This window comes from Hyphomonas jannaschiana VP2 (assembly GCF_000685215.1).
Taxonomy (GTDB): domain Bacteria; phylum Pseudomonadota; class Alphaproteobacteria; order Caulobacterales; family Hyphomonadaceae; genus Hyphomonas; species Hyphomonas jannaschiana.
Genome location: NZ_ARYJ01000009.1, coordinates 57,672 through 115,342, shown reverse-complemented (window position 1 = coordinate 115,342; position 57,671 = coordinate 57,672). Strand labels below are relative to the sequence as shown.

General features: G+C 57.5%; 42 protein-coding genes and 1 pseudogene (2 of these 43 cut by a window edge). 20 read left to right on the top strand and 23 right to left on the bottom strand.

Annotated features, from left to right (window positions below):
* The 8 genes from HJA_RS13675 to HJA_RS13640 all read right to left on the bottom strand — a co-directional run.
* Positions 1–125 carry the beginning of a response regulator gene (locus HJA_RS13675; protein WP_035583251.1) on the bottom strand. Its footprint begins 550 nt before the window's first position, so only the first 125 of its 675 coding nucleotides appear in the window; it begins with the start codon at positions 123–125; its stop codon lies off the left edge, out of view.
* 68 nt (positions 126–193) lie between these two features.
* On the bottom strand, positions 194–1,204 hold the full coding sequence (locus HJA_RS13670; RefSeq protein ID WP_035583249.1) for an alpha/beta hydrolase: 1,011 nt from the start codon (positions 1,202–1,204) through the stop codon (positions 194–196).
* A gap of 151 nt (positions 1,205–1,355) precedes the next feature.
* Positions 1,356–2,483 carry an acyltransferase family protein gene (locus tag HJA_RS13665; protein WP_035583248.1) on the bottom strand — a complete coding sequence of 376 codons (1,128 nt, stop codon included), beginning with the start codon at positions 2,481–2,483 and terminating at the stop codon, positions 1,356–1,358.
* 133 nt (positions 2,484–2,616) lie between these two features.
* A complete protein-coding gene (locus tag HJA_RS13660; protein WP_035583245.1) occupies positions 2,617–3,870 on the bottom strand; it encodes a hypothetical protein in 1,254 nt (417 codons plus the stop codon).
* A gap of 4 nt (positions 3,871–3,874) precedes the next feature.
* Positions 3,875–4,624 (bottom strand): SDR family oxidoreductase, encoded by a 750-nt coding sequence (locus HJA_RS13655; RefSeq protein WP_035583310.1) that lies wholly within the window; start codon positions 4,622–4,624, stop codon positions 3,875–3,877.
* Complete coding sequence (locus HJA_RS13650; protein ID WP_035583243.1) at positions 4,624–5,946, bottom strand: FAD-binding oxidoreductase; 1,323 nt, start codon at positions 5,944–5,946, stop codon at positions 4,624–4,626. Before HJA_RS13650 ends, HJA_RS13655 begins: the two co-directional genes overlap by 1 nt.
* Positions 5,943–6,374 carry a GtrA family protein gene (locus HJA_RS13645; RefSeq protein ID WP_035583242.1) on the bottom strand — a complete coding sequence of 144 codons (432 nt, stop codon included), beginning with the start codon at positions 6,372–6,374 and terminating at the stop codon, positions 5,943–5,945. The genes HJA_RS13650 and HJA_RS13645 overlap by 4 nt, the downstream gene beginning before the upstream one ends.
* On the bottom strand, positions 6,371–7,876 hold the full coding sequence (locus HJA_RS13640) for a UbiA family prenyltransferase (RefSeq protein WP_206741723.1): 1,506 nt from the start codon (positions 7,874–7,876) through the stop codon (positions 6,371–6,373). The genes HJA_RS13645 and HJA_RS13640 overlap by 4 nt, the downstream gene beginning before the upstream one ends.
* Before the next feature lie 272 nt (positions 7,877–8,148).
* On the opposite strand from HJA_RS13640, the gene HJA_RS13635 reads away from it, so the two are divergent.
* A complete protein-coding gene (locus HJA_RS13635; RefSeq protein ID WP_035583306.1) occupies positions 8,149–8,628 on the top strand; it encodes a MarR family winged helix-turn-helix transcriptional regulator in 480 nt (159 codons plus the stop codon).
* Here the strand turns inward: HJA_RS13635 and proB are convergent.
* Positions 8,625–9,788 (bottom strand): glutamate 5-kinase, encoded by a 1,164-nt coding sequence (proB, locus tag HJA_RS13630; protein ID WP_035583240.1) that lies wholly within the window; start codon positions 9,786–9,788, stop codon positions 8,625–8,627. The two genes, HJA_RS13635 and proB, sit on opposite strands and share 4 nt — an antisense overlap.
* Before the next feature lie 276 nt (positions 9,789–10,064).
* Here proB and HJA_RS13625 point away from each other — a divergent pair, with 276 nt between their 5' ends.
* Both HJA_RS13625 and putP read left to right on the top strand, forming a co-directional pair.
* Complete coding sequence (locus tag HJA_RS13625) at positions 10,065–10,814, top strand: pyrroline-5-carboxylate reductase family protein (protein ID WP_051597709.1); 750 nt, start codon at positions 10,065–10,067, stop codon at positions 10,812–10,814.
* 156 nt (positions 10,815–10,970) lie between these two features.
* On the top strand, positions 10,971–12,467 hold the full coding sequence (gene putP / locus HJA_RS13620) for a sodium/proline symporter PutP (protein WP_035583236.1): 1,497 nt from the start codon (positions 10,971–10,973) through the stop codon (positions 12,465–12,467).
* A 30-nt stretch (positions 12,468–12,497) separates the two neighbouring features.
* On the opposite strand, the gene HJA_RS18780 is transcribed toward putP, so the two are convergent.
* Both HJA_RS18780 and HJA_RS18885 read right to left on the bottom strand, forming a co-directional pair.
* Complete coding sequence (locus tag HJA_RS18780) at positions 12,498–12,911, bottom strand: hypothetical protein (protein WP_241764367.1); 414 nt, start codon at positions 12,909–12,911, stop codon at positions 12,498–12,500.
* 24 nt (positions 12,912–12,935) lie between these two features.
* Positions 12,936–13,199 (bottom strand): annotated as a pseudogene (locus HJA_RS18885) (TetR/AcrR family transcriptional regulator); the annotation flags it as partial.
* Between the two features lie 301 nt (positions 13,200–13,500).
* Between HJA_RS18885 and HJA_RS13610 the strand changes: the two are divergent.
* From HJA_RS13610 to HJA_RS13575, 8 genes are all read left to right on the top strand, one after another.
* On the top strand, positions 13,501–15,228 hold the full coding sequence (locus tag HJA_RS13610; RefSeq protein ID WP_206741722.1) for a CIA30 family protein: 1,728 nt from the start codon (positions 13,501–13,503) through the stop codon (positions 15,226–15,228).
* A 514-nt stretch (positions 15,229–15,742) separates the two neighbouring features.
* A complete protein-coding gene (locus tag HJA_RS13605) occupies positions 15,743–18,784 on the top strand; it encodes a TonB-dependent receptor domain-containing protein (protein WP_081814720.1) in 3,042 nt (1,013 codons plus the stop codon).
* Positions 18,785–18,956: 172 nt separating this feature from the next.
* Entirely contained in the window at positions 18,957–20,894 is a 1,938-nt protein-coding gene (locus tag HJA_RS13600) for a gamma-glutamyltransferase family protein (RefSeq protein WP_206741721.1), read from the top strand.
* A gap of 66 nt (positions 20,895–20,960) precedes the next feature.
* On the top strand, positions 20,961–23,909 hold the full coding sequence (locus tag HJA_RS13595; protein WP_155840008.1) for an amidohydrolase family protein: 2,949 nt from the start codon (positions 20,961–20,963) through the stop codon (positions 23,907–23,909).
* A 236-nt stretch (positions 23,910–24,145) separates the two neighbouring features.
* Entirely contained in the window at positions 24,146–24,721 is a 576-nt protein-coding gene (locus HJA_RS13590) for an RNA polymerase sigma factor (RefSeq protein ID WP_155840005.1), read from the top strand.
* 23 nt (positions 24,722–24,744) lie between these two features.
* Complete coding sequence (locus tag HJA_RS13585; RefSeq protein WP_035583229.1) at positions 24,745–25,809, top strand: FecR family protein; 1,065 nt, start codon at positions 24,745–24,747, stop codon at positions 25,807–25,809.
* 297 nt (positions 25,810–26,106) lie between these two features.
* Positions 26,107–28,917: a TonB-dependent receptor gene (locus HJA_RS13580; RefSeq protein ID WP_051597708.1), complete on the top strand. Its 2,811-nt coding sequence runs from the start codon at positions 26,107–26,109 to the stop codon at positions 28,915–28,917.
* A 71-nt stretch (positions 28,918–28,988) separates the two neighbouring features.
* Complete coding sequence (locus HJA_RS13575) at positions 28,989–31,157, top strand: acylase (protein ID WP_241764366.1); 2,169 nt, start codon at positions 28,989–28,991, stop codon at positions 31,155–31,157.
* Positions 31,158–31,351: 194 nt separating this feature from the next.
* Here the strand turns inward: HJA_RS13575 and HJA_RS13570 are convergent, their stop codons facing one another.
* Entirely contained in the window at positions 31,352–34,021 is a 2,670-nt protein-coding gene (locus tag HJA_RS13570) for a TonB-dependent receptor plug domain-containing protein (protein WP_035583226.1), read from the bottom strand.
* Between the two features lie 212 nt (positions 34,022–34,233).
* Between HJA_RS13570 and HJA_RS13565 the strand changes: the two genes are divergently transcribed.
* Positions 34,234–35,010: an HAD-IIA family hydrolase gene (locus HJA_RS13565; RefSeq protein ID WP_051597707.1), complete on the top strand. Its 777-nt coding sequence runs from the start codon at positions 34,234–34,236 to the stop codon at positions 35,008–35,010.
* Here HJA_RS13565 and HJA_RS13560 read toward each other — a convergent pair.
* Positions 35,007–35,837: a MurR/RpiR family transcriptional regulator gene (locus HJA_RS13560; protein ID WP_241764365.1), complete on the bottom strand. Its 831-nt coding sequence runs from the start codon at positions 35,835–35,837 to the stop codon at positions 35,007–35,009. The two genes, HJA_RS13565 and HJA_RS13560, sit on opposite strands and share 4 nt — an antisense overlap.
* Here HJA_RS13560 and HJA_RS13555 point away from each other — a divergent pair.
* The 3 genes from HJA_RS13555 to phnE are packed head-to-tail and all read left to right on the top strand — an operon-like array spanning position 35,814 to position 38,832.
* Entirely contained in the window at positions 35,814–36,995 is a 1,182-nt protein-coding gene (locus HJA_RS13555) for a phosphate/phosphite/phosphonate ABC transporter substrate-binding protein (RefSeq protein WP_241764364.1), read from the top strand. The two genes, HJA_RS13560 and HJA_RS13555, sit on opposite strands and share 24 nt — an antisense overlap.
* Before the next feature lie 15 nt (positions 36,996–37,010).
* Positions 37,011–37,811, top strand: coding sequence for a phosphonate ABC transporter ATP-binding protein (locus HJA_RS13550; RefSeq protein WP_051597706.1), 801 nt, complete (start codon positions 37,011–37,013; stop codon positions 37,809–37,811).
* A 1-nt stretch (position 37,812) separates the two neighbouring features.
* The gene (gene phnE / locus HJA_RS13545) at positions 37,813–38,832 is read left to right on the top strand and encodes a phosphonate ABC transporter, permease protein PhnE (protein ID WP_051597705.1); all 1,020 of its coding nucleotides are present in this window, start codon (positions 37,813–37,815) and stop codon (positions 38,830–38,832) included.
* Between the two features lie 10 nt (positions 38,833–38,842).
* Here phnE and HJA_RS13540 read toward each other — a convergent pair whose 3' ends face one another.
* The 4 genes from HJA_RS13540 to HJA_RS13525 all read right to left on the bottom strand — a co-directional run bounded on the left by HJA_RS13540 (position 38,843) and on the right by HJA_RS13525 (position 43,210).
* Entirely contained in the window at positions 38,843–40,549 is a 1,707-nt protein-coding gene (locus HJA_RS13540; protein ID WP_035583220.1) for a class I adenylate-forming enzyme family protein, read from the bottom strand.
* Between the two features lie 122 nt (positions 40,550–40,671).
* On the bottom strand, positions 40,672–41,166 hold the full coding sequence (locus HJA_RS13535) for a RidA family protein (protein WP_035583219.1): 495 nt from the start codon (positions 41,164–41,166) through the stop codon (positions 40,672–40,674).
* Positions 41,167–41,186: 20 nt separating this feature from the next.
* A complete protein-coding gene (locus HJA_RS18145; RefSeq protein ID WP_051597704.1) occupies positions 41,187–41,639 on the bottom strand; it encodes a c-type cytochrome in 453 nt (150 codons plus the stop codon).
* Positions 41,636–43,210, bottom strand: a complete 1,575-nt coding sequence (locus HJA_RS13525; RefSeq protein WP_035583217.1) for a flavin monoamine oxidase family protein — start codon at positions 43,208–43,210, stop codon at positions 41,636–41,638. The genes HJA_RS18145 and HJA_RS13525 overlap by 4 nt, the downstream gene beginning before the upstream one ends.
* A 515-nt stretch (positions 43,211–43,725) precedes the next feature.
* Here HJA_RS13525 and ahpC point away from each other — a divergent pair.
* The gene (ahpC, locus tag HJA_RS13520) at positions 43,726–44,289 is read left to right on the top strand and encodes an alkyl hydroperoxide reductase subunit C (RefSeq protein WP_035583215.1); all 564 of its coding nucleotides are present in this window, start codon (positions 43,726–43,728) and stop codon (positions 44,287–44,289) included.
* A 118-nt stretch (positions 44,290–44,407) separates the two neighbouring features.
* Positions 44,408–45,991 (top strand): alkyl hydroperoxide reductase subunit F, encoded by a 1,584-nt coding sequence (ahpF, locus tag HJA_RS13515; protein WP_035583212.1) that lies wholly within the window; start codon positions 44,408–44,410, stop codon positions 45,989–45,991.
* A 6-nt stretch (positions 45,992–45,997) separates the two neighbouring features.
* Here the strand turns inward: ahpF and HJA_RS13510 are convergent, their stop codons facing one another.
* The 4 genes from HJA_RS13510 to HJA_RS13495 all read right to left on the bottom strand — a co-directional run bounded on the left by HJA_RS13510 (position 45,998) and on the right by HJA_RS13495 (position 49,577).
* The gene (locus HJA_RS13510; protein WP_035583210.1) at positions 45,998–46,459 is read right to left on the bottom strand and encodes a nuclear transport factor 2 family protein; all 462 of its coding nucleotides are present in this window, start codon (positions 46,457–46,459) and stop codon (positions 45,998–46,000) included.
* Positions 46,460–46,532: 73 nt separating this feature from the next.
* Positions 46,533–47,018 carry a YHS domain-containing (seleno)protein gene (locus tag HJA_RS13505; RefSeq protein ID WP_035583208.1) on the bottom strand — a complete coding sequence of 162 codons (486 nt, stop codon included), beginning with the start codon at positions 47,016–47,018 and terminating at the stop codon, positions 46,533–46,535.
* Between the two features lie 343 nt (positions 47,019–47,361).
* Positions 47,362–48,057, bottom strand: coding sequence for an isochorismatase family protein (locus HJA_RS13500; RefSeq protein ID WP_155840010.1), 696 nt, complete (start codon positions 48,055–48,057; stop codon positions 47,362–47,364).
* Positions 48,058–48,431: 374 nt separating this feature from the next.
* The gene (locus HJA_RS13495; protein ID WP_035583204.1) at positions 48,432–49,577 is read right to left on the bottom strand and encodes an FAD-dependent oxidoreductase; all 1,146 of its coding nucleotides are present in this window, start codon (positions 49,575–49,577) and stop codon (positions 48,432–48,434) included.
* A 352-nt stretch (positions 49,578–49,929) separates the two neighbouring features.
* Here HJA_RS13495 and HJA_RS13490 point away from each other — a divergent pair, with 352 nt between their 5' ends.
* The 3 genes from HJA_RS13490 (at position 49,930) to HJA_RS13480 (ending at position 55,286) form a co-directional block, all read left to right on the top strand.
* Complete coding sequence (locus HJA_RS13490) at positions 49,930–50,583, top strand: ANTAR domain-containing response regulator (protein ID WP_155840003.1); 654 nt, start codon at positions 49,930–49,932, stop codon at positions 50,581–50,583.
* 415 nt (positions 50,584–50,998) lie between these two features.
* On the top strand, positions 50,999–53,575 hold the full coding sequence (locus tag HJA_RS13485) for a TonB-dependent receptor plug domain-containing protein (protein ID WP_051597702.1): 2,577 nt from the start codon (positions 50,999–51,001) through the stop codon (positions 53,573–53,575).
* A 541-nt stretch (positions 53,576–54,116) separates the two neighbouring features.
* Positions 54,117–55,286: a pyridoxal phosphate-dependent aminotransferase gene (locus HJA_RS13480; RefSeq protein WP_035583199.1), complete on the top strand. Its 1,170-nt coding sequence runs from the start codon at positions 54,117–54,119 to the stop codon at positions 55,284–55,286.
* A gap of 112 nt (positions 55,287–55,398) precedes the next feature.
* On the opposite strand, the gene HJA_RS13475 is transcribed toward HJA_RS13480, so the two are convergent.
* Positions 55,399–56,556, bottom strand: coding sequence for a DUF2817 domain-containing protein (locus tag HJA_RS13475; protein ID WP_035583197.1), 1,158 nt, complete (start codon positions 56,554–56,556; stop codon positions 55,399–55,401).
* Between the two features lie 3 nt (positions 56,557–56,559).
* Positions 56,560–57,671 carry the final stretch of a TonB-dependent receptor gene (locus HJA_RS13470; protein ID WP_051597701.1) on the bottom strand. It continues 1,288 nt past the right edge of the window, so 1,112 of the gene's 2,400 nt are visible here — the last part of the coding sequence; its start codon lies off the right edge, out of view; its stop codon occupies positions 56,560–56,562.

The window sequence follows — 57,671 nt, the reverse complement described above, 5'->3', positions numbered from 1 at the left end:
ACGGCCATGTGGTCGTCAGCCTCCGCGATCCCGCCGGCAATATCGCTGTCGATCCCGCGTGCCCCAAGGCGCTCGGAGAGCAGGTTTGCCAGTTCTCGATTGTCTTCAATGATCAGCGTTCGCATGCGTTTCGGACGTCCGGTATTTTAAACAATCCTATCCGCAAAAGCTGACATTGTCCTGACCGGTTGGCCTAGTTGTTCAGCGGCACGGATCTGGTTTCATAAACCGGCGTGCCGGACTCCAGGTGTGCGGTGATGAAATCATAGGTGATCTGCAACAGCGTTTTTCCGTCAATCGTGAGAGAGCGGACGGGAACTTCACCAAAGCTGTGTCGCGCGCCCGTAACGGTATAGAACGCATAAGGGATGTTGTTCGCGGCGGCTTCGGTCTTGATTGCCTCGGCGAAAGAATAGTCCACAACGTCATCCTGATCGCCATGAAGGATCAGGAGCGGTGGTTCCCCCGCATCCATGAGGCCGTCATAGATGAAACGTCCCCAGTAATTGATCATGACCTGAGGCTTCGGTGAGTAGATCGAATACTCGTCCAGGCCGTAGGTCACGTGGAGGCCGATGACGGACCCTGCGGATTCACCCCAGATGGCAAAGCGGTTCATATCAACGCAGAGATCGGCATCATTGTCCTCGATCCAGCGCAGGGCTTTCGTTGCGTCTTCGATCGAACTGGCAATCGCATCGGCTTGTGCCTGAAGGTCATTCGAAATGACGGGACCGACGCCGGAGTTCAGGATGGCATCGCGAATGGGTTGGAATTCCGCTGACGGAACCGGGTCATCGCCAATCAGGCGATAGTCAATTGAAATGGCGACATAGCCCTGATCCGTCAGCTCGGAGGCAAAAGAAGGCCAGGGCGGGGACTGTTTCGATCCGATCTCAAATCCGCCGCCATGCACCAGAACCACCAACGGCCGGGCCGTCGTGCAGGCTTCGCCAGACTGGTATACGTCCAGAAGAAGGGACTTCGATCCGTTGGCCAACAGGCCGCTGCCATACACGACGTCCGTCTGGCTCGTCGGCACCGCTGGGGGAGGCGGTGGCGGCGGGGGCGGAGGAGGAGGAGGTGGTGGTGGTGGCGGAGACACCGGTGTGCCGGTCGATGAGCCACCACCGCCTCCGCCGCCGCATCCGGTGAGGAGCGCCAGCGCCGACACGGAAATCAGGAGGGGCTTGAGGTATTTCATTCCGGCATTCTCCCGGGGAACCGGGCGTTACGGCGCATACGCGTCTGGCCCGGCATTGCCAAAAACCAAGGCCAGCGAAAACAATCGGATGACCTGATGACTGGTTAAAGCAATGACGGATCAGGCTGTCTATCTTCGATCAGCTGTTCGCTTAGCGGGATCTTGTCACTGCCACATTGTCCGCAGGCGCTGGCATATTGGCCTCGGCCCGTTTGCGGCGTGCCTTCAGCCATTTGTTGATCGCGGCGCGGACAGGCTCATCGTACCATTGCCAGGCCGCGTAAGAGACTGCCATCGAAATGCCGAGCACGATGAAGCTGCCAAGCGCGGGAGTTTCCAGGATGACCGGATATTTCCACGCAACCCGCTTGACCGTCTCGTAGATCGGGAAGTGCAGGATGTAGAGCGCGTAGGACATGCCGCCGAGGGTCGCGAAAGTTGTCTGCAGCCAGCGCGGCGGCTGAACAATCAGGAATAGCCACAGCAGCGTCGGCCCTACCATGGTCACCAGAATGATGTCGCGAGGGAGTTTCCAAGGCTCCGGCGCGCCAATGCCGTAAAACAGGATCAGCAGAATGAGCGGAACGGAGATGAGGCTTCGCCGTGAGGACGTTTCCTTCGGCTTGCCCATCAGGCGATAGATCAGCACGCCTGTGAAGAAGGTGCAGCCGACGCGGCCGAAACCACCCCAGAATTCCGTCCAGCGGGATCCGAGATCTGTCGTATCGTAATGGACGGCCATTGCGAGAAACAGGGCGATGCTGAGTGCCACGACGACCAGCAGTCCGCTCGTCCGGCGGATCAGCGGATAAATCAGGATGTAGAACAGGTTGATGACCAGTTCGAAGAACAGGGTCCAGGCCGGAACGTTTGCGGCATAAATGTATTCGGATCTCGGATCCATCCACGGAACCATGAGGAATGCCGGTGCCGAGTTGAAAAGCAGGTCGCCGAGAGAGGAGTTCGGACCATCGCCATAATAAGCGTAAAGGTGGACCGCCGTCCCCATCAGGATGCCGAGGATGTAGAGCGGATACAGCCGCACGATCCTGGCCAGCATGAACTGCCAGGGCGTCATGCCGCGGTCAAAGCGGGGCTCATAGGCGAAAGCGAGAACAAAGCCGCTGAGAATGAAGAAAATGTCGACCAGCGGGACCAGAGGGAGTGTCGGAAAGCCGGGCCAGAACATGGCGCTGTGCCCAAGGACCACGAGGATGGCACCTACACCGCGTCCACCATCCAGCGTCAGAAAGTTCTGGCTTTCGAGCCTGGTCTTCATTTCAACGTCCCCTGCAAGAGTTCTTGCTTGCCAAGGATGCAAGTTACACGCCGATAGAAGGCAGCAATAGGCCTTTCTCAACCCGGCGGGGGATTTTTGTCGTTTTGATGGCGTTCCCGCTTGCCAGAACTGGTCAGTGCTCGCTGTCAGACACGGACTGAGGGGCGCTATTGCTGCGGGAAAGCATCACGAACAATGCGGTCAGGGCGAACACGACAAGGCAGGTCAGCATGAGGCGGGGTTGCCACCACAATCCGTCCATCCTGTACTGGTCCAGCTTGTCGGTCGTGGTCAGTCCCGCAAGCAGAATACCACCAGCGACGAACCCGGCCGAACCGGGCATGGACTTGCATTCATCATCATCCGGCGTCGTGTCTGCCATAGTCGCTAGATACACCAGCAGAATATAGGCAAAAAAGCGTGCCCAATCGTGGGCGATCAGCATGAGCGGGAAGACCGCCAGCATGACCAGGGCGAAGGAGATCGCCGCCCGCGCCTGAATGGACGTCGGCGGGATGTTTGCGCCGTAGCGCGAGGCGATTACCATAAGCCCGAGGAAGACCGGTACCATCATGGCGCCGCCGACGCGTGCCGCGGTTTCATAGAGACCGTAAAAGCCGCTTCCGAACATGCGTGTCAGTTCTTCGCTCAGCAGGTTATCGAAACTGTCGAACTTCCCCTCGTAGGCGAACCCAGCGCCGCCAAGATGCAGAACGGGGTTGGACGCCGGCGCCTCAGCCATGTTTGTGAGCATGAGGATGGCGACGATAATTGCGCTGGTCGCGAGGCACGCGCCGAAAGCTGTCCAGGACGCCAGGTCTCGCCGCAGGACAAGAGCCTGAACGCCGAGAGCCGGCAGGACGAAGAATACACTCGCCTCGTGCGTCAGCGACATGAAGAGGCCCAGCAGGGCAAACACCGGCGCAACGATCAGCAAATTCCGCGTCGGCAGGACGAAGCGGGCCGTGAGTAGGTAGATCAGCAGGATCAGCTGAAGCGGGTCGCCCAGCGTTTCAAGCAGGATGCCGAATGTCGCCGGGGATACAAAAACGGCTATGGAGAGCAGGATCGCTTCCCACTGTCCCATCCTGCGTGTGAGGCGCCACATTGCATCAATTGCGACAGCCGCAAGGCCAATGGCCACGATCCAGCTGGCGATGGTGATCAGGGCGTAGCTGGTATTGTCAGCGCCGACGAAGGAAATCATCTCGCCCAGGAGGCCGCGTCGGGCAAATCCGCCGGAATAGTCCCGTGCCCAGTGCGTGGCCCAGTATTCGTGCGGACCGAACCACTGGAACAGGTGCCGCTCCCCGCGGACGAGGAAGACGAGATAGAATGCCAGCGCGCCCGAAAGCCAGAAGCTGTGTTGTCTGCTGAGTCCGCGCATCGTGTCAGATGCTCATCTTCTTGAAGATCGCTTCCGGAATGTGTGTGATGATCAGCATGATCAATGCCCAGACCGGCTTTGTATAGACGGTGTTCTTGCCCTTCCGGACGGCTTTGACTGTCGCTTGGGCGACCTCCTCCGGATCGGCCGTGATAGGGCCGGGCAGCTTCATGCCTTCGGTCATCTGTGTCCGCACGAAACCGGGCTTCACCGTTACGACGTGGACACCTTTCCTGGCCAGCCGGTTCCTCAGTCCGGAAAGAAAGGCGGTGAAGCCTGCTTTGGCTGAGCCATATATATAATTGGTGGCGCGGCCACGATCGCCAGCAACCGAGCTGACGCCGACCAGTGTACCTGAGCCGCGCTCTTCAAAACGGTTCGCGAATAGCCCCAGGATGAGGGCAGGACCTTCATAGTTGCTACGCATGACGCGCGCTGAAAGGTCTGTGTCTTTCTCGTTCTCTGCCTGCTCGCCCATCAGCCCGACGACGCTCACCACGACATCCGGCAGCACGCCAAGACTGTCGATGAATGCCTCCATCTTGCCGGTATCCAGCACATCGAATTCATGCAGACTTACGGGAACATTGTGCCGCAACGAAATATCGGACTTGTCTGTCTCGAGGTTTGCCGCATTGCGGGCGGCAAGGGCGACGGCGTAGCCATCCGCCGCGAAACTGTGCGCGATCGCGCGTCCGATGTCGGAGCGTCCGCCCAGCACGAGCACGGTTTTCTGTCTGGAAGTATCTGTCATCACAGGACCAGCCTATCCGATTGGGCTGAGGAAAAGGTTTCCGCCGCCGACGTAGATTTCCGCATTTCCCTGAAATCGCTCACGCGCGTGTCAGATTTCGCCAACGTCTCAGCCTTCAGACGGGAGTCTTTGGCCAGGTAGAAGCGACCGCCATGAGCGATGGTGATCTCATCGAGCCGGTTCATGAGTTCGAGGCTTCGGTTATTGACCGGGAAATCGAGCGCCAGAGTGTAGCCCTCCATAGGAAAAGAGAAGCGGCTCTCCTGAGCACCAAATCGCTTCAGCACCGACAGGAATGACCCCTGGCCGGCTGCGCTGATTGCCTCAAGAAGCGCTTGCATGCCGTCTTTGGACTGCTCCAGCGGAATAACGCATTGGAATTGGGCGAACCCTTTGCGCCCATAGATCCGGTTCCATTTGAGTATGGCGTCCAGTGGATAGAAATAGGTGTCCCAATCCACCAGTTGCGTTCCGGTTTTAGAGCGGCCTGCGCGATAGTAGACTTCGTTGAATGCCTTCACGGTCCAGCGGTTCAGGGCGAAGCCGGGGGCATCCAGCGGGACAGTCAGCTTCCGTTTCCGGGGCGTCTGAAAGGGGGCTTGCAGCTGCTTCCGTGGTAGGTCTGCATGGGCAGCGTGCTCGCCAAGATAAACGAGGGAGCGGCCGAGCGATGCGCCGGTACTCAGGCAATCAATCCAGGCGACAGAATAGGTGGAGTCTGCGGATCGTTCGAAAATATCGATGGCAGCGGCGAGGTTTTCCGCTGGGATGGTCGTCTGGCGGATCCAGCCGGATTCGACGGGGCGGAGACGAAAGGCCGCCCTGACGATGATGCCAGTGAGCCCCATGCCGCCGACCGTCCACTCAAACAGGTCCGGGGTCTCATCCCTTGAGCAGCGCCGGATTTCGCCGTCTGAGCATAGAACATCGACCCAGTCGAGAAAGGTGCTGAACGCCCCGTCACTGTGATGGTTTTTTCCGTGCACGTCGGCTGCGATCATGCCGCCGACCGTGACGAATTTCGTCCCGGGCGTAACGGCTGGAAACCAGCCACGCGGAAGAAAGCTTGAGATGATGTCGGCAAGGAGTACGCCAGCTTCGGCGGTCAGTTGGCCACTTGCTTCATCGAAGGCCAGCATCCGGCTCATGCGGCGCATGTCGATGGTCATGTGACTGTTCAGGGAGCTATCGCCGTAGGAGCGGCCATTTCCCCGGGCAATTACCTGCCCGGATCGGACAAGCCCAGCCAGGTCCGCTTCATTTCTTGGCGAACTAGTCTTGCACTCGACTGTCGGATACCGCCCCCAACCGGATAGTTTCATGAGTCCGGTCCGTCAGAGACGAGTTGAGCGGATGAGAAAACGAAGCGGCGGTCGAGTTGGTATTTCACAAAGTAGCCGACGGCCAGACCGGCGATGGCGCCGACTTCGCGCATGAAGTCTGTTTTCCAGATGAGCCAGAAGGCTGTTTCAGAGGACCAGAAGATGGCGGTCGTGAAAACACCCATGATTGTATAGAGAGTGAATTTCCGGCCGTGAGCCTTCAATCCGGTTTGTATATCGCCAAAGATCCATCGCTTATCGAGGATGTATTTGACGACCAGGCCGGTCAACGTCCCGGCGGCGACGGCCGCAGCATAGAAAAACGCGTCGGTTCCAAGGGTGAGGATAAAGCGCTGAGTTCCAAGATTCACCAGCGTCGCAATCACTGCGAAGGCCGTGTATCTGAAGACAAGTTCGCGGACAGTCACAGGAGCACCCCGGCAGCCGCACAACCAACTCCCAGTACGCCGCAGAACAGGCTGGTGCGGTCTTTCACGGCAAACACGATCGGATCGTCGTGCATACCGCCTCTATGGGCCACCATGACCATACGATTGATCCAGAAGAGCAGGATCAGACATAGGCCCCAAAGCGCTGCTGGCTGGCTGTAAAGCGCGCTGACCGCAGGTGAGTTCAGATAGAGCGCAAGGACCAGGACGGATACGAAACCCGAGCTCGTTGCCATCTGGGAAACGATTGGCAAGTCGTCGATGATGTAGCCTCTGCCGGACGGCTTGAGCACTTCCCGGCTGGCGCTGTCGACCAGTTCCGCCTGTCGCTTGACGGAAGCCAGAGCGAAAAAAAGGAACACCGAGAACGCCAGAAGCCAGAATGACAGGACGATCCCCGTGGCGGCAGCGCCCGCCAGAATGCGGATCGTGTACAAGCCGGCCAGCGTGACGATGTCGATCAGTACCCTGCGCTTCAGGAAGAAGGAATAGGCCATGGTGACGGTGTAATACCCAGCCATGACCACGAGGAAAGGAGGCCCAAGGATGGTGCCGAGACCAATTCCTGCCATAAGCAAAACCGGTGCGAGCAGGGTCCCATGAGCAAGTGATAGATCCCCTGAGGCGAGTGGCCGGCGATGCTTGCGCGGATGTGCCCGGTCTGCTGAGAGGTCCAGCAAGTCGTTCAGCAGATAGACGCTTGAGGCGATCAGGCTGAAGCAGATGAAAGCCAGACCGCTCTGGAGAAGCGTCGTGGCGTCGATCCTGTGGCCCGCGATCATGGGAATGAAGACCAGCATGTTCTTCAGCCATTGATGTGGTCTGATCGCTTTCAGGACTGGGCGGAGTGATTTAGATCGCCGTGCAATGTGGTCGGCCTGCTCGCAGGCCGCTTCAGCACTCGCCCGTAACGCGCTGCCCGCATTTACGGTGATTGCCTTGGTTGCTGTTTTCCAGACGGCAATGTCTGCCCGGCTATCGCCCATATAGGCGTAGCCTCTCTCGCCGAAGCGATCTGTCAGAAATTGAGATTTTCGGTGGCCCTTCAGATTAAGTTTGCCGTCGGAGCCGTGGATTTCGTCAAATATTCCCAGATGCTCTCCAATCGTACGGACGATGTTTTCATCCGAAGCGGAAACAAGAGCGGCCCGGCCACCGCGTTTTTTCCACGCGTGAATATAGTCAATGACAGCCTGATTGTAGGGAAGGGTGACCGGGTCGATCCGGGTTTTCGCCGACAGGGTGCGCTTGAGTGCCGCTCGGCCCTTAAAGGCTTTCGGTATCAGTTTCAAAGGGGTCAGGACATCAGATGAGCAAGCGGCCCAGAAGGACTCGGCCAGCATATCCGTGCGGATCAGTGTGCCATCCAGGTCTACGACCAGAACCGGCATTGTGCCGTTATCAGCCAGGTCGCCGATGATCATATCGGCGCCCGCGTATCGCTGATCGCCGTCCATGGGGGAGCGGTCAGAATTCGCCATGATATACCCCGTCGGCCCTTGCGCTGTCTCCGCTGAGTGGAGTGCCGCCTGCCGTTCACCCTATTTGCTGGTTCAATTACTAAGATTTTGCAAGAGACGTGCCGGAAAGCTGCGTTTAACCAGGTGCTTAACCTTCTGTTTGACTGTGTGCATGAGGCATCCGGTGCGAAGCTCGCAGGGGCGGTGGCGCTGAACTTCCCGACTGCAGATTGCGGCTCTGAATGCGGTTCATAATCTGGACAAGGCCAGTGGGCCGGGTATTCCATTTGCACATGAGCCAGTATCACGACCTACTCATCGCGCTGAGGCGCATCACGCGCGCCATAGACATGCACTCCAAAAAACTGTCGAAGGACACAGGGCTGACTGCGCCCCAGCTTCTTGTGCTGCAGAGCGTAGCGGCTGCCGAGCGGGCGAAACCCAGCGACATTGCGCGTCAGGTTCACCTCTCTCAAGCCACGATTACATCAATTGTTGATCGGCTTGTGCGGGCAGGCCTCGTTGTGCGGGAAAGGAACGAGCACGATCGCCGCAGTCTTGAGGTCGTCATCACTGAAAAGGGCGCTCAGCACCTCGTCGGCGCGCCGGAGCTGCTGCAGGAAGGCTTCCAGTCGGCATTCGACCATCTTGCGGATTGGGAGAAATCCATGCTGGTCTCGAGCATGCAGAAAGTCGCGTTCATGATGGACGCCGACAATCTGGATGTTGCCCCCATACTTGAGGTTGGTGACATCAGCGATACGGAAAACTAGGTATCCTGTATCTGCTCCAGTTCATCTTCCGGTGGCGTATCCCACTGGATGTGGCGGTCATCCAGCACCACGATGTTGTCGCGGCTGACGATGGTCGCATTCGTCTGAAAACCCAGCAACTGTTTGGCAGGAATTTCCTTGTTCCTTGCAAGGATAATCGTTTCTTCCGCGGTGAAATTGGCCAGGCCGCGTGCGCGTTCGTTGCCGTCTTCATCGTAGATGTGCAGAACATCGCCCCGTACAAAAGTGCCCTGGATCGATTGAATGTCCTGGCGCAGCAGGCCGCGTTCACCATTGCACAGGGCTTCAGCTGCGTCTGCAGGAACAACGATGCTGCCAGCCATCTGGAGGCGATCGGTCAGCCATGCCGTCCAGTCTGTTGCCGGTTTGGCGTGCGCGACACACCGCGTATGCTTGCGTGATCCATCGAGCAGGGAGGTGACAGGATTTTCGGCTTCGCCATTTCCGATCAGGGTCGTGCAGCCTGAATTCTGCGCCATATTGGCGGCCTGCATTTTGGTGAGCATTCCGCCTGTGCCCAGGCTGCTGACGCTTTTGGTGACCTCCAGAAACTCGTTCACATCATTCACGGTTTCCACCAGCTGCGCACCAGGTTCTTCAGGGTTGCGATCATACAGACCGTCAACGCTGGTCAGGATGATCAGCGTTTCCGCCTGAACCATCTGGGCGACTTTCGCAGCCAGGCGGTCATTGTCACCGACCCGGATTTCTTCTGTCGTGATGGAGTCGTTCTCGTTGACGATCGGCGTGATGCCAGCCCGTATAAGTCTGTGTACTGTGTTTTTCGTGTTCAGGAATCGGCGACGGTCTTCGAGATCTTTCAGGGTTACAAGGACCTGGGCAATATCGAAGCTGTATTCGTGAGCGACCTGCTTGTAGGCATTCAGCAGGATAGGCATGCCGCACGCAGCAGCGGCTTGTTTATCTCTGAGGCCGGCAGTCTCGGGGGACTCGCCAATCGTGCTCAAGCCAAGTGCAACGGCGCCTGACGAGCAGATCAGGACTTCGTATCCCTGATCGCGGAGTGTCTTAACGTCGCCCAGCAGCTGTTGAATGAAGGCCCAGCGCGGTGTGAGCATTTCTTCGTTCGCCAGCAGGCTGGATCCGATCTTGATGACAATACGCTTCGATTTTGGCACGCAGGGCTCCCTTGTTCCACGGGCTAGCACCTAGGCTGCGTTGCTGAAGTTCGCAACACGATTAGAGCACAAAGTAACAGTATGTTGCGCCTGAGGTGCAGTTATCTTCCCAAAACCTATAGAATTAACAAACTATTGGCTATGCTGGGGGCCGGGATGCCTGCACTGCAATGAGAAACCGCAGCAGAAAATTTGAATTCAAAGTAAGATCAGCTTATGTGCGGAGCAATGATTCTTGGAGGACCTATGCACGCTTTAATGATCGGTTGTGGAAATATGGGCGCTTCGCTGTTGTCCCGGTGGGTGGATGTGCCTGGCATGTCGTACTCGGCGGTCGACCCTTTGGCGACCTTTCCGGACTCGCGTGTGGAAGTGTTCAAATCAGCAGATGACATTCAGGGTGGACCATTTGACCTCCTGATTATCGCGGTGAAGCCGCAAATGATCGCCGATGTCATTCCGGATTATCTGAAGTTTATTGCGCCGGATGCGCCAGCACTTTCCATCGCGGCGGGTGTTTCCTGTCAGCGGCTGGAATCGATCGTGGGGTCACGTTCTGTGATCCGTGTGATGCCGAATATGCCGGCCAGTGTCGGCAAGGGTGTCAGCGGTCTGCTCTTCAACGATAAAACATCGGACGATGTTAAGGAGACGGCGCGTACGATGATGCGCGCTGCGGGATCTGTCGTCGAGGTGGAGACAGAAGACGGTCTCGACAGGTTTACAGCCATTGCGGGTAGCGGACCGGGGTTTGTCTTTGAGATGGCCCGCGCCTTCATGGAAGCCGCAAAAGAGCTGGGTTTTGATGACGGCGAATCCCGCAAACTCGTTCTGGACACCATTGCTGGCACGATAGAGATGGCGAGCCAGTCCGGGAAGGATCTGGCTGAACTTAGAAACGCTGTTACGAGCAAGGCTGGCGCCACTGAGGCCGGCTTGAAACAGCTGAATGGTAATGGCGAGTTATCCAGATTAATGCTCGCAACAACACAAGCTGCGTACAAGCGCACTGTGGAGTTGCGGTAAGGAAAGATTATCGTGTGGCGGGGCTGAAGATTAAGGTAAAGTTCAAGGGCCTCTGCTGCCGGTGATACCCACGCAAGCGGGAGCACCGCTGTCATTGCATCAAATTTTCCGGCGTCGCCGGTATAAACGAAATACGAACACGGAAAAAGCGAGTCTATGAACTACGAAGCTCTGATTTCTCTTGCGATATATTTTGTTCTTATGCTGGCCATCGGCCTGTACGCTTATCGTAAGTCCACCAGTGACGTTTCCGAATACATGCTGGGTGGGCGTCAGTTGCACCCCGCAGTCGGGGCGCTTTCTGCTGGCGCCTCAGATATGAGTGGTTGGATGCTTATGGGGCTTCCGGGCGCGGTATTCGTATCCGGCTATAGCGCTGCATGGATCGCTGTCGGGCTCGTGATCGGGGCGTATCTCAACTATTTGTTCGTTGCGCCGCGCCTTAGGGTCTACACAGAGCTGGCTGACGACGCGATCACTATTCCGGACTTTTTCGAGAAACGTTTCCACGACAAATCACGTATGCTGCGTGTGTTGTCATCGGTTGTGATCGTCATTTTCTTCACGCTGTACACCTCTGCGGGAGTTGTCGCGGGTGGCAAGCTTTTCGAGGCGTCGTTTGGGCTTGATTACCAGCTTGGACTGTTCCTGACAGCCGGGGTTGTTGTGGCCTACACACTGTTTGGCGGCTTTCTCGCTGTCAGCCTGACAGACTTTGTTCAGGGCTGCATCATGTTCGTGGCTCTGATCCTTGTGCCAATCGTCTCCTTCATTGTCCTGAAGAACGAGGGTGACTGGGCGTCGGCTGCCGCATCCGTGGAGCCCGGCTACTTTGGCATGTGGCCAAAGGGCATGACGATCATGGGGGTTATTTCGTTGCTCGCCTGGGGACTTGGTTATTTTGGCCAGCCCCACATCATTGTCCGGTTCATGGCCATTCGGTCCCTCAAGGATATTGCCACGGCCAGATATATTGGCATGAGCTGGATGATCGTGACGGTGATTGGTGCGGTGCTGACGGGGATCGCCGGCTATGCCTACACATACGCCCATGGCACTCCCGTAGAAGATCCGGAGACGATTTTCATCATCCTCTCCCAGATTCTGTTCCACCCGCTCGTGGCAGGGTTTCTGCTGGCTGCAATTCTCGCGGCAATCATGAGTACGATTTCGTCACAACTGCTGGTGTCTTCCAGTTCGTTGACGGAGGACTTCTACAAGACGTTCCTTCGTAAGGAAGCCAGCCAAACCGAACTTGTTGCCGTGGGGCGGATTTCGGTACTCGTCGTTTCGCTGGTCGCAATCGGGCTGGCATTCGACCGGTCGAGCAACATCCTGTCACTAGTGGGTAATGCCTGGGCTGGGTTCGGCGCAGCCTTCGGTCCGATTATCCTGCTTAGCCTGTATTGGCGCGGTCTTACCCGCAATGGCGCTCTGGCCGGGATGATTGTGGGGGCAGTCACGGTTCTGTTCTGGCTGTATGCGCCGATCGAGATCAATGGGAAGTCCCTGTCCGATATTCTCTACGAGATCGTGCCTGGTTTCGTGTTCAGTGGAATTGCAGCCATTGTTGTCAGCGTTGTTGGCCGGGATGTGTTGCCTCATGTCGCTCACCGTTTCGGCGAAATGGAAAAAGCTATGAAGGCTGACTGAATTTGAGTGGTCAGGGCCCAGGAGAAGGGCTCAGGGGCTTTGCCTCAAGCGGTCATGATAGCTTGCGACAAGGAAGCACACTTCCTGTGTGATGTTGTCTTCCTGTTCGGGGGCCTCAATTGCCATTTCCGTGGCAGAGAACATGAGCTCGATTGTCAGTCTCGTTGCTGTTACCAGCCTGTCTTCGGCTATATCTGGCAAGGTCTCACGGAGCGCGTCGAGCACTTCCTTTGCGACCAGCTCACGTGACTCCAGGCGGACCTCCTTGAGCGCGGGAATGACGCGCATGACACGAAGAACCCATGCGCCACCGGGAAATGCCCTGGTAATTTCATTGACCTCTTTTTGCAGGCGAAGGGTGCTTGCAACGGTTTCCTCGAAGGTCTGCGTGTTCAGGCCGCCGTCGTGAATCCATGCGAAGACGGCTTCGTCCTGCGCTTCCATCAGCCGTCGTCCCAGTTCATGCAGAATGGCGTATTTGTTCGGAAAGTACCGGTACAGGGCAGGCGGAGTCAGGCCGGCCCGTTTACATATCATATTGGTTGAAAGGCGTTCGAAGCCCACTTCTGACAGAAGCGTGCCTGCAATGGACAGGATCGTTTCAAACGTGTTCCGCGCCCGGCTCTGGGATGGGGAAACCTTGGTTTCCAGCTCAACGCTATCCGGTGCCACAGATTGGCCTTCGGTCTTGGACTGTTTGATCGGTGCTGGCTTTTGCCTCGATCCGGACATGTTTCCTCTCTCGATGCCTGTTTCTTTCCTGTGTTCATAGTGCGCTAGAGAGCCTTTATTTCACTCATATCCTGACAATCAAGCGTGCCTTTCCGATGAGTCCATCAGGTGTCTCTGCGCAATTGGCGGCCGGGGCTTGGTGCATGGGCGTATTTCGAATGCATGGGAAAGGTGATTGTCGAATACGAAAAAAATGCGACGAGGTCTGGATAGAATCCAGTGGTGAAGCGTCACCACTCGTAGACGCAATGTATAATTACGGGAAGATCGAATGGTGTGCAGGTCGTTGTGTTCGTGCCTCTTGGCGATTTCCATTTCAGGCGGCGCTCTGGCTCAGGACCTGGCAATCACCGGCGTGACTGTTTTTGATGGAACGGGGGCTGACCCATACAAGGCAACCGTTATGTTCGATGATGGGCTTATCTCAGCAGTGGATAAGGCTTCGGGCCCCGCGCCAGAAGGTGTGCCATCAATTGATGGGGATGGCCTTTCGTTGCTTCCGGGATTCTTTGACCTGCATGTGCATTACACATTCGGTGGTGAGCCGGCGACCACGCCTCAGATCTCGGCAAACTACGCAAAGACTGGCGTCACGTCAGTGTATGACTTTGCGCAGGCACCTGAAGCGTTTGCGCCCAAGCGGGCATGGCTGGAGACGCTACCCGGGCCAAGGGTCAACTTCGCTGCCAGAATGAGCACCACGAATGGGCATGGCGCGGACTGGTCTGACAAGAGCACGACCAAATGGGTGAACACACCTTTCGCAGCCACCGAGGCGATCAGGGAATTACTGCCTTATGAACCGGATGTCATAAAGGTTTTCACGGATGGCTGGCGCTACGGATCAGGCGTCGACAATACCAGCATGAATGAGCCGACTCTGACCGCCCTGGTGGAAGAGGCACACGCTCATGGACTGAAGGTGCTGACGCATACCGTCACCAAGGACCGGGCAGAGATCGCCGGGCGTGCGGGTGTCGACGTGATTGCGCATTCTGTGCTCGACCAGCATATCGATCAGACAACGATTGATGCACTTAAGGCGGGCAGCACGGCCTATGCCGGGACGTTGGCAGTTTACAATCCAGATAAGGCCGGGACGCCTGCCTTTGAGCGGGAACATCCCTTGTTCAAGCAGCGGCAGGCACGTTTTCAGGTTGGCCTGGATAATATGAAGGCACTGTACGAAGGCGGTGTGATGATTGCGCTGGGGACTGATGCAGGTATGCCTCGCACGCCGCATGGCTATGCAACTCTGTCCGAAATGGAGTTGATGGTTCGCGCGGGCCTGCCGCCAGAAGCTGCGCTGATCGCAGGTACAGCAAACAGCGCCCGGGCCGTCGGAGTGTACTATCAGCGCGGTTCGATTGAAGTCGGTAAAGACGCTGATGTGGTGTTGATCGCAGGCAAGCCCTGGGAAGACATTTCTGATTTGCATAACACCAGATACACGTTCGTCGGCGGTAAGAAAGTTTTTGGCGAAGGGGCGCCAGAGCCTGTGGCTTCGGAGTATATGGCCTCATCGAGCGTGGACTCGGAAGTCATTGATGACTTCGGCAGCGAAGATGGCCGCTCATCGCGGGATACGCTTGTCGTGGGCGATCCGGATGGTGGGCTGGAGCGTAGCTGGCAGGTCTTCGAGATCATCGAGGATGGTGAAAGAGGTGGCATTCTCCATCTGACGGCAGACCTGGCGCTTCGAGAGGATGCCAAGGCGGGGATTGCAATTCCTATGAACCGGGGATTCGTTCAGCCAGCGGATGTATCTGGGTATTCTGGAGTGTCTCTGGATGTGCGCGGTGACGGTGGGGTGTATACACTCATGGTTTCCACGACGGATGGGCGCTGGGTTAGTACTTTTGTGGCTGGCGATGAATGGCGCACCGTTGAGTTTCCATTTGCCAACCTGGCGGCGCCTGCAGAATGCGCGGAATGGTCAGGTGACAATATCTTGGACATCAGAGTGCTGATTAAAAGGGCCGGTGGTGAGGTTGCATGGTTTGAGCTTGATGAGGTGAGGCTCTACTGAGTAATTGCGCTCTGATCCAGGTAGCTTAATATAGGCTGTCTGGGGGGTAATGCCTGCTTTCTTTTTTTTGGGAGGCCGTCCCGGTTTGGGAGGGCCTCTCTATTTATAATTCCTATACAGATTATGATCTTTCGTGCGTGGTGACTTTGCCTGCGCTGGTGCAACATTTGTGTGCAGTGGGCATAAAGTGAAGAGATTTTTGCGCTTATGGCGTGTCACGCAATGTTTCTCATTGATACCCTGATTTTGCTCAATGGCGAGCGAGGCGTTGGGGTCAACGGCGACCCAAAAATTCCGAACACAGAAAATATTCGTGGTGACGCTTTCGGCGCACCAAATGACGCAAGGAATGCGCGAGTGTCCGGCAGGGGGGCTGCTGGCAATGCGGGGGCTTGCGGGAACAAGTAGCTCAGGAGTCAGTAAGCTAATGAAATCCAGAGAAGATGAGGGGTCAATGAATCAGGTCGGGATTGCGGGTTCCGCAAATAAAGATCGGTTCATGCGGCGCTGCGTAATGACTGTATCGACGAGCGCTCTGTTGCTCGGCCTGCTTTCACAGGGCGCAATCGCCCAGGAACAGGAAGAAGACGACACGGCGCAGATGGAGAAAGTTCTGGTCGTCGGTTCTCAGATTGCCGGTGCCAAAGTATCAGGCGCACTTCCTGTGTCCGTTGTGTCGCCGGATGAGATCGAGGCGACAGGTGCCGTATCAGCCGATGAGCTGTTCCGCACCGTGCCATCGGCCGGAGACATTACGTTCAATGGCACCTATCTGGGCGGCGGCAACTCAAATGCCGCTCGGGGTGACGTTTCCACGGTTAGCCTTCGGGGGCTGGCTCAAGGCAACACGCTGGTTCTGATCAACGGTCGGCGCTCGGTCGTTCACCCAACCTCCCAGACCGATAATCAGACACCGGTCTTCGGGTACAATATCAATGCTATCCCTGTTCAGGGGCTTGCCCGTGTTGAGGTGCTGAAAGACGGCGCGGCTGCCTTGTATGGGTCTGATGCTGTTGCGGGCGTGGTGAATAATGTTCTCCGTTCCGACTTCGAAGGTTTGGACGTCAATCTCCAGTACGGCCTTGCCGAAGGAACCAATCTCACTGAATTCACCGCAGACATGCTCTACGGTACGGATATCGCGAACGGGAAGGGCAATATTTCGATCTATCTGGGCGGTACGACGCGGGATTCCCTGCTTCGCTCCGATCAGGACTACACAAATCTCGCAGACATGCGACCGCTGACCGATGGAACAAACTGGGCAGGTGTCGCCTGGGACAATCGTTCGACATGGACCACCCCCTGGGGGCAGTTCACGCCCATCGATACGTCCATCGGCACGATCAGTGCAGATGGTGCGGCGTTTACGGATGCAGCCGGGACTTTCCATGTTCAGCCGGAAGGCTTTGGAGAGGGCTGTCCTTACGATGTGGGTGATGGCATCTGCTATGGCGCGGGCAGCATTTACACATCTGCTTATCGCGATATGCGCAATGACCAGATGGCAACGTTCGATACCCTGACAATGCTGCCAGCAGTCGATCGCATCAATATGTTCAGCTTTGCGAACTATGATGTATCAGACAGTCTTCGTCTCTATGGTGAGGTTGGCTACTACACCGCAACATCGGAAGCTGTGATTGGGTCAAGCGGTTCGCTCGGCTCGGGGCCAATCTATATTGCACCGGACGCATACTGGAACCCGCTTGGCCCGGTCGGTTCGCCGAATCGTATTGATGGCCTCAGTAGTAATGTTCCGGATGATGGCGTCGGTCTTGTAATAAACGCTTACGCTGCTCTCGATGCTGGTACACGGACGGTTACCGTTGATAATGATCAGACGCGACTTCTGTTCGGTGCGAAAGGCGACGCGTTTGGTTGGGACTGGGATTCTGCCGTTCTCTACAACGAAGCAAATGTGAAGGATTCTGCGGACGGTTACGATTCCCGTCTCTTCCAGCAGGCAATCAATCGCACGGACTCAACAGCGTACAACCCGTTCTGTGGTGGTAATCCGGCGACACCGTCTGTCGGAGGGCCGGACTGCAATTCTCAGGAAACGATTGACAGTTTCCGGATCACACAGGTTCGAGAGAATAAAACGACGCTGGCTCTTGCAGACTTCAAGGTCTCCAAGTCCGACCTGTTCTCGATCTGGGCCGGTGATGTTGGTGTTGCTGGCGGCGTTGAGTTCCGCCGGGAAACCTATCATGATGACCGAGATCCGCATCAGGATGGCTCGCTGCCTTATTACGATCAGATCACAGGCGACCTTGTGTCTGAATCCAGCCTCATGGGGCATAGTCCATCGCCGGACGTCAAAGGTAGCCGTAATGTTTCGTCCGCGTATTTCGAAGTCGCTGTTCCACTTGTGTCTCCCGAGATGAGCATTCCGTTTGTGCAGGCGCTCGACCTGCAGGCGGCTGCTCGTTACGAGGATTATTCGGATGTTGGTTCGGTTTCGAAGCCGAAGATTGCCGCTTCCTGGGATGTGATCGACGGGCTCCGCTTCCGTGGATCGTGGTCTGAAGGCTTCAAGGCGCCGAACCTGGAAGTGGTCAACACGCCGCTTCTGGAACGTGTGAACAGCTACCCGGATTACATCCAGTGTGAAGCAGCCCTTAGTCAGGGGCGGATCACGGACTTCAGCCAGTGTGCGACACTGGGTGTGACTGTGGCCAGCCTTCGGTCTGGCAACTCGGAACTCGAGCCGGAAGAGTCGGAAAGCTCCTCTTATGGTGTCGTCTTTGAGCCGCAGTTCATCCCGGAGAAGTTCGGGGCCCTGACTCTCACTGCTGACGTCTGGAGCATCGAACAGAAGAACCCGATTGGTCTGCTCAATGACTCTGTGGCGCTGTCGTACGACTATCTGCTTCGTCTTCAGGGCAGTTCCAACCCGAACGTGATCCGTGCGGACCCGACGCCTCAGCAGATGGCTGATTTTGCGGGTACCGGGCTCGAGCCGGTTGGGGATGTGGTCAACGTGATTGCGCGTTTCACCAATCTCTCGGCACTGAAAGTCGAAGGTATTGACTATGGTGCGTATTGGGATGTGCCGGTGGGGCCGGGTGAGTTGTCTGTAAACCTGAATGCCACCTATCTGGATACCTATTACCAGAGCCCGACAGCAGAGGCCGCCGCGCTTCTTGCCGGACTGGATGACGGAACGGTCAACCCTTATGTCACGGTGACTGGTGGTGGCAGCCTTATTCAGGAAGATGGTCGTCCGGAATGGAAGTATTCCATGTCGATGTCGTATGATATCGACAACTGGAAGTTCGGCGCATTCTCGCAGTACACAAGCGAAGTGTATCAGACGAGTGTGAGCAGCTCCACTTACGGCCCCTGGCCGATTGAAGACCACATGACGTGGAACTTCTATGGACAGTACACTGTCGAGAATGACAGCTGGACAGATGGCACTGCCATCCGCCTGGGTGTGCGGAACGCATTTAATGAGGATCCGCCGCTCGCCGATACCTATGGCTACCTTTCCTCTCTGTACCAGCCGCTCCCGCGCTATTGGTATGTGAATGTGAAGAAGTCCTTCTAGGAAGGATTAACCGTTATGACGGGATCCGGGGTGGGGCAATTGTGCCATCCCGGATGTCCAACACGAGAGATCGTTGCTTGCATATTGCTCGCTCTCGTTTCCAATATTCACCGCAGTCGTGACTGTCGGCTGATATATCGGAACATGACAATACGGGAGGGCGCCTGGGCCGATGACTGAAACCATCAAAGACACGAAGAGCAAATCAGACGACATTTCGGAGGCCGTGAACGCGAATCTGGACCGCCGCCGCTTCCTGACGAGCGGCGCGTTAGCGGCGAGTGGTCTGGCCGCAGCGTGTACCACGCCTGCCGGAACGCTAGAGCAGTCTTCGGCGCCGATCGCGTCAGAAAAGATAAGGCCGCCGGATGCGCCGGAAAGCGGTGATCTTGATGTTTCAACGCATCGCGTTGAAACGCCAGGACCGAATGGTGTTGTCAGTGCCGGCCATCCGCTCGCCGCGTCTGCAGGTTTGCGGATGTTCGTGCAGGGAGGCGCTTCTGGTGATGCTGCGGTTGCGGCGATGGCCGTTCTCAACCTTGTCGAGCCCTGGGCATCCAGTATCGGCGGGAATGGCTTTGCGACCGTGTATGAAAAGCCAGCCGGGAAAGTGAAAGCCCTTATGTTCGGAGGGGCAGCCCCATTTGCGCTGGACCCGGAAAGTGATCCGAAAGCGTATGATTGGGGCGTCAGGGCGGGGACAACTCCCGGCGCTTTCGACGGGTGGATCGAGCTCATGCGCAAGCATGGGCGCCTGTCGTTGGCAGATGTATTTGCGCCCGCAATTGACCTCGCGCGAAACGGTCATCCCATCGATCCGTCCATCGCGCGTGTGATCGCCTATATGCAGGAGCGATTGGCGCAACATCCTACGACCGCAGCTGTATTCCTGCCGGGCGGACACGTGCCGAAACCACGCCAGATCATGACAAATGAGAATCTGGCGAAGACATTTGAGTCGCTGGTTGCTGAAGAGCAGAAAGTGCTGGCGAGTGGCGGAGACCGTGACACGGCCCTGCTTGCAGCGCGCGACTACTTTTACAATGGCCCCATCGCGGCCGAGTTAGATCGCTTCTTCCGGGAAGAGGGAGGCTGGCTCAGAAAAGCGGACCTCACAGCCTACAAGGCTGAATGGGCGGATCCGGTCCGAACCACCTATCGTGGTTACGATGTCTATTCGACGCCTCCGACCTCCCGGGGTGGTCTCGAAGTCTGTATGCAGGCGAACATCATTGAGAGATTTGATGTCTCTGCACTTAAGCCCGGAAGTGCGCTATTGTTGCACCTGCAGGCGGAAGCGATCAAACACGCAAAAGCCGATATTTATGCGTACACAGCTGACCCGAAGCACGCAGACATTCCGCTCGATGCAATGTTATCGAAAGCTTACGCTGCGGATAGGGCGGCAATGATCGATATTGCGCAGGCATCGCCATTCCCGGCCGTGACAGACTTCCGGACATATGATCCGGCTGCGCCGCCTCCACCTGGTTCAACTCACCGTACGGAAGACGACGAGGCGCGCTTCAGCGATACGACCAGCCTGACTGTTGTCGATGCGGAAGGAAATACAATTGTTATTACGACGACGCTCGGCGGTGGTTTTGGTGCCGGCGTTGTTGTCGGGAATACCGGCTTCCTTCTGAACAACGGCATGCGGCTGGGATCGACGTCGCCCTATCCGGACAATGTCAATTTCGTCGCGCCGGGACAAATTCCGATCCTGAACAATTCGCCGGTCATCGTCATGCGTAATTCCCGGCTCTGGGCTGCTTTCGGAACACCGGGCGGTGAGACGATCGGCCAAAGCGAGTTTCAGGTGCTCATGAGCCTGGTCGACTATGGGATGGGCATACAGGAGGCGATCGAAGCACCGCGCTTCGCGGTCAAGGCCGACCCCAATTTTTATCTGCCCGGGGCTAGGTGCCTACTTCAATTGGAGTCGCGGTTTTCGCAACAAAGTCTGCGTGCGCTTCGAGCCTTGGGGCATTCGGCAGATTTCGTCGGTCCGTATGCGATCGGAAGCATCCAGGGTGTCAGAGCTTACGAAAATGGTGCTGGCATGGCGGGTGCAGACCCTCGCCGCATGGCCATGGCTGCGGGTTGGTAATTGTCCGGGAGAGGCCGTGAAGTGGTCTACGAATACTCGTTTGAATTTTAGCTGGGAGAAATCCACGTGAATTATAAGATGCGTTTGAAATCGGCAGGGGCAGTGTTTGCCCTGACGGCTGTCCTGATAGTGGGCTGTAGCAGTCAGGGGGCGTCCGTCGAGGTCGAAAGTCCGGCTGAGACGAAGACGCCAGATAAGGTGTTGATTGATGTCACTATGACTGAAGGCACCAATATGTCGGCGGCAATGTCGCCGGATGGTTCCACCCTCATACTCGCTTTGCAGGGGGTGCTCTGGTCCGTCCCGGCAGGCGGCGGGGCAGCAACGGCTCTCACACCGGCGGAAATGGATTCCCACGAACCCGCATGGTCGCCGGATGGGTCACTGATCGCGTTTTATACTTATGCCAGCAATGGCTTCACAATCTGGACGATGAAGCCGGATGGCTCGGAACTGACCCAGCGGACTTTCGGCCCCTCGGACGCCCGTTATCCAACCTTTACGCCTGATAGTAAAAGTATCCTCTACTCTGCTGACACCGAAGGTGGATACCAGGTCTGGTCGCTTGCGCTGGATGGTGAGACTGAGCCGCGGCAACTGACAGTCTCCGACGAGACGGGGTATGAAACGCCGCTAACGCCTTATTTTTCCGGCTTTGGTAACGCAGTTTATCCCGCCCTGTCGCCAGACGGTTCGAAGCTCGCTTTTGTGATCGATGGTCAAATGGATGCGCTCGTCGTCCGCGATATGGATACGCAAGAAGCATTCTCGATTGCGTACACGGCGAACACGCTAGGTGCACCGGTCTGGGCTGAAGACGGACAGTCACTTTACATTGCAGGGTTGCTGGGACGCGAAGGTCGTGTCGCGCAGGCATTCACGGATGGTTCCGACGCAAAACTACTCGTTGAGGGAGGAGACGTATTTCCCTTTCGTCCGTCGGTTCTGACAGATGGCTCGGTCCTCTATACAGCCGATGGCAAGGTGAAAGTTATTGCGCCGGACGCTGACGCGCCAACCAACATCGAGTTCACGGCTTCAGTGGAGTTGGATCGAACGCCTTACAAGCGCAGGACGTATGACCTGACGTCCACGGAGGCAACGCCCGCACTGGGTGTGATTGATCCGACACTCTCGCCCGATGGCAAAAAAGCTGTGTTCACGGCCATTGGAGACCTCTGGATCGCTGACCTTGAATCTGGGGAGACAAAGCAGGTCACAGACGATGATTTTATCGATCTGTCACCAAACTGGTCTCCTGATGGGAGCGCCATTGCTTTTGTCAGCGACCGCGGCGGCAAGTCCGACATCTGGCTGATGGATGTTGAGTCAGGCGCTCTCGAGCAGCTGACCGACGGTGCGCGTCCCGCCAACTCGCCGATCTGGTCACCTGATGGAACGCGTATCGCTTATCTTTCCGATGCGATGGTCACGATTTTTCTGGGCGCAACCGTCAACATCATCGATGTCTCGACAGGCGGCGAGACAATCGTGTCGGAACCAATCTTCGGGCCAAGCCCGCCGGCCTGGTCCAGTGATGGGGAAACAGTTCTGGTCGTCAGCCGGCTTCCCCAGACCAACAGGTTTCGGGAAGGCTACAATGCCTTGTTCCTGATGCCAGTTTCCGGTGAAGGCGAGACGCATTGGGTCGCGCCTGAGGGAATGGACGCGTCTCTTGGCCGACGCCAGTGGAACCGTCCGGCCTGGTCTTCAGACGGCATGATCGTTTACCGGTACAAGGGCGCACTCTATATGGCGTCGCTCTCAGGAGACGGGGAACTCGGAGAGGCCACGCTTGTGGCGTCTGTAGGTGAAAACCCGAACTGGTCCGCGGATGGTAGCAAGCTGATCTATATCGATGGTGCTGACATCATGCTGTATGATCGTGGCACCGGAGAGACGCGTACTCTCGACATAAAGCCCAAGTGGCATCGCGATATGCCGGATGAAGATTACACCATCCGCGCCGGGCACATGCTGGATGTGGCTGCAGGTGAGTATGTTGAGAATGTCGACATTCTTGTTGAAGACGGCGTGATCAGTTCGATCGTGCCTGCTGGCTCGGTGGAGCAGGTGGGCACTCTGGTCGATGCGTCCGATCAATATGTGATCCCCGGGCTTATCGAAAGCCACACGCACCAATCGATCAGTCAGGGCAAAGCGCTTGGCGATATATGGTTCAAATATGGAATCACCACGGTGCGGGAGACCGGGGATGACCCCTATCATGCCGTCGAGCGGAGAGAGGCTGCCGATGCCGGTAGGCGGGCCGCGCCGCGGGTATTCACGGCCGGGCCGCTCAATGAAGGGGCGCGTGTCTCCTATGGCGTTTCGGAAACGGTTGGAACGGTGGAGGAGGCTAGGGATTCCATGCGCCTCTCCACCGAACTCAAACTGGACCTCTACAAGAGCTATGTGCGCCAGGATTACACCGTTCAGAAAACAGTGATCGAACTGGCACATGAGTCCGGTATTCCGGTTACCGGGCATGAGCTTTATCCGGCCGTTGCGAATGGTGTGGACCAGATGGAACACTTCGGCGCGACAAGCCGCCGGGGATACTCCCTCAAGAGTTCTTTGACCGGGCATTCCTACCAGGATGTCGTTGCCCTGATCTCCCAGTCTGGAATGTACGTAACGCCGACGCTCGCCATGGGCAGACGCGCGGGTCCCGAGTTCGTACAGGCTGGTCAGGAAGCTCTTGTGGAAATTATCGACAATGGAGGGAAAATCGTTGCCGGTACGGATTCGCCATTCGTTCCTTATGGCGCTTCGTTACATGACGAACTGGCAGTCTATTCAGATGCCGGGGTTCCGAATGCCACCGTACTGAAGCTGGCAACAAGTCAGGCCGCAGAAGCGATCGGTGTTGGCGGCCAACTGGGCCAGATCGCTCCGGGATACTTGGCTGACATAACCATTCTTGACGGTGACCCTCTCGCAGACATTTCGAACACGCTGACTGTGAGCGAAGTTATGAAGAATGGGGAGATCGTTTACTCCAGACCAGAGTGAGTCTGAGACCGATCCGTGCAGACAATCAAAAAGGAGGCGTTCCTTAGTCCTGATCGCTTGTCGATGTAGTGCGAAGCCTTCGTCTGGAAGGATTGAAATTTTCGCATTTGGCCGGACATATTGCTTCACAAATGCGCATGAGTAGCGGAATGCCCACACATCGCATCCTCAGGCTTGTCTTGGTTGTTCCCGTTCGGATGGCTAGGCAGGCGGGGTGTTGAAGTGCGAGCCGGGTTTTGAGCAAGTCCAATACGAAGTCCATGCCCTCGGTTCCGGACGCGGTGCACGCTGCCGGGCCAGCGGCACTCAAGGACTCACCGAACTTTGAGCAGCTCTACCGGGTCTACTGGAAGGATCTCTGCGGGCACCTGCGGCGAATGTTCGGGGCGGGCCCGCCTGAGCCTGAGGATGCGGTGCAGGCCGCGTTTATCCGTTATGCGGCCCTTGAGGAGCCGCAGAAGGTGAGGAACCCGCGAGCGTTCCTGCTCGTGACTGCGCGAAATATCATACTGGACCAGAAACGCCGTTCAGGGCGGCATATGGCGTATGCGAAGGCAGTCCTTGCTGAAAATTCTGGTCCTCAATTGGATGATATATCCCCTGAGCGCGTCCTACTTGAGAAAGAGCGTTTTGAGGCAATCAATGAAGCATTCCGAAAACTGCCGGAAAAACAGCAGGTTATCCTGACCTTGCGGCGGCAGCACGGGTATACTTATCAGCAGATTGCCAACGAAACGGGTTGGTCATATGGCGACGTCTACAGGCAGATGGAAAAGGCGCTCGCCAGCCTTTCGCAAGCGCTCAAGCGCTAGCGGTTTGGGAGGGAACATTCAGTTTGAGTAAGCCGGATTCCAACGAAAACAAAGGCTTCTCCGAAGATGTGGAGGCGCAGGCGCGATCCTGGGTGACGTATCTGCATTCCGGAGATGCCACGGAAGAAAAGCTCGCAGAGTTCGAGACCTGGCTGGCGGCCGATACCTGCAACGTCATTGCCTATCATGACTATGAGCAGATCATGATGGACTTGGGCGTGCCTTGCGGTGTCCTGGGAGAACAGGAAACCGGACCATCCGTGACTCCCCTCAGCCAGGAATCCAGGCGCGCGTCTGGTCGCTTTTCACCACGTGCTCTGGCCGGAGGGGTCATGGCAGCTGCATTCGCGCTGGCCGCGACCATTGGCGTCTCCCTCCATGGCAGACCGGCAACTGATCCCGGTCTGACGGTGGCTGAGCAGCAGGTTTTCGAAACTGCTGTCGCGGAAGTCCGCGATGTAACCTTGCCGGATGGCACGGTTGTCACGCTGGGGGCAAAATCGCGTCTCGGTTATAAATTCGAGGATGGTCTCAGGACTGCCGAGCTTCTCGACGGCGAAGCCTTTTTTGACGTCGCCAAAGACGAGGCACATCCTTTCTATGTGCAGGCCGGAGACCGCCTGGTGCGCGTTGTGGGAACCCGGTTCGATGTCCGCGAGACATCTGACACGGTTATGGTGACCGTGGCTGAAGGGATCGTGCAGGTGATGAAGGGGCAGGACCCGCAAATCGCCGAAAGCCAGCATCAGGTGCTTCCGAAGGACGTGCTGACTGCCGGGGATCAGGTGGTCGCGTCGATTGGCAGTGGCCAGCGGCGCACCGGAGGTGTCGAACCGGATTCCGTCGCTAGCTGGCGCGAGGGCTGGCTGGCTTATGAAGATGTCAGCCTTGGCGATATTATTGGTGATATTCGCCGTTACGATCGCCGGGCCTATGATTTTTCGGATCCGCAGCTGGGGCAGATGCGGGTGACGGCGGCGTTTGGCGCTGACAGGCTTGATCAGTTCCTTTTCGCGCTGGAGGCTTCATATCCTCTTTCGGTAGACATGAGCGATCCCGCGAAAGTTGTATTCAGGCCGGCGGACTGAACGGCCAGATTTTCACCTGACAAAATCATGGACAAATGCGCGTATTTTCCGCGCGTGGTGCTGTTGAATACAGGGCAGTTTGTGCGGGTAATCGTGCGCTCCTTCTGGTTCACGGACATACTTCTGTCGACGGGATAGATGATGTCCTTCGGTCGTCAGGTTCCTCTGGGTGGCCCTGCATCAAGGCCCTTGGGACCCTGTCGCTATGTCATTCGAAGCCTTTTCGAACCATTGAGGGGTGAACTCAGGATGTCGAATGTCAGAAGACCGCTCAGTAGAGCTGGCCTGGCTGGTGTGATGTCCTTGGTCATCCTGCAATTCCTGTCGGCATTCGCAGACCCGGATGAAACAGGGATGGCATACTACCGGATCGACGCCCAACCGCTGGCGCGTGCGTTGATGGAGTACTCTGAGCAAGCGAAGGTGGTGCTGGTCGTTCCTGCCGGCATGCTGGAGGGAAAGACCTCAAATGCTATCGAGGGATGGTTGGTCGGTGATGCCGCCCTTGAGATGCTGCTCAAGGGGACGGGCCTGAGTGCCGAACGTCTGGAAAACGGTGCTTTGACTTTGCAGTCTGAGCTTATTGAAGAGCCAACCTTGCCGCCAGCGAAGGCAGTCCAGGCCACGTCACCAAAACAGCCTGACCCGTCAGTGTCCGGGCATGCAAAAATTGCAGAGATACAAGAGCACGAAAGTATTCAGAGCGCGGTCATTGTAACCGGTGTTCGGGGAGCTCCCAGAATACTGGTCAGCAGTCCCACGCCGGTCGATGTGTTCGGGGGTGAGGACCTTAAAACCGGAGGACCTGTCGGTATCTTCGAGTCGATCCGCTATCTGGTGCCCTCGTTCAACCTGCCGGCCCGGAGTGGCGGGGGCACGGCGGCTGTTATCGCGTCGGGTGGCATAAGAGGCCTCAACCCTGATCACACTTTGATTTTGGTGAACGGGAAAAGGCGGCACAAAACAGCGCTGATCAACTCAGTGTCGTCGCTGTATAACGGCGCCGCCGGAGTAGACGTCAATATGCTGCCGGCTTCGGCAATCGAACGGATTGAAGTTCTTCGCGATGGCGCTGCGGCGCAATATGGATCCGATGCGATTGCCGGTGTCATCAACTTCATTCTGAAAGATGCCCCCGATGGCGGGGATGTATCCATCAGTACAGGGCAGAACTTCGACCGGAACGATGGGGAATATGTCAATCTGTCCATGAGCCGGGGGATGGCGGTTGGGCCGACCGGCAGCCTGAACCTGTTTTACAATTATATGGACCGGGAAGAGTCCAATCGGGCCGTGCCTATATCCGACCGCATAAATCTCTATCCGTTGCTGGAGAACGGCGCGCGTGACCCGAGGGAGGCAACCATCAACCGCATGGTTTCCCAGAACTATGGCTCATTCCCGCAAATGTCGCATGTTTTAGGTGCAAACCTGGTGCGGGATCTGGCCGGTGCGGAGGTCTATTCTTTCGGAACGTATGGTTTTCGGAAGTCAGTGCTCAATTGGTCTTTCCGCGCGCCGACACGCGACGTGACTTTGCCCGAAGTGTATCCTGACGGTTTCAGGCCCCGCCTGATTATCAAAGAGAACGATTTCGAACTTGCGACCGGAATTCGCGGGGAGACGGCCCAGGGCTGGAACTGGGACATCTCGTCAAATTTTGGGTCAGACAATAGCGATTGGGAAAACATAAACGGCCTGAACGCCAGCCTCGGGCCGGACAGTCCAACGTCGTTTCATATTGGCGAACTGATTTCTTCGGAATGGGTCAATGCGCTGGATCTGACGAAGCGCTATGCGTTCAGACGTGGTGGCACCTTGCAGGTCTCTTTGGGTCTCCAGCACCGGCTGGAGACATATGAGGTTCGCGAAGGTGACGAAGCCAGCTGGATTGCCGGTGACTATGTTCGGCCGGAAGGCCAGCCCTTCGCGGGAGAGCTTCTTACGCCCGGTGCACAAGCCACACCCGGTTTCCGGTCTGACGATGCGGGCAGAAATCAGCGGACCAATCTCAGCGCCTATGGCGAACTTGGCTGGAACCCGGCCCGTAAAGTCTTTCTGGGTGCCGCCCTTCGTTATGAACGCTTCGATGATGAAGCAGGCGATGAACTGATCTACAAGGTGAATGGCCGGTATGAGATAGCCAACTGGGCGGCGATACGTGCATCTTACAATACCGGATTCCGCGCTCCGACTTTAGCGCAGCAAACCTACTCATCCACGACCAGCCAGTTTCGCGATCTGGACGGTGACGGAGATGCGGAGCTGTTGCTTCTGAAAAATCTGCCGGTGAATTCCCCCGCCGCGAAGGCGCTCGGCGCAACGCCATTGCACCCCGAAACATCCAGGAATCTGAGTGTCGGATTTACGCTGTCGCCGTGGCGTGATTTGTCGATCACGACAGACCTCTACCAGATTGATTTGGATGACCGGATTGCGGTGACCTCGGCTTTCTCTCCTCTGGACCCTCATCTTTCCGCTGACGGAGTGACAAGTGTTGGAGAGCAGATCCAGCGATTGCTGACAGAGAATGGCCTCTCACCGGACATCAGCGGGCAGTATTATACAAATGCCATCGATACCCGAACACGCGGTGTGGATGTCGTTGTGACCTATCGGCGGAACACCGATTTCGGCGATTTCAGCTTTATCGGCGGCTACAACAAGAATGAGACGGACATCCGTCACATCATGGAAAATCCGCCAGAGCTTGAGGCGCTTGGAGACATAGAGATCTTCGACCGCAGCAAACGGGCCGCGCTGACGGATACAATTCCGGACTCGAAAATTATCCTGAGTCTTGGTTGGGACATTGAGCGCTTCAGAACGAATGTCCGCGCCACCCGGTTCGGAGGATATACCGTCCGAAACGCGACGAACCCCGCAGAGGATTTCGATGTGGGGCCGGAATGGATTGCAAATTTTGAACTCGGCTATGCCTTGTCGGAATATTTCACGATCTATGCCGGGGCAAACAATGCGTTCAATACCTACCCGGATCGCATTAGTGAGCCGACGCCAGATAACGGTGCGAACATGTACAACACATTTGCCCCATTCGGGTTCACAGGCGGCACGTGGTTTGTGCGCGGATCATATAATTGGTGAAAAATTCATTCTGGCGTTTGATCGGACGGGTCGTGTGATCAAGTCTCAGGGATTGGAAAAGGACAGACATTATGAAGCTCAGACACTTGCTCACCGGCATCATGGTTGCTGGCAGTGGTGCGTTCCTGTTCGCATGCGCGGGGAGCCCGCCGGCGATGGGGGGCGCCCCGGAAGCTGAAGGGCAGAGGATGATTGCTGCCGAGACACCGGCCGCCGATGGGGAAATCCTGTGGGACACTTATGGCGTACCGCACATTTACGGCACTGACGCGGAAACCGTCTTTTACGGCTATGGCTACGCGCAGGCGAACAGTCATGCCAACACGATATTCCGTCTCTATGGAGAGGCGCGGGGCAAGGGGGCCGAATACTGGGGCGCCGCCTATGAAGACACAACCAAATGGCTGATCATGAACGGTGTGCCGGAGCGGGCGCAGGTCTGGTACGATGCCCAGGACCCTGAGTTCCGGAGAAATCTGGATGCCTTCGCGGATGGTATGAATGCCTATGCGGAGGCCTATCCGGAAGCGATAGACGAAGATGTGAAAATGGTCCTGCCCATTACGGGCGTGGATGTTGTTGCGCATGCCCACCGGCTGATGAATTTCGTATACGTCGCATCGCCCAATCGCACAATTGGTGAAGGCGATCCGCCGGAGCTCGAAAAGCAGGGTTCGAACACCTGGGCTGTGGCGCCATCCAAAACAGCCAGCGGCAACGCCATGCTGCTTCAGAATCCGCACCTGCCGTGGAGCATGCCGTTCTTTATCTACTATGAGGCGCACCTCGTCGGCCCGGACTTTGAAGTCTATGGCGCGACGCAGGTCGGGCTGCCGGTCATCCGCTTTGCCTTCAATCAGCAGATGGGGATTTCCAACACCGTGAACGGCATGGTGGGTGCCACGACTTATGAGCTGACGCTGAGGGACAATGGCTACCTGTTCGATGGCAAAGTGCTGCCGTTCGATGTGCGGGAGACTAGCTACAAGCTGCTTCAGGACGATGGGACCTATCTGGATGTACCGGTCACAATCCGCTCCACGGTGCATGGGCCTGTCTTTGAGCGGCCGGATGGCAAGTTCGTCGCCCTGCGCGTGGCCGGTCTCGACCGGCCGGGCATGTTGAACCAGTATTTTGATATGGTGACATCGGACAGCTATGATGAGTTCCATGAAGCCATTTCCCGGCTTCAGGTGCCGACGTTCAATATTTCCTATGCCGACCGCGACGGCCATATTGAGTATATCTTCAACGGCATGGCACCAAGGCGAACGTCCGGAGACATCGATTTCTGGAAAGGCCTGGTCCCAGGTGATACGTCAGAATATCTCTGGACCGAAATTCACGACTTTGAAGACCTGCCGCGCGTTACCGATCCTGAGTCCGGTTTTATCCAGAACTCAAACGATCCGCCCTGGGAGGCGACGCTTCCGGTGCCTTACAAGCCCGAAGACTATCCGTCCTATTTTGCGCCGAGAACACCTCTGTCCATGCGGGCGCAGAATTCCCTGAAGATGATGACGGAACATGACAACATCTCGTTTGACGAATTTGTTGACCTGAAGCTGTCCGCGCAGGCCCTGATGGCTGACCGGGTCCTGCCGGACCTGCTCGCTGCAGCATCCGGCGACGACAACCCGGACATGCAGGAAGCGGTCGAACTCCTCTCAGGCTGGGACAGGACATTTTCCTCAGATAACCGTGCCGGTGTCCTGTTTGAAGAATGGGCCAAGCTGTTCGCCGGTGCCCGCATGAGCGGACAGGAGGGGTTTGCCATTCCCTGGAGCGACGATGACCCGATCAATACTCCGTCAGGGCTTCGTGACCCGGAAGGTGCGGTCGATCTCCTACGGCAAGCCATCACTTCGACGAGGAAAAAATACGGGATGATCGATCCGCTCTATGGAGATGTTTCGCGGTTTATCCTGGAAGATGTCGATGTTCCCGGGCACAGCGGATACGGCAATCTCGGATCGTTCGACGTAATCACCTGGTCCGAACCGAATGGGGACGGCGTCCGGACGCCGGCGCATGGGGAAACCTGGGTGGCTCTGATCGAGTTTTCCACGCCCATCAAGGCTTACGGCCGGATGAGCTACGGCAATTCGCGCCAGCCCGGCACAACGCATTACAGTGACCAGCTCGAATTGCTGTCGCAGAAGGCGTTTCGCGAACTCTGGCTTCAGCGTGAGCAGGTCGAGGAACACCTGGAGCGTCGTACGACTCTCAACCCGAATTGATTTTGTGCGGGCAAGGCGCTGCATTCACCACTCGCAAAAAAGCCCCCGGGTGGCAGATGCCAATCCGGGGGCTGAGGTCTGCCACGGGGCAGGGATTACATGTCTTTGGTCTGTATTCCAGGGGCCGGAGGAGCCACCGTGCAATAAGGGAGGCCCGGCCGAGTGGGGAAAGACTGGCCGGGCCTTGAGTGTGGTTAGAACGAATATTCGTACTGGATCCAGAAGGACCGCGGTTTACCGTTCCAGCCATACTGCCTGTAATAGGCGCTATCATTCGGGCCGATCTCGCCGCGAACAACCGCCCGGTCTCTTGTATAGGTCGAGCCGCCGGAGGCGCGCTCAAAATAATCTTCACCCAGCAGGTTCACGCCGCGGATCAGGAAGCGGTGGCGCTTTTCTTCACCGAGGAAGTACTGGACTGAGCCGTTGAGCACAAAATAGTCGCCGAAGTTCATGTCTTCCACGACGCGGTTCCCATTCTCATCCACGAGGCGGGCGAGGCTGGTGCCTGCATAGGCCCATTCCGGTCCCTGCCAGCGCGGGTTCAGAGAAAACACCCAATTTTCGTTCGGTGTGTAGGTCACCAGACCAGACAGCGTCCACTCAGGGCGTTCTGAGGACTGACGGAACTCCGAGTGACCCGCATGACCGGGGATGATGAAGTCAAGGTTCGTCGCTGTGCCGTCGAGCCGGGCGAGGGTTCCGTACACCGGGTTTGGCTCCAGAGATTCCATGTCAGTATAGCTGAAGTCCGCCTGCCACTTGTCGAAGTCGAAAGCGACGTCGATGGTGAAGCCCTTGATGTCCTGATTTGCCAGAGCGTTCACGGCGACCGACTCGCCGGGATCGGAAAGGCCGCTTGCGGCTGTCCGGCAGAAGTCATCCGGTGCAATGATGTTGCGGCGGTTCTGCTCAATCGCAGCCGTATCATTGGTCAGGTTGTCGAAAAGCGGATTGGCAAGGTCGTTGGCGTATTCAAGGCAGACGGCGCCCACCGCGCGGCTTGAGAACAGGTTCTTGATGTCTGTCTCGAAGTAGCCAAGCTCGACGTTGTACGTGCCGCCGAAAATGTCCCCATCGATACCGGCGCCCACATTGAACGCATCGACTTCCTGCGGCTGCAGGCCCGGGTTGATGTTCGCGCCGGCACCGAAAGCACCGATTTCATCGATCTTCGGAAGGCTGTATGAGGTGCCGCCCGATCCCCGCGCATAGAGGCCGTGTCCGAAATTCTGACGCAGACCGACTTTCCAGACGGACTGATCGTCGAAATTGTCGTTGAAATCCTGACGGGCCGCGAAGGAGCCGCTGAAGCCATCCAGGACCGGTAGCGACAGGCGCAGGTCGCCGTAGACGCCTGTGCTGGTCAGTTTGACATCGCGGACACCGAAAGAGTCGTCGGAATTGTCCTTGTAGCTGGTGTTCTGAACACCGGCGACGATTTCGACATAGTCGTTGAGCGTATACGTCGCGCGGGCATTGAAGCCATAATCGACATAGCCGGACTCGCGCTGGTCGGTGGTGCCGAAGCCTTTCGTCAGACCACCATCGCCAAAGGATGCCGTGGACTGAACGACGTAACCCATCGGCGCGCCGATCGGGAACGGGTTGTCCACGGTGCCGTAGGGCTGACCATAGAATGGGCTATCCGGATCCTGGTTGATGTAGAAGCTGCTGCCGCCATTCCAGTTGTCGTCGCCAGCGCTGCCGGCACTGCCGTAAGGGTTGGTGACACAGCCGGCCGGGAGCCCCGGTACGGACGCCGCGAAAGCCTCATATGCGGCCGCAGTGGAGAAACCGGTGATGCCCTGACCGGCTGCAAGTGCCTGGATATCTGCGGGCAGGTCTCCGAGCCGCGGGATCTGACAGATGCGGGCGTCGATCTCGTTATTCTTTAGTTGTGGATCCTGGTAGTGGGCTTCAACGTCGATCTTCAGCTTGTCATTGAAGCGATGCTTGAAGGCGGCGTTGTAGATCGGAAATTCCGTGAAGTTCGGCTGGAACACCGTACTTTGCGGGAAGGAATCCCGGAAGTCGATGGTCGAGTAGGTCGCGCCGGCGCGGAACTCAGTGTCCGGTCCGATCTGCCAGAGGTATTTCAGGCCCAGGCTGTTGTAGCTGTAAGGGAATTCGTGACGGCCGCCGAGGGCCAGCACATTGTCGCCATAGGCTTCCTTGTCGAACAGCTCATGTGCATCTGTTTCATAGGAGCGGCCGAAGACGAGGATGGAGTGCTTGCCATCCTTGTCGAGCGGGAAGGACATGTTGCCATAGATTTCGCGCGTCTTGAACGCACCGGCATACACGCCGAACTGGCCCTTGGTCGTGCCATCCGGTTCCTTGGTGCGGACGCTGACAACGCCGAGGCCGCCGTTCGATCCGAAGTAAAGGCTGTTGCCGCCCCGGTAAACTTCCACGCTGTCGATCATGCGCGGGTCGATGGCTGTCGCAGGCCAGAGGTCTTCCAGAGGAGAGGAGCGGTCGAAATAGGGAACGCCATCCACGAGGAGCAGGGTGTCCCGGTCGGTGCCGCCGTCGATACGGATGGTGAATTCGCCTTCGTCCGGTGAATAGCCGATATTCGCACCACGGATCAGGCCCGATGCGAGCTCGCCGAAGTTTGTGAAACCGCCTGTTTCAATCTCTTCCGAGCTGATCAGCTGAACCTGTGTGCCGAACTCGGCAAAGTCCACTGCAATGTCAGATGTCAGAGCATCGACGGCTTGCCCTTCGACGCGGATTGTTTCGAGCCGGCGCGTATCGCCCCCATCCGGCTCCGGTTCAGCAAGTGCGGACTGGACAACGGTTGCCGCCATCAGTGCGCTAAAGCAGAATTTCACGCTGCTTTTCAATTTCTGTTTCATGGCTGATGCCTCCATATAACCCCATCACCCGCCGGACATCGGCGAGCCGGGCGCGGGCGGCTGGGAGCCGCTCTTGCCACGCCGCCGATCTAGACAGCCATCGCAACACTTCTATGAACTTTGAATAAAATTGATATGAATACTATTTACTTCATGGCCAATTTATAATTGAGAAAAATTCAAATTATGGAATTGGGACTGGAGTGAGATGCATGGCGCATGGCTTTTTACCTGCCTCGTCGGCCGAGATTGCATGTGTGACGCAATCGGCCCTGGGCTTCCTGCTGGACTGGGATGGGTGTTGCGCAATCGACAATGTTCTTACCGACGCTGCCGCTGCATTTCTGCGCGCGCATCAGGCACGTACGGCCATCGTGTCGAATAACTCATCCAACACGGTGGATGACTTTCTGGAGATTCTGTCAGACGCAGGGATTGTCATGCCGCGGGAGCAGGTCATTTTAGCAGGGGTAGAAGCCATCGACCGGGCAGCAAAGGCCGGTCAGGTCGATGTCATGGTTCTGGCGCACCCCCGCATGCGGGCGGTGGCCCGGAATGCCGGCATTCGTCTCAATCGGGATGAGGCGGATGTCGTCGTTCTTTTGCGCGACACCCGGTTTAGCTACAGCCGTCTGGAGCGGGCGGCAAACGCGCTCAGGAAGGGCGCGCGCCTGATCGTCGCCAATCCGGACCTGACTCATCCAGGCGCAGAAGGCCGTATCAAGCCGGAGACCGGTGCGCTGCTGTCCGCACTCGGCTCCTGCGTCAATCTCGATGCCGTGGAAATGGAAATTGTCGGCAAACCAAAGCCGGGTCTTTACCTGAAGGCGTGCCGTGCGCTGAACCTGGAGCCGGAAAGTGTCGTGATGATGGGAGATAATCCGGCAACGGATCTGGCGGGTGCTGAAGCGCTTGGTATGAAATCCCTGTTGGTGCGGGCCGGCGAGCCCGGCGTGCTGGAGGCGGCGCTCCAGGAAATTGACGTCTAAAACCGTTTCAGTGACAAAACATCAAATGTTTTCCGGAGAGTATCGGTGGCCCGATCGTAATCGGCGAGGGCGAGCGCCGCGATCAAGGCGTCGAGAACACAGAGCTGGGCGATCCGGCTGGTCATGGCCTCGGTACGGAATTTGGTTTCGCGCGCCATCGTGAACAGCTTCACATCAGCATAGGCCTGTAGCGGAGAACTGGAGAAGTTGGTGACAATGATTGTCTTTGCGCCCGCTTCCTTGGCGAGACGGGTGGACGCAAGGGTTTCATGTGTCGCGCCGGAGTGGGATATGGTGAGCACCGCCACTTTCGGCCCGGTTCGCGACGCGCTGATAGCCTGTATATGACTGTCGACAACCACTTTGGCATCAATCCCGATGCGGAGCATCCGGTATTGCGCGTCTTCTGCAATCGGCGCTGAAGACCCGATTCCATAGATTTCGACGCGCTCTGCCGATCGGATGATGCGAACGGCCTCATCCACCGCATCTGCGTCAAGGATTGAGAGCGTGTCGCGTAGCGCCTGAATGCCTGCGTGGAATGTCTTGCGGCACACAGTCGGGGTCGTATCCGAAGGGCGCAAATCTTCATGAATGAACTGAACGGGCTGGACAACTTCCTGCGCGAGGCTGAGCTTGAGCTGTTGGAAACCCGACAGATCCAGCTGGCGGCAGAGGTTGATAACACTGCCATCGCTGGCACCCGTCGCTTCGGCGAGTTCCGTGACCGACATGCCGACAACTTGCCGGGGGTTTTCCAGAATGAAGTCCGCAATGGAGCGTGTGCTTGGGCCGAGAGAGGGGTGGCGCACACGAATGCGCGTCATGACATTATCCACGATCGGAACGTCGCCTCTCTTTTTGGTTGTGCTTTTGCGCCTAGGTTTGCTCTCAGACATTTATCGCTCCAGCCATATGGTGTCCCACTAATTGAATTTTCTTCAATAAACGTCAAGAAGTCTCGCTGTTCGTTACACCAGTGTCACAAGCGGCTGGTATCGCATTTCCTGAGGATTGGTGCGGCGCACAATGTGCGTTTGCCCTGTTCAATTGGAGGTTCCGGCATGCGCTTCGTGATGCTCATGGTTGTACTTGCGGGCCTTTGTTTCGGTGGTTTTCCGGCGAAGGCCGAGCGCACCGGAACGGCCGCAAGCCCGCTCCGTGTGCTGTTGATCCCGGCAGATGGCGGAACCGAGGACGGCACACGGGCTGATTTTCTTCCGCTATTCAATGCCATTACCCGCACCAGCGGCATTCATTTCGACGTCCGGACGGGACAGAGTTATGCCGCCGTGATTGAAGGTATGTGTGCCGGTCAGGCGGAGATTGCCTGGCTGGGTCCTGTCTCCTATGTCGAGGCCCACAAACGTGGCTGCGCCGACCTGCTCGCCATTGAGGAGCGCGACGGCAGCTCCACGTATTATGCAGGCATATTCGTTTCATCGGCGTCAGGCGTTGATAATCCCGCTGACTTGCAGGGGAAATCCATCGCGCTTGGATCTCAGCATTCAGCGAGCAGTTTTTCCTATCCCTTGTCCATGCTCTCCAAGGCAGGGGTGGATCCGTTGAGAGACCTCTCGGCCATTCGGATCACGGGTAGCCACGCCAACAGTCTGCTTGCCCTGCAGAATGGTCTCGTCGATGCGGCGGGCGCTTCCTTTGTCTCCTTTGAGAGAGCGGTCAATCAGGGTGGGTTGAAGGCGTCCGACTTTCGGCTGTTGATGAAGTCGGACCCGATTCCCAACCCGCCGATTGCCATGCATCCGGGCTTGTCACCTCAAGTGAAAGCATCCCTCCGGAAGTCTTTCGGCGATGTACACGAGACTCCCGGAATCCGGCCTGAGTCTATTCGTGGCTACGGAGGGAAGCAGGTGGACCGCTATAATACAGACGCAACAGATGCCCTGTTTGAGGCTATGGCCGGTGCAATCGGCTTTATCGACACTGACTATCAGGCAGCCATTCTCCAGAAGTCCGGATCCTGAGCGTTGAGCCGTTAGATGCAGTCCTTCGAATCTCCTGCGGCGTGCGCCGAGCCGGTGTTGCAAGTATCGGGCGCCTGTAAAGCGTTTCCGAACGGTCCAACGGTTTTGGACAAGGTCTCATTTGATATTGAGCCGGGCAGTTTCTGTGTGCTGCTTGGTGCTTCAGGGTCCGGAAAGACCACGCTTCTGCGCTCAGTGATCGGTCTGAACAAGCTCGATGCCGGGTCCGTCCGCATTTGTGGCGTGGAAAGTTCTCCCAAGAACCTCCGGCGCATTCGGCGGAAGGTCGGGATGGTGCACCAGGATTTCGGATTGTCCGGACGTCTGACCGCAGCCCGGAATGTGATGTCCGGAACGGCGCCGGATTTGCCCATCTGGCGCTTGATGCTTCAGGCCTACCCAGAGTATATGCAGCGCAAGGCTTGCTCGCTCTTGTCGCGTGTCGGGCTTGAAGCCGGTCATGTAAACCGCCTGGTGAATGGCTTGTCGGGCGGGCAGAAGCAGCGCGTTGGCATTGCCCGTGCTCTGATCAATGCCCCGAAGCTCATTCTTGCGGACGAGCCCGTCGCGAGCCTCGACCCTCAGACAGCTCAGGACGTGATGCATTTGCTCCGCCAGATGGCCAAGGAGCAGGGCGCTGCCGTCCTGTGCTCGCTGCACCAGATCAATCTGTCCCGTACTTTTGCAGATCGCATTATCGGTCTGCGGGAAGGGCGCATCGTTTTTGACGGACCGCCCGGACAGCTGTCTCAGGAAGCGCTTTCCCGGATATTCGGAACGGGGCGTGACGTGTTCTCACCTTCCATGGTGGCATGAGATGTCGGATGTGACGCAGAACCAGCCGTCCGGGCCACAGCATTGGGATGTCAAACCGGCATTTGACTGGAAAACCGTTCTTGCTGCCGTGGCGGCATTTGCCCTCTTGTCGGTTTCTGCACACCGGATGGAACTGCACCGGCTTTCCAGTCAGCTGGGGGAATTTCTGCAGGCAAGTGTTGGCCTGAAGGAAAGCTCTCAGGTGGGACGTGGGATCGGAAGTGTCGCCCAGCAAATGTACCCCCTGGCTATTGCCGAGCGAACACCTGTTTCGCTTATCGATCATTTCGATCCGGATGATCTGCCCCTGTTTTCGCACCTGGAAACGGACACCATTGAGGAATCCGCGCTTGATGCTGAAACCATGCAGATGACAACGCGGCTTGTGGAAAAGACGTATCTTGTCGAGCCTGTAGGGTATCTGACATTCACACTCGGCAAGATGCTGGAGACAGTGGAGATGGCCGTATGGGCCAGTTTGTTTGCGGTGCTGATCAGCTTGCCGCTGGCTTGGGTCGCGGCGAGGAATTTTACGCCGCACCCTGCTCTTTATGGGCTTTCCCGCAGCTTTGTTTCATTCCTGCGTGCGGTGCCTGAATTGATCAGTGCGCTGTTCCTGGTTCTGGCATTTGGTTTTGGTCCAATCGCGGGCATTCTGGCGCTCGCGCTACATAGCGTGGGATTTCTCGCCAAATTTTTCGCGGAGGACATTGAAGCGGCGGACAAGGCTCCTCAGGATGCCATCCGTGCAACGGGAGCGGGTGATCTTGCGGTCCTGCGTCTGGCGGTTCTGCCCCAGGTCCTGCCGAGCTACACGGCGCTGACCTTTTACATACTGGACCGCAACATACGCATGGGTACCGTCATAGGCCTCGTCGGGGCAGGCGGAATCGGACAGGAACTCAAAGGCCGCTACGACATGTTCCAGTATGACCATGTCGCGACGATCCTGCTGATCATCTTCCTGTCGGTACTTGCGCTGGATGCGCTTGCGGCGAAGCTTCGCCGCAAGCTGATCTGACGTAATGGCCTTATGACTGACCCGCGCTTTGCAGTTCGGCGCTGAGGCGGTCCCGAAGGTCTCTTTTGACGAACTTGCCGCTGGCGTTCCGGGGCAGGGCGTCGGCGATAAACCAGACATACCGCGGCACTTTGTGCTTCGCCATGATGCCAGCGCAATGAGCGCGGAATTCATCAGCCGTCAGCTTTTCGCCAGGCTTCAGGACGATCGCGATGCCGACCTCTTCCCCCAGCCGGTCGTCTGGCACGCCGAACACGCTGCATTCAGCGACCGCCGGATGGCTGTAGGCAACGGATTCCACTTCAGCGCAATAAACGTTCTCACCGCCGCGCAGGACCATGTCTTTCTTGCGGTCGACGATGAAGATGAAGCCGTCCTTGTCAATGCGGGCAATATCACCGGTGTGCAGCCAGCCATCCGTGATGGATTCAGCTGTCGCTTCCGGGCGATTGATATAGCCCTTGATGACAGATGAGCCCTTCACCCAGAGCTCACCCAACTCCCCAGGCGGTACAGTTTCGCCCAGTTCGTCGACGCATTTGACTTCGAAGTTAGGCATGGCCGGACCGGCGCTGTCCGGTTTGTCCACGAAAAAGTCGGCAGATACGGATGTGATGATCCCGCATGTTTCGGTCATGCCATACCCTGTGGCCGGGCGAGCGGTTGCAATGCTCGATTCGATTTTGTGTACCAGATCGGGCGGTACCTGCGCTCCGCCGCCCGAAAGCTGGACGAGGCTGGACGTATCGGTCTTGGCGAAGTCCGGGTGATTGATCAGTTCCCTCCCCATGACCGGCACGCCACCGAGGCTCGTGACCTTTTCGCGCTCGATAATCTTCAGCGCTTCGCCAGCGTCCCAGCGGTACATGAGAATAATCGTGCCGCCGACCGCAGTCGTGGCATAGGCTCCACAATTGTTTGCGGTGACGTGAAACAGGGGGGTGGTCAGCAGGCCCACAGGTGGCGGCGGATCTGCCGGCGGCTCGACGCCCGTTGCGCGCTGTATGGCCAGTGCCGTGGACGCTCCGGCATACAGCATGTTCATGAGATTGGCGACGCAACCGCGTTGCGTGAGCTGTGCGCCTTTCGGGAAGCCGGTTGTGCCAGATGTATAGAAGATGCAGGCATCGGAGTCCGGGTCTACCGTCACGTCTGGCATGTCTCCGCCATGAGCGATAACTTCGCTCCACGGCGTCACATTCGCGGGCAGGTCTGGAATTCTGATGCCGACAAGCTTCATCGAGCCTGTCATGTCCGGACGGTCTTTGACCCGCTCAAGCCGCTCGGCGTCGAGAAACAGCACTTTGGGTTCGGAGTCTTTCAGGGCGTAGGCCATCTCCTCGGTCGTCCACCACGCATTCATGCCGACAACCGTGACACCGACCGAAACACAGGCCCAGTAGATGAGCAGCCACTCCGGATAGTTCCGCATGGCGATGGCAACCCGATCGCCCGGCTGGACACCCTGGTCAAATAGCCAGGCCGCGACTGAGTTTACGCGGTCATGGGCTTCGGCATAGGTGAGGCGCTCACCTTCGTAGACGAGGTAAGTCCGGTCCGCGAATTCCTTCGTCGCTTGCCAGACCTCGCGAACGCTGGGTGGAGCATTCTTGTAGACGCGAAGCGTGTTGCCGAGGACTTCAGCTTCGACAATTTCGAAGTCACCGCCCGGTCCGGTCAGTTCCTGGCGCGCCTTCAGAAGTTCTGCGTAGTGCATGTCTCTCCCCAATAATGTTTTGAGGGATCATACATGCCTTCCCGGCCAAGGAAATGACTTGCGTAGGGGCAAGCGCGTCCGATGAGGGCGTTCCGACGCAGTGAAATGCCGGAACGTAGAAACTAGTCCCGGACAGCCACGACTTCGATTTCAATCAGCCAGCCGGGATTTGCGAGGCCCGCAACCTCGAACACCGAGCGTGTCGGAAGGTTAGGTTGTTCTTCGGTGCCGAAAAATTTGACATAACCTTCCATAAAGCCGCCGAAATCGAGTGAGTCTTCACCAGGTGCTGCAACGATATAGACCTGCATCTTGATCACGTCGCTCATGGTGAGCCCGATGCCTTCCAGACGGGACTCGATGGCGGCAAGCGTGGATTCCGTCTGGGTGGTAATGTCACCATAGGCTGCCGGGGTTCGCGGCTCGGCCGTCTCGTCGGAAACGGAAGGTCCAGCGCCGCTGAGATAGACCAGCGTTGCGTCTGCAGGCACTTCGACGGCCTGAAGGATGGGGAAATCCGATCCGGGGATCTTGTGGCGGATCACTTCACTGTCCGCTGCGCCGCAGGCGGCGAGTGCAATTGCAGTAGCGGAAAGAAGAGGGGCGGTCAGACGCATGATGTCACTCCGTGTTCAGATTATTGTGGCCGGCTCAGTTCAGCCTGTTCGACCGTTGCGGCCGGTTCGTATGAATTCCCGCCGAGGCCGGACTGCAAATAGTTCACAACGGCGGCCACCTGCTCATCGGAAAGCGTATGAGCAAAGGATGGCATGGCTTTGTACCCGTTCAGGACAATAAAGACAGCATAATCGGGGTATTCAAGTTTTTCATTCCCGGCGAGGGCCGGGTACATGCCCCCGCCGACAGCACCTTCACCTTCCGGCATGTGGCAACCTGCGCAGAGCGTGGAATAGATGTCTTCTCCGCGCGTTACTGTGACACCCGGCCCATCGAATATCTTCTGCTCCAGAGGTGTCGGTTCGAAGCTTGTGACTTCAGGAATACCTTCATCGGCGTGCATGGTGAGGGCGGCGGCTGCGAATGCAAGCGCTGTCAGGGCGGTGCGGGGGAATCGGGTCTGATGTCTCATCCGTTGATCACCTTGTCATGCAGCCGACCAATGGCATCGAGCGACGACTCGATGGCGCCTTCCAGCCAGGCGCCGAGGTATGAGACATGCTCGCCCGCGCAGACGACGCGATTGTCGATCTTCACTGCGTTTGCGTAATGGGTTTCCTTGTCCCGCCAGATGCCGAAACAGCCCAGCACCCACGGCACTTTATGCCAGACGACGCTGACGCCGGTTTTGTACTCCTCGAGATATTGCGGGTGGATGTGGGATCCGAATTCCAGTGCCCATTTGATCCGGTCTTCAGGCTGCATTGCATTGAATTCAAATGCCTGTGCGTCATCCCATGTATACCCGCCCAGAAGAACGGCCGGGCCTTTGGTGAATAGGCCTGTTGAAGGGTAGGAGATCATTTCAATGGGAAGGTCAGTATAGCTGATCCCGCCATAGATATGCTCATCCTGCTCCCAGAAACGGCGTTTGAATTCCAGGCCCCATTTGGCGGACCCACGATAGAAGACGTTGTTCACTGCCGCCGTCAGTTCCGGTGACAGATTGTGATCCATTTGACCTAGGATCGAGAACGGTACGGTGCACACACACCAGTCTGCTTCAGCGGTCAGCGTGTCGCCCGTGCGGGTGTCTTCGTAGGCGACTTTTACGCCGGCATCGTCCTGCTGCAGAGACACGACTTTGGAATTGAAGCGGATCAGATCTCCAACTTCCCGCGCAAATGCCTGCGCTATCATGTCCATGCCGCCAACCGGCTGGAACATGGGCATCTGGTGATCCAGAAGGTCAGCGTCCGCCAGCCGGCCCCACATACCGGATTGAAGAATGTCGGACAGGCTGATCGGATCCGAAGCCGAGGGGGCGCCATCGAAGCCGGCGCCGGGCGGTTTCCCAAAGCCGCGATAGCGGCTGCTCAGGTCGCCAGCCTTGTATGAGTTGGTGTCGTCCAGTGCCCCGGTTGCCCGCAGCGATTCGATCAGCGCCTCGCGGTCTTCCGATGTCAGCACGTCGTCGAGACGGTTCTGGTCGACGGCCTTTGCCAGCAATTCCGATGTCTGGCCGCGATAGTCTGTGGCGATATGCTTGAAGCGTTGCGGCTTGCCGCCGAAAGCTTTGCTATTGTGGATATAGGCGTTGTGGTTCTGCTGGATGAAGGGTTCCAGCTGGACGCCGAGGCGCTGGCAATAGTCCAGTACGCCATGATGGTCGTAGGGGATCCGCCACGGGCCGGGATTGATGTAATTGTCCCCGTCGAAGGTAACTTTCTGAGTGGCGCCGCCGAGTTCTGTATAGGTGTCGCCGCCTCTCAGCGACCAGCACCGGCCGCCAGCCTTCTCGCGATATTCCAGAACCTGGACGTCATAACCAGCAGACCGCAGCTCCAATGCTGCGACCATACCCGCAAGACCGGCGCCGAGAATGAGAACTTTTGCGCCTTTCGGGTCTCCATCGAGCTTGATGGGGCCTTTATAGGATGATGGCTGGACGTGCCGAATGGACTTCATCGCGGCATATAGTGCCGCGCTGCCCGCCGTTGCCCCGATGAGCGCCAATGCAGACCGACGGGTCGCTCCCTCCATATTCCCCTCCATTTTTCCTTTGGTCGTAGGTGACCGGGGAGGAAGGTAAAGAAAAAACTGGGGCGAATCGGAGCATTCTGCGGATCGGACCAAATTTCGATCAGCTCTGACCGGAGGGGGCAGGGCATCGCGTGACATATTCACGAGGGAAGGAGTGCTGCCCGGTATTTGGCCCGAAGCGGCGGCCCGATTCTCCCCTCAGGCCGTAGCGGGAAGCAGCTCGGGCGGGGAAAAAGCCGTCTCGCAAAGCGCATATGAGCAGGGCAGCCGGGCCAGATTAATCCAGAAAATGCAGCGGCTTGTGGAATGACTGCAGGCGCACGCGGGTCCACCCTTGTTTCCAAATTTAGAATGATTATAGAAACAGGAACAGGGCGAAGGAAACGTCAGTCGCGGGACGCGACGCGCGATAAATAAATGACAAGCGCGCGATATGTCCCACCACAATTTATTGGGCAAGCCAAATGGGACGGGTATTGGATCTGTCCCGGCAAGCAACAACAGACGGAGCCAAAATGTCCCTGATCAATACTGAAATTAAGCCCTTCAAAGCCGAAGCCTTTAAGCAAGGCAAGTTCGAGTCGGTGAGCGATGCCGACGTGAAAGGCAAATGGGCGATCTTCTTCTTCTACCCGGCTGACTTCACCTTCGTCTGCCCGACCGAACTGGAAGACCTTCAGTCCGAATATGCGACGCTGAAGAACATGGGCGTGGAAGTCTTTGCTGTCTCGACGGACACCCACTTCAGCCACAAGGCATGGCACGAGACCTCGCCGGCCATCGGCAAGATCGAATACTACATGCTGGGCGACCCGACCGGCGCCATTACCCGTAACTTCGACAATATGCGCGAAGACATGGGCCTCGCTGACCGCGGCACTTTTGTGGTCGATCCGGATGGCGTGATCCAGGTGATCGAAGTGACCTGCGAAGGCGTCGGCCGCAACGCGGCTGAGCTCGTCCGCAAGGTCAAAGCGGCTCAGTATGTGCGCGAAAACCCGGGCCAGGTCTGCCCGGCGAAATGGGAAGAAGGGTCTGAAACCCTCGCCCCGTCGCTGGAACTCGTCGGCAAAATCTAAGCTGACCGCTTTCCATTATCCGGCTGGCTGTGCGTGTCACAGCCGGCCGGCTTTCCCTTTATCCGCAGGACATTGCGCTGCCCGTCAGCGCGGCCGCGCGCTTCGCAGGAGATGACGCATGTTGGATGCCAATCTGAAGACCCAGCTCAAAGCCTATATGGAAAACATCCGGCGCCCGGTGGAACTCGTGGCCGCCCTGGATGACAGCAAGGGCAGCCGGGACCTCGAAGAACTCCTGCAGGAAATTTCCGACCTCTCCGACAAGGTCACCTGGTCACGCGGGGACGATGCGCGCGCGCCATCCTTCGCCATCACGACGCCGGAAGCCGACATCAGCCTGCGCTTCGCCGGGCTTCCGCTTGGCCATGAATTCACATCGCTCGTCCTGGCGCTCCTGCAGGTTGGCGGCCACCCGCCCAAGGTCGCGCCGGAAGTGATCGAGCAGATCAAATCGCTCGAAGGGTCGTTCGAGTTCGAGACCTATTTCTCCCTGTCCTGCCAGAACTGCCCGGATGTGGTTCAGGCACTGAACATGATGGCCGTGCTGAACCCGAACATCCGCCACACCGCAATTGATGGCGCCTTGTTCAAAGAAGAAGTCGACCAGCGGCAGGTCATGGCCGTTCCGACGGTTTACCTGAATGGTGAAGTCTTCGGGTCTGGCCGCATGGAGGTCGAACAGATCCTCGCCAAGCTGGACACTGGCGCGCAGGAAAAAATGGCGGAAAAGATTTCCCAGAAAGCGCCGTTTGATGTGCTGGTCGTCGGCGGCGGACCCGCTGGTGCAGCTGGCGCGATCTATGCAGCCCGTAAGGGTATCCGCACCGGCATCGCTGCCGAGCGGTTGGGCGGACAGGTGCTGGACACGATGGGCATCGAGAACCTGATTTCCGTACCGTACACGGAAGGGCCAAAGCTGGCCACAGCCATGGAGACCCACATCAAGGAATACGACATTGATGTGATGAACCTCCAGACAGCGGCGAAGCTCGTGCCAGCCAAAGAGGAGGGCGGCCTGCATGAGATCGTTCTGGAGAATGGTGCGAGCCTGAAGACGCGCAGCCTGATCCTGGCGCCCGGTGCCCGGTGGCGCCAGATGGGCGTGCCCGGTGAAGAAGAGTATCGCAACAAGGGCGTGGCCTATTGCCCGCACTGCGATGGACCGTTGTTCAAAGGCAAGCGCGTTGCGGTCATCGGCGGGGGCAATTCCGGCGTTGAGGCCGCGATCGACCTTGCCGGTCTTGTTGCGCATGTCATGCTGATTGAGTTCGATACCCAGCTGCGCGCCGATGCGGTGCTGCAGAACAAGCTCCGCAGCTTACCGAATGTCACCATCATCACTTCGGCCATGACGACCGAAGTGCTTGGTGACGGGGCAAAGGTCAAAGGCCTTATCTACAAGGATCGGAACACTGAAGAGTCCCACGAAGTTGCGCTGGAAGGCATCTTCGTTCAGATCGGCCTTGTGCCCAACACGGAATGGTTGCGCGGTAGTATCGAACTGAGCGAGCGCGGAGAGATCGTGACAGACATGCGCGCCCAGACATCGGTTCCGGGTGTCTTTGCGGCCGGAGACGCGACGACGACGCCGTACAAGCAGATCGTTATTTCGATGGGCGAAGGGGCCAAGGCGGCCCTCTCCGCATTCGATTACCTGATCCGCCTCGTGCCCGCCGAAGCGCCGGTTCTTGAAGACGCCTGATTTCGATCAAAGACCCAGGTCGCTGAGCCCCGGATGATCGTCCGGGCGCCGGCCCTGCGGCCAGTGGAAAAGTCGCTCTGCTTCGCTGATCTTCAGATCATTGATGCTGGCATAACGTTTCTGCATCAGGCCTTCTGAATCAAATTCCCAGTTCTCATTGCCATAGGCGCGATGCCATTGGCCATTGGCGTCGTGGAATTCGTAAGCGTAACGGACGGCGATGCGATTACCTGAAAAGGCAAACAACTCCTTGATCAGGCGGTATTCCTGTTCACTCTGCCATTTCCCCGTCAGAAAACGGACGATTTCGGCCCTGCCGGTAATGAACAGATCGCGGTTCCGCCAGGCACTGTCTTCGGTGTAAGCGAGAGACACTTTTTCCGGGTTTTGGCTGTTCCAGCCATCTTCGGCAAGGCGGACTTTTTCAATCGCGGTTTCATGGGTGAATGGTGGAAGTGGCGGTCTCATCTATGTCGTCTCGCATGTTTTACAATGTGAAAGCGGGGCGGCTGAACTCCTCCAACCGCCCGCACTGGAAAGCTTATAGGTCGCCCACGGCCTTGTGCTCGATGCGCGGCCAGGTGCGCTCGGCCTTGGCGAGGATGCGCTTGGAGTCCTTCTTGTACTTTTCGAAGATCTCGGCGTTGACGAACAGATAGAGTTTGCCGTCGACGATGTCGGCATATTGCGGGTCGCCGTCGAACTTTTTCCCGAGGGCAACAGCATAGGCGCAGAAGCCGCCATATTGCGGCGCATACATGCCCGGATTGGCCTTGAACTTCTTCGCTGAGTCTTCGGAGGCGAAGTAGTAGGCGACACCGTCTTCAACAACCGTGTACTGTGCATCACCTTCGGCGACAGCGTTCAGCGTGGTCAGCGCAACCGCATCGACGCCATGGAGGCCCAGCGGAACACCAGCTGTCGTGATGCCGGTCGAGACATTGTACTCGTCTTCGGCAGCGGCAGGCAGAGCGGTCGCAAAGGCAGCGGCCACGACCATGGCAGAGAGTGTGAGTGTACGGGACATTTCATTTTCCTTTTCGGGAGGTTGGAGCCACAGGCTCTTCTGGGAGGGATCCTGCCGGTGTGGTGAGGGAACCGGCAGGAGGGGAGTGTCTGGAGCCTCTCGGACTGTGAGCTCCAGACGGACTAGGAAGATCAGGGAGCATGCGGCCGGGATCCGGCCGGGCACAGGTTCAAGGGGAGGAAGAAGCTCTTGTTCTGGCATGTCGTGCTTCCCGAATTTTCGGTTGCTGGGGGTACGAGGCTCTGAGGTCCCGAAAGGCCCGGCTGGCGATGGAGAGAGAGGGGAAAGCCGCCAGCCGGGCTGCAGGACATCCACGCTGGGTGAGACGTGGATGGGGAGGAGCCTATTTGCGGTAGGCGGCCTTGATCGCCTTCACCGTGTTTTCGGTGTTGTCGACCGCGCTGGCGATCATCCGGAAATTGGTGAGAGAGGCGTCGTAGCCATTATAGAGCGGCGTGATGGCGCCAGCCGTCGCATCGGTGACGACCATAACTTCAAAGCCCTGCTCAATCAGCTCACGCATGTGGGACTCGGTACAGAGGTTCGACGACATGCCGCCGAGAATGATCTTGGAAATTCCGGCCTTGCGGAGCTGGAGGACCAGGTCGTTGGTCTCCGGGCCGTAGACCTTGTGCGGGCTGGTGACGACCGTTTTGCCATTGTTAATGTAGGGCTTGTAGCGATCCAGCCAGTCAGCGCCGGAGCCTTCGAAGCCTTCCAGGGTGAGGGCGTGCGGTCGGTCGAACATGCCGATGCTGTGCATCAGCGTCTCAAGCGTGCCTTCGAATTCCCATTTGTGGTCATGCTCGAAATAGAAGTGTGGTGACACGAAAACCGGCATGCCGGTTTCGCCGGCGACTTTGAACAGGGCTTCCAGGTTTTCCACGGTGCCGTTCTCGGTGATGCTCTGACCGACCACGCCCCAGGTAACGCCATCCGGTGAGAGAAAGTCGTTCTGCGGGTCCGTGATGACGATGGCTGTCGTGGCCGGATCGATGGAGAAGCCCGGCATCGGCAGGCCGTCATTGACCGGCGGCATTTTCGCAGTCGCGGCACGGGCCGTTTCGGCATCGGCAGACGGCTGGGCAACCAACAGACTGGCAAGGCCTGCCGAAGCCATCAGGAGTTTCAGGGAAAGACGCGAAGTAAACATGGTGACCTCCACAAGAGTCGTTTGGGTTTCTGCCGTCGGTCTTGAGGGTGTGGCCGGCACCGTGTCGGTGTGTCCTTGCCCTTCAGACCTGAGCTGAGTTCTGGATACGCGGAGGGGTGCCGGGGGTATTGACGGCGGACGCCACAGTTTTGACCGGTCGCGTCAAAGCGCCAGGCGGGTGCCGCCGAAGCGTAAAAGAAAGGCCGGACCTCCGAGGGAAGGTCCGACCTTGCGTGTCTGTGAAAAGGTATCTCTTCGGGCTAGGTCAGTTTGGAGGCGAGATAGGCATGGCCCTCCACCATGCGCCGGATTTCGTCGGCGCGGGGTTCGAGGCTCCAGTCGCCTTTGTCGACTGATCCGCCAAGGAGAATGCCGGTTTTCCTGGGGAAGGAGTAAAGCAGGCCATAGTCATCCACTGATCCGGCATAGCCATAGTCAATGTCGTTCTGAGGCAGCAGGAAGCTCAGCTGTCCACGTGCCGGAATGATGCTTTCGTCGCCGAAGACCTTGCTTGCGCCGAGCCCCATACAATTGACGATGCTCATTTCTGTCAGCTTTTCGAGATCCCCCTCGGTCTCAAACGCCATTTCCTTCATACGCCCGCCGGCAGCGAGGAAGTCGTTCACCAGCGCGCGCAGGTAAATGTCCGGATCGATCATTAGCGTGTAGTAAGCGTCATAGTAAGGGAAGCCGAACGGTCCGCCGGGACGGTTGCGGATCAGCCCCGGATAAAGCGCGTCTCCACCGACATAGGGGCGAAGGGTGCTCATGGGCCTTTCGCTGAGCGAATATTGGCGGATCCAGTACACGCCGTACTTCGGATCGTTCGCGAACCGGATGAACCGGTTAAACGCGATGCGCGAGGCGAGGTCGAGCATGGCGACAGTTTCCTGGGAGACCTGATCATTCTCAAACAGGGTCACCGGGTGCCACATTGCGCCCGCGACGTTTGAGGTCGTATAGGGCGGGAAGTCCTTGGCGTAGATCGTCACCTCGGCTCCGGCGCGCTGCAGCAGGATGGCTGTGGACAAGCCAATTGCGCCTGACCCGAGCACGGCGACCCGGTCGCTGCGAGCCTCTTTCGTCAGATTCGTAGCCAGTTCGGCCACGCCCCAGGAAAGGGACACGCCCCCGCCGCCATGCCCATAATTGTGGACGACATGTTTGGAACCGACCCTGGCGGCCTCAAGGCGTGGTCCAGGCTTTCGGAAAGGACGTAACCCGACAATCGTACGGGTCACGCGGCTCATCGATGATTTGATCGGGCGCATCGGGGAGTCGATGGACTGTACGAGCGCATCGCCTGTCACCGGGGCGGCCGAAAAGCCAGTCGCATTAGTTGCACAACCTGCAAGGGCAGCCAGGCCGAGGCCGGTGCCCGACGCCAGAAAGTCTCTACGTTTCATAATGTCCTCAATGCGAATGCGTTCCCGGAGGCAACCTTCGAGATGGTTTGCGATCCGGTCAAGGCAGACCGTAAAGGAGCGGCGGCCTTGTCTCCGGTTGCCTGTCCTTGCAGCGTATTACATCACATCGGACGCTTTTGCGCCCGGAAACTGGCCGGGACTCGCCGCCAGATTGAGGGGGCGCCACGCCGATATTTTGCCGTGTATTTGGTCAATCGCGAAACAGGAATGACCAGTTGCAGCCAAACTGAGGGGGCAATTTGCAATAGCCTGTTTGGTGTTGGTCCGCTCTGTCCTCAAGATTCCAAATGAAATTACCGGTTTGAACGTTTTGACCAGAGCCTCGAACATCATGGCGTCAGAGAACTTTCGTGGAGCAGAGTTGCTGGAAGAAGGCCAGAAATTAGTCCACTCGGCTGAAGCCAGCGTCTGGGACAGCCAGATACTGGTGCTGGCGAGCGACGAGGCCAGGGCAAGCCGGATTGCGGGTGGCCTCAGCAACAAGCCTTTGCAGGTGGAGGTTACCGGGCACGCAGACTGGGAGACGAGGCGCCTGAAGCTGGTTGGTGCCAGCGCCATTATCCTTGCGTCTGCGGAAGCAGATCTTGAGTTGTTATCAGAACTGCTGGCGATGCGGAGATTCCGCTCGGTTCCGATTCTTGTCTTCGTTGACCGGAGCTCACGGGAAGAGATGAGCCGGGCGTTGAAGCTTGGCGTTAGCGCGTTCATCGTCGATGGCCTGGAGCCGGAACGCATCCCGGCCATTCTTGAAGTTGCTGAAGAGCGCCACGTGCTGACCTCGGAACTCAGGGACGAATTGCGGAAATCCCAGGAAAATCTGGCTGCGCGGAAAACGATTGAGCGCGCAAAAGGCTTGCTTATGACGAAGAGCGGCCTGTCCGAACAGGAAGTCTACGACTCCATGCGCCGCATGGCGATGGCTCAGGGAAAAACGATGCGGGAAGTGGCAGAAAACATTCTCGCAATCTTCGCGCTCTTTCCTTGAAACCTCACAAAACCTGTAAGTGAGTCCGCATCTTGCGGGTGGTGAGACTTTGGGCGTTGTTTGGTGTGCGGTGCACAAAAGCATGACGAGTTAACGATTCAGTCGGGCTCGCGACACCTTTAGAATTGGCAATCCCAGGCCCCGGGAACAACCTGTGCGTCAGTCAGCAGGAGCGGAGTGCCAATGACGGCATTTTGAGCAGTCCGCTGATGGATGCGGCTCAACGGCGGGCCCGACTTACACCTCAGGATATCAGTGCCTTGGGCGTTCGGCCCAATGGGGGAAGCTGGTGTGTGCTCGACAACAGGGGGCAGACGGAACCGTGGAAGAGAGTGACGGTTTCGCTGCGGAAAGGGAATACAAAGTGCGATTTAGTTCATTTTTGAAGTGTGCCGTTTCATCAGCGGTCGTTGGTATGGTGGTCACCGGGGGGGTGGCCTATGCAGAACCGGACGATGAGCCGGCGGCAGACGAAACAGCTGTCCAAGAGAAAGTCATCATCACTGGTATGCGGGGCAAAGCCCGCTCCGTCATGGATTCTCCGGTGCCGGTGGATGTGCTCGGTGCGGATGAGATTACCGACGTGCCGTTCACGGACGCTAATGACATCATCAAGACGCTGGTTCCGTCTTACTCGCTTGCGCGCCAGCCGATTTCGGATGGTGGTACATTCATCCGTCCGGCAACACTGCGCGGTATGCCGACCGACAAAACGCTGGTTCTGGTCAACTCCAAACGCCGTCACCGTGCTGCACTGGTGCAGATCGGTGGCTCCGGTACGCAGGGACCCGATATTGCGACGATCCCAGCAATCGCGCTGAAAAGTGTTGAAGTCCTGCGCGACGGCGCTGCGGCTCAGTATGGTTCTGACGCCATTGCCGGGGTTATCAACTTCATTCTTAAGGATTCGCCGGAAGGTGGTTCCATCAGCGCCGACTTCGGTCAATACTACGAAGGCGACGGTTTCAATACGACCCTTGCTGGCAACTTTGGCCTTGGTCTCGGCGACAATGGTTTCGTCAATGTATCCGCCGAGTACTCAAAAGCAGACATGACCGTTCGCGGTGAGCAATACTGTGAAAGCTGGGCCTGTGTAGACGTCAATGATCCACGCTTCAACCCGGGCGACACGTCGATCGCCGGCTTTGACCTGGACAGCTTTATCGCAGGCCTTCCTGATGCTGATTACTCGGGTTCTGGTGTGGTTCAGCCGTGGGGGCAGCCGAACTCCAAGGCGTTCCGGACATTTGTGAATGCGGGTTACACAGTCGGTGATGTCGAGCTGTACGGCTTCGGCAACTACTCGAACTCCGAAGCCGATGGCAGCTTCTTCTATCGTTATCCGGGTAACGGCACGATTGAGAACATCCGTCTTGAGGATGGGTCACTCTGGTCGTCGCTCTTCCTGTTCCCGGGCGGCTTTGCACCGCGTTTCTTCGGTAATGTGATCGACTATTCCGGTGTTGTCGGTGCCCGTGGTGAATGGGATAACGGCATTACCTATGATTTCAGCGGCCGCCTAGGCCACAACGAGATCAAGTATACGCTGAAAAATACGGTCAACCCGTCCTTGGGGGATGCGACCCCGACAAGCTTCCATCCGGGAGACCTGATCAACGAAGAAATGCAGCTTCAGGCAGACTTCTCCAAGGAGTTTGAAGTTGGTCTGTCCAGCCCGCTGCTCTTCGCCTTCGGTGCCAGCTATCTCGACGAGTCTTATGAACTGGTTGGTGGCGACGCGGCGTCCTATGCGGATGGCCCGTACTCGCTTCCCGACCCCTGGGGCTTCTGTGACGCCGGGGCTCCGACGGCGGCTGGTGCGGCTGTCATTGCCAACGGTTCGACTCTCAATTGTGCTGACACCAATGATCCAGTCTACACCGCCCTAGGTGTCGGTTCGAACGGTTTTCCCGGCTATTCCCCGGAATTCTCCGGCGAATACACGCGTGACTCCTATGCGCTCTACGGTGATCTGAGTGCTGACGTAACCGACTCCCTGTTCCTGCAAGGCGCTCTGCGCTTTGAAGACTATTCGGACTTCGACTCCGAACTCGTCTGGAAACTGGCCGGTCGGTATGAGTTCACGCCGAACTTTGCGATGCGCGGTTCTGTCGGTACGGGCTTCCGGGCGCCGACGCCGGGGCAGCAGGGTACGACCAACGTCTCGACCCGTCTCCCGAACGGTTTCCCGGTGGCGACCGGTCTGTTCCCGGCCGGTGGCGCCATTGCTGGTGCTCTGGGCGCAGAGCCGCTCAAGCCTGAGAAGTCAACGAACTACACGCTTGGCTTCACCTCGTCCTACGACGCCTTCTCGCTCACGGTCGACTTCTACCAGATCGATCTGGAAGACCGCGTGAACGCGATCTCCACGCAGAACGTGTCAACGGACCCGACGGCAGGTGCCGCATATGACAACTATCTCGCCCTCGTTGGTGCAGGGGTTGTCGGTGCTGAATCGATCGGTGGCGTATTCTACTTCACCAATGCTTTTGATACGAGCACCAAGGGTGTGGATATTGTCGGCACCTATTCCAAGGATTGGGCGAACGGGTCTTCGACCAAGTTCACGGGATCTGTGAATTACAACAAGACTGAGTTCGACAGCGATGTCGGTGCTCTGTTCAACGATGAAGATCAGTATGACTTCGTCAACTACGATCCGAAGTGGCGCGGCGTCTTCTCTGTGACACACGAAGTTGGTCCGTATAGCTTCCTGGCACGCGCCAACTACTACGGTGAGTCCACAAACTCTGACGGTTCGAATGCGCCGCTGGTGTACCAGGACTATGGTGCGAAGGTTCAGGTGGACCTCGAAGGATCTTTCCAGGCGTCTGAAGCCGTGAAGATCTCGATTGGTGCGCGTAACGCCTTCGACCAGTACCCGGATGAAGCAGAACTCGGCGACAGCTGCTGTGGCCGGATCTATCGTTCCGGTGACATCATCGACTGGCAGGGTGGCTACTACTACGTCAAACTGCTCGCCAACTTCTAAGTCGGCATGAAATCCGCCCGCCCCATAACCGGGGCGGGCGGTATTTTCGCGGGGAAGGGAGGATCACTCCTCCCTCCTTGCATCTTGGGGAAGAGGCGCTTCAACAAGCCTCAATCAGGAAACGCAGATCAGCATGTCCGGCAATAAATTGTGGTATGTGTCCGCTGCCCGGGAGCTTCGCCCCGGTATCAGGCGTGCAACTTCATGGGGTATTTTAGGCCCTGCAGTTTTGTGCTGTGCCGTGGAATTTATGAATTCTCGTCCGGCACGCGCGAATCCGTTTTCCGTGATTTGGCTCGTCGTTAATTCAGTTGCCCCAGCGGCAATTGTGATATTTTCTTTCCTGGCTGCCCTCTTGAGCGCCAAACCTGCCCACCATTTCAACGTTGCAACCGCCACAGTGGCAATTGCTACCGCTTGCGTCGCGCCATCAGGTATAGTCCGGTATAATGCCTGGACAGGATGATGCTGCCATTCGCACTCAAGCGGACCTCAAGGATTCAGTTTCTTCTCAACCCAAAGGCTACAGGTAATTCAGAATATGGCTTACGATATTTCCAGACGTTTTCTTCTGGCTGGCGCGACCGGCATGGGTGTGGCAGGTGCAACCGCCTGCGCATCGGGTGCTTCAGCGATCGCCGAAACAACTGAGGCAGCTTTCCCGCCTGAGAAAGTTGCAGTCGAGAATCCTTATCTGCTCGGACCGCCGGAAGGTGTTGCGCTTCTGTCTCGTAACGAAAACCCCTACGGTCCGGCGCCGTCCGCCCTCAAAATGATCGAGTATGCAGGGTCCAAAGGTGCTTACTATGCGTCACAGGATGCTGTGAAACAGCTGCTTGAAATGATCGCCGAAAAGAATGGGGTTGCTCCGGAGCAAGTGGCGCTCACCACCGGATCGGGTGAGGCACTGTCCGCCATCGCCATGATCTATGGCCCGAAAGGCCCGATCGTTGCGCCGCGCCTGTTCTGGGATACGACGGCCCTTTATGCCGCCCGTCTGGGCATGGCCACCATCGACCGTGTGCCGTTGACGCCCGGCATGGAAATCGACCTCGCGGCGATCGAGGCGCGGGTCACTGAAACCACCGGACTCGTCCAGCTGTGCAACCCGAACAATCCGACCGGTCTTGTATCCGATGCCGCGACCCTGAAGGCAGCCGTGAAGCGCATGGCCGCGAAGACCACGGTGCTCGTTGACGAAGCCTATATGGAACTGGCTGACGATCCGGCGGGGAACACTTGCATTCCGCTGATCAATGAAGGTCACAATGTCATTGTTTCCCGTACTTTCTCGAAGATCTATGGCATGGCGGGTATCCGCATGGGCTACACGATCTCTTCCCCGGAGACAGCCCAGAAGATCCAGGCGACGGCAATGTCCTGGTCGCCGTGCACGTCCTATGCGGCCGCTATCGGTTGCTACAATGACGAGGCGTTCCTGAGCTTCTCCAAAGGTAAAGTCGTCGAAGCCCGCCAAATGATCACGACAACGCTCGATACGCTGGGCCTCGAATACCTGCCGTCGCAGACGAACTTCGTTTACTTCAAGTCGGGTAAGCCGGCCAATGACGTCCAGAAGGCGCTGGCAGAGCAAAAAATCTCCATCCGCGGGCAATACATGGATTATGTTGACTGGTCGCGTGTTTCCACCGGCAAGATCGAAGATGTTGAGCGTTTCTGTAAAGCGCTTCCAGCGGTTGTCGGCGCCTGATCTCCGGACAATCGCTCCCTGTATGGGGCGGTCTTTGATGCCTGGATAACAAAAAGGGCGAGGTGGTTCATGCCGCCTCGCCCTTTCTTGTTGGGAATAGGTTCGTCTGCTCTCAGTTCCAGCTATTCAGGCCTTTGATTGCCTGATCATAGATCGGGCCGGAAGCTTGTAGAATGGCTCGGCGCCAGTCGGGAGACTTCGGATAGAAGCGTTCGATCAGTTCCGACCGGACAGCGTCGATTTGCGCGGAGGGTGAGTTGCCGGCGCGCTGCATCAGCCAGTTGTCCATGACGAGGGCCTGCACCATCTGCTCAACCGCATACGTGCCCCATTCGATTGTCACATTGACAATCTGGGCCGAGTTCAGTGAACGGATTTCCTTCCGTAGACCCTCCAGAAGTATACCGTTGTAAAAGATCGACACACCCTCAACGACATCGTCGCAGTGGATTGTGTGATCTGGCCACCAGCCGGACAGGACTGCATAGCTTTCCGAGGTCTTCGGTTCATCGAGGATGAAATGTGCCCGGCCATAGTCGCCGATGCCGGTGTGCCAGTCGATATGTGCGATCTTTTCGGCCTGGCTGAGGTGATCGCGGGCGATCTGAAAGAGGACCTCTCCGGACCAGCTGAGCGCGTCGCCGCCAAAACTCAGCCCGTCGGGAAAGTCATACTGGCCGGAGGTTATACTGGTCAGGGCAGTGTTCATTCCTTTTTGCGCTGCGAGTTCGTGAAACCCTTGAACAAAACGGTTGAGGCCTGCCTCATCCATTGAGGCGTCCATAAGGAGACGGTGAATATCCTTGTACGCTGTGTTTTCCGGAAGCGCCTTGTTCCAGTCGGCGAAGTTCCGGTTCAGGTCTATCCCATCCTCGTTTATCCGATGCGCCCAGGCCCATCCATAAGGATTGATCGCATGGATCAGAAGCACGGCCATGTCATCGGGCAGATGGTTGGGACCGCCTGTCTCCAGCCACTGCAGGATCGTGGCTGCGCCCGGTGCCGCTTCCAGTCCGTGCGTGCCGCAGCTAAAGACAATGACCCGTGAAGCGGTGTCCGGTCCGAACCAGGCTGCATCCATCGCCAGGTCTTCCCCGGCGGGCCCTTTCAGGGAAGGATGATGGTGGCTGCTAACTGCAAAGTCGTTGTTCCGGCATGCCTTCAGAAACTTCTGCCGGCCTTCTGAATAGGTTGCAGAAAACAGCCGGGAAAGCGCCGCATCCCCGATCGGAGGATACGATGCATTTCCCGGCAGAGAAGTGTCAGGCATTGATCAGAAATTCACGACCAGCTCAGCACCATAGGTCCGCCCGATATTCGGGTGGTTGACGATGGTGCCCAGGAAGTCTCGGAAATCATCAATCAGATAATCTTCGTCCGTAAGGTTACGGCCCCAGAGATAAACTTCATACCGGCCATTATCACTTTGCAGGCCGATACGGCCGTTCAGCAGTGTCACAGAGTCGATATAGCCATAAGGCACAACCTGCGTGCTGGGCAGCGTTGTGGTCTTCTGGTTATCCACCGTAGTGTAGAACCCGTCTTTGTAGGTCATGTCGAGACGGGTGAGCAGCGTCGCGCCGAGCGAAGGCAGGTTCCGGGTATAGAGGCCGCCAAGGGAGGCCGACCATTTTGAAGCGCCCGGCAGCTGATTGCCTGACACGTCGCCGCCAGCTGTGCCACCACCCGGGAAGGAGTCGAAGGTGGCGTCGAGATAGCCAGCAGACCCCTGAAGGGAGAAGTTGTCTGTGGCCTGAAGGTTGAACTCCGCTTCGATCCCCTGCGTTATGACCTTCGCGGCATTCGTAATGCGGATGGACGTGCGTCCGCCGCCCAGATCAACGAACTGGTTCACCTGATAGTCGTCATAGCCCGAGTAGAAACCGGCAAGGTTCAGCGTAAACCGGCCGTTCATGAACTCGTTCTTCAGCCCGATTTCATAGGCATCGACGGTTTCCTTGCCGAACTCCAGACCGGAATTGGCCGCCAGCTCGTCTTCATTGATGAAGTCGAGGTTAAAGCCGCCGCTCTTGTAGCCGGAAGAGTACTTCACATACAGGTTGCTCTGGTCTGTCACGGCATAGCTGAGGCTGACGGCCGGCGAGAGGAAGCTGTCGCGCCGGTCATTGATCAGCGGCGTGGGGGCCGTGGTCGTATCGCCCGGTGCGACATTGGTCGAGCCAATTCTGAAGACGCCGGAGTTGCGGCCGTCGAGCAGCCAGTTCACATCCTTGTCCTCAACGCTGTAACGCAGGCCGAAACCGAGGGTCCAGCGGTCGGCAAAGTCATAACTGCCGTTGAAATAGGCTGCGAAGCTTTCCGTATCGACCGTGCCGGCGTTGATCACCTTCGATCCGACCGGGCCAAAACCCGCGAGCGACGAGA

What these genes read in the sequence shown, in the direction of transcription:
- HJA_RS13510 (WP_035583210.1), bottom strand. Translation starts at nt 46,459, where the DNA reads ATGAGACCGCCACTTCCACCATTCACCCATGAAACCGCGATTGAAAAA.
- HJA_RS13660 (WP_035583245.1), bottom strand. Translation starts at nt 3,870, where the DNA reads ATGCGCGGACTCAGCAGACAACACAGCTTCTGGCTTTCGGGCGCGCTG.
- HJA_RS13575 (WP_241764366.1), top strand. Translation starts at nt 28,989, where the DNA reads ATGAAGCTCAGACACTTGCTCACCGGCATCATGGTTGCTGGCAGTGGT.
- HJA_RS13640 (WP_206741723.1), bottom strand. Translation starts at nt 7,876, where the DNA reads ATGGCGAATTCTGACCGCTCCCCCATGGACGGCGATCAGCGATACGCG.
- HJA_RS13495 (WP_035583204.1), bottom strand. Translation starts at nt 49,577, where the DNA reads ATGAAACGTAGAGACTTTCTGGCGTCGGGCACCGGCCTCGGCCTGGCT.
- HJA_RS13540 (WP_035583220.1), bottom strand. Translation starts at nt 40,549, where the DNA reads ATGCACTACGCAGAACTTCTGAAGGCGCGCCAGGAACTGACCGGACCG.
- HJA_RS13605 (WP_081814720.1), top strand. Translation starts at nt 15,743, where the DNA reads ATGACTGTATCGACGAGCGCTCTGTTGCTCGGCCTGCTTTCACAGGGC.
- HJA_RS18145 (WP_051597704.1), bottom strand. Translation starts at nt 41,639, where the DNA reads ATGAGACATCAGACCCGATTCCCCCGCACCGCCCTGACAGCGCTTGCA.
- putP (WP_035583236.1), top strand. Translation starts at nt 10,971, where the DNA reads ATGAACTACGAAGCTCTGATTTCTCTTGCGATATATTTTGTTCTTATG.
- HJA_RS13650 (WP_035583243.1), bottom strand. Translation starts at nt 5,946, where the DNA reads ATGAAACTATCCGGTTGGGGGCGGTATCCGACAGTCGAGTGCAAGACT.
- HJA_RS13490 (WP_155840003.1), top strand. Translation starts at nt 49,930, where the DNA reads ATGGCGTCAGAGAACTTTCGTGGAGCAGAGTTGCTGGAAGAAGGCCAG.
- HJA_RS13600 (WP_206741721.1), top strand. Translation starts at nt 18,957, where the DNA reads ATGACTGAAACCATCAAAGACACGAAGAGCAAATCAGACGACATTTCG.
- HJA_RS13480 (WP_035583199.1), top strand. Translation starts at nt 54,117, where the DNA reads ATGGCTTACGATATTTCCAGACGTTTTCTTCTGGCTGGCGCGACCGGC.
- HJA_RS13580 (WP_051597708.1), top strand. Translation starts at nt 26,107, where the DNA reads ATGTCCTTGGTCATCCTGCAATTCCTGTCGGCATTCGCAGACCCGGAT.
- HJA_RS13565 (WP_051597707.1), top strand. Translation starts at nt 34,234, where the DNA reads ATGGCGCATGGCTTTTTACCTGCCTCGTCGGCCGAGATTGCATGTGTG.
- HJA_RS13665 (WP_035583248.1), bottom strand. Translation starts at nt 2,483, where the DNA reads ATGAAGACCAGGCTCGAAAGCCAGAACTTTCTGACGCTGGATGGTGGA.
- HJA_RS13475 (WP_035583197.1), bottom strand. Translation starts at nt 56,556, where the DNA reads ATGCCTGACACTTCTCTGCCGGGAAATGCATCGTATCCTCCGATCGGG.
- HJA_RS13535 (WP_035583219.1), bottom strand. Translation starts at nt 41,166, where the DNA reads ATGCGTCTGACCGCCCCTCTTCTTTCCGCTACTGCAATTGCACTCGCC.
- HJA_RS13550 (WP_051597706.1), top strand. Translation starts at nt 37,011, where the DNA reads ATGCAGTCCTTCGAATCTCCTGCGGCGTGCGCCGAGCCGGTGTTGCAA.
- ahpC (WP_035583215.1), top strand. Translation starts at nt 43,726, where the DNA reads ATGTCCCTGATCAATACTGAAATTAAGCCCTTCAAAGCCGAAGCCTTT.
- HJA_RS18780 (WP_241764367.1), bottom strand. Translation starts at nt 12,911, where the DNA reads ATGGAAGCGCAGGACGAAGCCGTCTTCGCATGGATTCACGACGGCGGC.
- HJA_RS13500 (WP_155840010.1), bottom strand. Translation starts at nt 48,057, where the DNA reads ATGCCGCCGGTCAATGACGGCCTGCCGATGCCGGGCTTCTCCATCGAT.
- HJA_RS13635 (WP_035583306.1), top strand. Translation starts at nt 8,149, where the DNA reads ATGAGCCAGTATCACGACCTACTCATCGCGCTGAGGCGCATCACGCGC.
- HJA_RS13525 (WP_035583217.1), bottom strand. Translation starts at nt 43,210, where the DNA reads ATGGAGGGAGCGACCCGTCGGTCTGCATTGGCGCTCATCGGGGCAACG.
- HJA_RS13670 (WP_035583249.1), bottom strand. Translation starts at nt 1,204, where the DNA reads ATGAAATACCTCAAGCCCCTCCTGATTTCCGTGTCGGCGCTGGCGCTC.
- HJA_RS13560 (WP_241764365.1), bottom strand. Translation starts at nt 35,837, where the DNA reads ATGACGCGCATTCGTGTGCGCCACCCCTCTCTCGGCCCAAGCACACGC.
- HJA_RS13570 (WP_035583226.1), bottom strand. Translation starts at nt 34,021, where the DNA reads ATGAAACAGAAATTGAAAAGCAGCGTGAAATTCTGCTTTAGCGCACTG.
- HJA_RS13505 (WP_035583208.1), bottom strand. Translation starts at nt 47,018, where the DNA reads ATGTCCCGTACACTCACACTCTCTGCCATGGTCGTGGCCGCTGCCTTT.
- HJA_RS13485 (WP_051597702.1), top strand. Translation starts at nt 50,999, where the DNA reads ATGGTGGTCACCGGGGGGGTGGCCTATGCAGAACCGGACGATGAGCCG.
- ahpF (WP_035583212.1), top strand. Translation starts at nt 44,408, where the DNA reads ATGTTGGATGCCAATCTGAAGACCCAGCTCAAAGCCTATATGGAAAAC.
- HJA_RS13655 (WP_035583310.1), bottom strand. Translation starts at nt 4,624, where the DNA reads ATGACAGATACTTCCAGACAGAAAACCGTGCTCGTGCTGGGCGGACGC.
- phnE (WP_051597705.1), top strand. Translation starts at nt 37,813, where the DNA reads ATGTCGGATGTGACGCAGAACCAGCCGTCCGGGCCACAGCATTGGGAT.
- HJA_RS13625 (WP_051597709.1), top strand. Translation starts at nt 10,065, where the DNA reads ATGGGCGCTTCGCTGTTGTCCCGGTGGGTGGATGTGCCTGGCATGTCG.